General features: G+C 63.2%; 53 protein-coding genes (1 of these 53 running past the window's edge). 24 read left to right on the top strand and 29 right to left on the bottom strand.

Annotation, left to right across the window (positions count from 1 at the left end; all coding sequences use genetic code 11):
- On the bottom strand, positions 1–314 hold the 5' end (the start) of the coding sequence (locus PTE30175_RS00265; RefSeq protein ID WP_150695055.1) for a lytic transglycosylase domain-containing protein. The gene continues 763 nt to the left of window position 1, outside the view; the window shows 314 of its 1,077 coding nt (coding positions 1–314); its start codon is at positions 312–314; its stop codon lies off the left edge, out of view.
- Between the two features lie 560 nt (positions 315–874).
- Between PTE30175_RS00265 and PTE30175_RS00260 the strand changes: the two genes are divergently transcribed.
- Both PTE30175_RS00260 and PTE30175_RS00255 read left to right on the top strand, forming a co-directional pair.
- The gene (locus PTE30175_RS00260) at positions 875–2,425 is read left to right on the top strand and encodes a UbiD family decarboxylase (RefSeq protein ID WP_150695054.1); all 1,551 of its coding nucleotides are present in this window, start codon (positions 875–877) and stop codon (positions 2,423–2,425) included.
- 414 nt (positions 2,426–2,839) lie between these two features.
- Positions 2,840–4,435, top strand: a complete 1,596-nt coding sequence (locus PTE30175_RS00255; RefSeq protein ID WP_150695374.1) for an APC family permease — start codon at positions 2,840–2,842, stop codon at positions 4,433–4,435.
- Positions 4,436–4,557: 122 nt separating this feature from the next.
- Here PTE30175_RS00255 and PTE30175_RS00250 read toward each other — a convergent pair whose 3' ends face one another.
- The 6 genes from PTE30175_RS00250 to PTE30175_RS00225 all read right to left on the bottom strand — a co-directional run bounded on the left by PTE30175_RS00250 (position 4,558) and on the right by PTE30175_RS00225 (position 10,384).
- Positions 4,558–6,375 (bottom strand): GGDEF domain-containing protein, encoded by a 1,818-nt coding sequence (locus tag PTE30175_RS00250; RefSeq protein ID WP_150695053.1) that lies wholly within the window; start codon positions 6,373–6,375, stop codon positions 4,558–4,560.
- 191 nt (positions 6,376–6,566) lie between these two features.
- Positions 6,567–7,367 carry a MetQ/NlpA family ABC transporter substrate-binding protein gene (locus tag PTE30175_RS00245; protein WP_150695052.1) on the bottom strand — a complete coding sequence of 267 codons (801 nt, stop codon included), beginning with the start codon at positions 7,365–7,367 and terminating at the stop codon, positions 6,567–6,569.
- A gap of 39 nt (positions 7,368–7,406) precedes the next feature.
- Complete coding sequence (locus tag PTE30175_RS00240) at positions 7,407–8,060, bottom strand: methionine ABC transporter permease (RefSeq protein ID WP_150695051.1); 654 nt, start codon at positions 8,058–8,060, stop codon at positions 7,407–7,409.
- Positions 8,050–9,084, bottom strand: coding sequence for a methionine ABC transporter ATP-binding protein (locus PTE30175_RS00235; RefSeq protein WP_150695373.1), 1,035 nt, complete (start codon positions 9,082–9,084; stop codon positions 8,050–8,052). Before PTE30175_RS00235 ends, PTE30175_RS00240 begins: the two co-directional genes overlap by 11 nt.
- Before the next feature lie 158 nt (positions 9,085–9,242).
- Positions 9,243–9,641: a response regulator gene (locus PTE30175_RS00230; RefSeq protein WP_150695050.1), complete on the bottom strand. Its 399-nt coding sequence runs from the start codon at positions 9,639–9,641 to the stop codon at positions 9,243–9,245.
- 101 nt (positions 9,642–9,742) lie between these two features.
- Positions 9,743–10,384, bottom strand: a complete 642-nt coding sequence (locus PTE30175_RS00225; RefSeq protein ID WP_150695049.1) for a response regulator — start codon at positions 10,382–10,384, stop codon at positions 9,743–9,745.
- 268 nt (positions 10,385–10,652) lie between these two features.
- On the opposite strand from PTE30175_RS00225, the gene PTE30175_RS00220 reads away from it, so the two are divergent.
- From PTE30175_RS00220 to PTE30175_RS00200, 5 genes are all read left to right on the top strand, one after another.
- Complete coding sequence (locus tag PTE30175_RS00220) at positions 10,653–12,050, top strand: sensor histidine kinase (RefSeq protein ID WP_191628708.1); 1,398 nt, start codon at positions 10,653–10,655, stop codon at positions 12,048–12,050.
- A 229-nt stretch (positions 12,051–12,279) separates the two neighbouring features.
- The gene (locus PTE30175_RS00215) at positions 12,280–12,486 is read left to right on the top strand and encodes a CsbD family protein (protein ID WP_150695047.1); all 207 of its coding nucleotides are present in this window, start codon (positions 12,280–12,282) and stop codon (positions 12,484–12,486) included.
- Positions 12,487–12,531: 45 nt separating this feature from the next.
- Positions 12,532–12,669, top strand: coding sequence for an entericidin A/B family lipoprotein (locus PTE30175_RS00210; RefSeq protein WP_150695046.1), 138 nt, complete (start codon positions 12,532–12,534; stop codon positions 12,667–12,669).
- A 122-nt stretch (positions 12,670–12,791) separates the two neighbouring features.
- Positions 12,792–13,229, top strand: coding sequence for a hypothetical protein (locus tag PTE30175_RS00205; protein ID WP_150695045.1), 438 nt, complete (start codon positions 12,792–12,794; stop codon positions 13,227–13,229).
- Between the two features lie 544 nt (positions 13,230–13,773).
- On the top strand, positions 13,774–14,067 hold the full coding sequence (locus PTE30175_RS00200) for a hypothetical protein (RefSeq protein WP_224788534.1): 294 nt from the start codon (positions 13,774–13,776) through the stop codon (positions 14,065–14,067).
- A gap of 41 nt (positions 14,068–14,108) precedes the next feature.
- Here the strand turns inward: PTE30175_RS00200 and PTE30175_RS00195 are convergent, their stop codons facing one another.
- The gene (locus tag PTE30175_RS00195; RefSeq protein WP_150695044.1) at positions 14,109–15,521 is read right to left on the bottom strand and encodes a methyl-accepting chemotaxis protein; all 1,413 of its coding nucleotides are present in this window, start codon (positions 15,519–15,521) and stop codon (positions 14,109–14,111) included.
- A gap of 292 nt (positions 15,522–15,813) precedes the next feature.
- Between PTE30175_RS00195 and PTE30175_RS00190 the strand changes: the two genes are divergently transcribed.
- Positions 15,814–16,710, top strand: a complete 897-nt coding sequence (locus tag PTE30175_RS00190; protein WP_150695043.1) for a LysR family transcriptional regulator — start codon at positions 15,814–15,816, stop codon at positions 16,708–16,710.
- Positions 16,711–16,717: 7 nt separating this feature from the next.
- Here PTE30175_RS00190 and PTE30175_RS00185 read toward each other — a convergent pair whose 3' ends face one another.
- Positions 16,718–17,752 carry a Rossmann-fold NAD(P)-binding domain-containing protein gene (locus tag PTE30175_RS00185; RefSeq protein WP_150695042.1) on the bottom strand — a complete coding sequence of 345 codons (1,035 nt, stop codon included), beginning with the start codon at positions 17,750–17,752 and terminating at the stop codon, positions 16,718–16,720.
- Positions 17,753–17,767: 15 nt separating this feature from the next.
- Here PTE30175_RS00185 and PTE30175_RS00180 point away from each other — a divergent pair, with 15 nt between their 5' ends.
- The 3 genes from PTE30175_RS00180 to PTE30175_RS00170 all read left to right on the top strand — a co-directional run bounded on the left by PTE30175_RS00180 (position 17,768) and on the right by PTE30175_RS00170 (position 20,876).
- Positions 17,768–18,793: a CDP-6-deoxy-delta-3,4-glucoseen reductase gene (locus PTE30175_RS00180; RefSeq protein WP_150695041.1), complete on the top strand. Its 1,026-nt coding sequence runs from the start codon at positions 17,768–17,770 to the stop codon at positions 18,791–18,793.
- Between the two features lie 256 nt (positions 18,794–19,049).
- Positions 19,050–20,297, top strand: a complete 1,248-nt coding sequence (locus tag PTE30175_RS00175) for an acetylornithine transaminase (RefSeq protein ID WP_150695040.1) — start codon at positions 19,050–19,052, stop codon at positions 20,295–20,297.
- Between the two features lie 75 nt (positions 20,298–20,372).
- Positions 20,373–20,876: a GNAT family N-acetyltransferase gene (locus PTE30175_RS00170; RefSeq protein ID WP_150695039.1), complete on the top strand. Its 504-nt coding sequence runs from the start codon at positions 20,373–20,375 to the stop codon at positions 20,874–20,876.
- Between the two features lie 130 nt (positions 20,877–21,006).
- On the opposite strand, the gene PTE30175_RS00165 is transcribed toward PTE30175_RS00170, so the two are convergent.
- The 7 genes from PTE30175_RS00165 to PTE30175_RS00135 all read right to left on the bottom strand — a co-directional run bounded on the left by PTE30175_RS00165 (position 21,007) and on the right by PTE30175_RS00135 (position 28,117).
- Positions 21,007–21,723, bottom strand: coding sequence for an ABC transporter ATP-binding protein (locus PTE30175_RS00165; protein ID WP_150695038.1), 717 nt, complete (start codon positions 21,721–21,723; stop codon positions 21,007–21,009).
- Between the two features lies 1 nt (position 21,724).
- Positions 21,725–22,498: an ABC transporter ATP-binding protein gene (locus PTE30175_RS00160; RefSeq protein WP_150695037.1), complete on the bottom strand. Its 774-nt coding sequence runs from the start codon at positions 22,496–22,498 to the stop codon at positions 21,725–21,727.
- A 12-nt stretch (positions 22,499–22,510) separates the two neighbouring features.
- Complete coding sequence (locus PTE30175_RS00155) at positions 22,511–23,650, bottom strand: ABC transporter permease subunit (protein WP_150695036.1); 1,140 nt, start codon at positions 23,648–23,650, stop codon at positions 22,511–22,513.
- A 13-nt stretch (positions 23,651–23,663) separates the two neighbouring features.
- Positions 23,664–24,614 carry a branched-chain amino acid ABC transporter permease gene (locus tag PTE30175_RS00150; protein ID WP_150695035.1) on the bottom strand — a complete coding sequence of 317 codons (951 nt, stop codon included), beginning with the start codon at positions 24,612–24,614 and terminating at the stop codon, positions 23,664–23,666.
- A gap of 209 nt (positions 24,615–24,823) precedes the next feature.
- Positions 24,824–26,029 (bottom strand): branched-chain amino acid ABC transporter substrate-binding protein, encoded by a 1,206-nt coding sequence (locus tag PTE30175_RS00145; protein ID WP_150695034.1) that lies wholly within the window; start codon positions 26,027–26,029, stop codon positions 24,824–24,826.
- Between the two features lie 639 nt (positions 26,030–26,668).
- Positions 26,669–27,646 carry a 4-hydroxy-3-methylbut-2-enyl diphosphate reductase gene (gene ispH / locus PTE30175_RS00140; RefSeq protein ID WP_420819593.1) on the bottom strand — a complete coding sequence of 326 codons (978 nt, stop codon included), beginning with the start codon at positions 27,644–27,646 and terminating at the stop codon, positions 26,669–26,671.
- Between the two features lie 15 nt (positions 27,647–27,661).
- Positions 27,662–28,117, bottom strand: coding sequence for an FKBP-type peptidyl-prolyl cis-trans isomerase (locus tag PTE30175_RS00135; protein WP_150695032.1), 456 nt, complete (start codon positions 28,115–28,117; stop codon positions 27,662–27,664).
- Positions 28,118–28,258: 141 nt separating this feature from the next.
- Between PTE30175_RS00135 and radC the strand changes: the two genes are divergently transcribed.
- From radC to nadB, 4 genes are all read left to right on the top strand, one after another.
- Positions 28,259–28,933, top strand: a complete 675-nt coding sequence (gene radC / locus PTE30175_RS00130) for a RadC family protein (RefSeq protein WP_150695031.1) — start codon at positions 28,259–28,261, stop codon at positions 28,931–28,933.
- Between the two features lie 220 nt (positions 28,934–29,153).
- Positions 29,154–29,387: a 50S ribosomal protein L28 gene (rpmB, locus tag PTE30175_RS00125; protein ID WP_150695030.1), complete on the top strand. Its 234-nt coding sequence runs from the start codon at positions 29,154–29,156 to the stop codon at positions 29,385–29,387.
- A 12-nt stretch (positions 29,388–29,399) separates the two neighbouring features.
- Positions 29,400–29,567, top strand: coding sequence for a 50S ribosomal protein L33 (rpmG, locus tag PTE30175_RS00120; protein ID WP_047216022.1), 168 nt, complete (start codon positions 29,400–29,402; stop codon positions 29,565–29,567).
- A 244-nt stretch (positions 29,568–29,811) separates the two neighbouring features.
- Entirely contained in the window at positions 29,812–31,428 is a 1,617-nt protein-coding gene (gene nadB, locus PTE30175_RS00115) for an L-aspartate oxidase (RefSeq protein ID WP_150695029.1), read from the top strand.
- 47 nt (positions 31,429–31,475) lie between these two features.
- On the opposite strand, the gene nadC is transcribed toward nadB, so the two are convergent.
- From nadC to purN, 6 genes are all read right to left on the bottom strand, one after another.
- Positions 31,476–32,357 (bottom strand): carboxylating nicotinate-nucleotide diphosphorylase, encoded by an 882-nt coding sequence (gene nadC, locus PTE30175_RS00110; protein ID WP_150695028.1) that lies wholly within the window; start codon positions 32,355–32,357, stop codon positions 31,476–31,478.
- Positions 32,354–33,490, bottom strand: a complete 1,137-nt coding sequence (nadA, locus tag PTE30175_RS00105; protein WP_150695027.1) for a quinolinate synthase NadA — start codon at positions 33,488–33,490, stop codon at positions 32,354–32,356. Before nadA ends, nadC begins: the two co-directional genes overlap by 4 nt.
- Before the next feature lie 133 nt (positions 33,491–33,623).
- A complete protein-coding gene (locus tag PTE30175_RS00100) occupies positions 33,624–34,820 on the bottom strand; it encodes a DesA family fatty acid desaturase (protein ID WP_150695026.1) in 1,197 nt (398 codons plus the stop codon).
- Between the two features lie 217 nt (positions 34,821–35,037).
- On the bottom strand, positions 35,038–36,450 hold the full coding sequence (locus PTE30175_RS00095; protein ID WP_150695025.1) for a mechanosensitive ion channel family protein: 1,413 nt from the start codon (positions 36,448–36,450) through the stop codon (positions 35,038–35,040).
- 70 nt (positions 36,451–36,520) lie between these two features.
- Complete coding sequence (locus tag PTE30175_RS00090) at positions 36,521–37,804, bottom strand: RsmB/NOP family class I SAM-dependent RNA methyltransferase (protein WP_150695371.1); 1,284 nt, start codon at positions 37,802–37,804, stop codon at positions 36,521–36,523.
- A gap of 158 nt (positions 37,805–37,962) precedes the next feature.
- On the bottom strand, positions 37,963–38,613 hold the full coding sequence (gene purN, locus PTE30175_RS00085; RefSeq protein WP_150695024.1) for a phosphoribosylglycinamide formyltransferase: 651 nt from the start codon (positions 38,611–38,613) through the stop codon (positions 37,963–37,965).
- A gap of 184 nt (positions 38,614–38,797) precedes the next feature.
- Here purN and PTE30175_RS00080 point away from each other — a divergent pair, with 184 nt between their 5' ends.
- From PTE30175_RS00080 to dut, 6 genes are all read left to right on the top strand, one after another.
- The gene (locus tag PTE30175_RS00080; RefSeq protein WP_150695023.1) at positions 38,798–39,793 is read left to right on the top strand and encodes a bifunctional riboflavin kinase/FAD synthetase; all 996 of its coding nucleotides are present in this window, start codon (positions 38,798–38,800) and stop codon (positions 39,791–39,793) included.
- Between the two features lie 141 nt (positions 39,794–39,934).
- Positions 39,935–42,772, top strand: coding sequence for an isoleucine--tRNA ligase (gene ileS / locus PTE30175_RS00075; RefSeq protein WP_150695022.1), 2,838 nt, complete (start codon positions 39,935–39,937; stop codon positions 42,770–42,772).
- A complete protein-coding gene (gene lspA / locus PTE30175_RS00070) occupies positions 42,772–43,317 on the top strand; it encodes a signal peptidase II (RefSeq protein WP_150695021.1) in 546 nt (181 codons plus the stop codon). Before ileS ends, lspA begins: the two co-directional genes overlap by 1 nt.
- 19 nt (positions 43,318–43,336) lie before the next feature.
- Positions 43,337–44,539: a bifunctional phosphopantothenoylcysteine decarboxylase/phosphopantothenate--cysteine ligase CoaBC gene (gene coaBC / locus PTE30175_RS00065; RefSeq protein WP_150695020.1), complete on the top strand. Its 1,203-nt coding sequence runs from the start codon at positions 43,337–43,339 to the stop codon at positions 44,537–44,539.
- An 8-nt stretch (positions 44,540–44,547) separates the two neighbouring features.
- Positions 44,548–45,798, top strand: a complete 1,251-nt coding sequence (locus tag PTE30175_RS00060) for an MFS transporter (protein WP_150695019.1) — start codon at positions 44,548–44,550, stop codon at positions 45,796–45,798.
- A 133-nt stretch (positions 45,799–45,931) separates the two neighbouring features.
- A complete protein-coding gene (gene dut, locus PTE30175_RS00055; RefSeq protein WP_150695018.1) occupies positions 45,932–46,378 on the top strand; it encodes a dUTP diphosphatase in 447 nt (148 codons plus the stop codon).
- A 91-nt stretch (positions 46,379–46,469) separates the two neighbouring features.
- Here the strand turns inward: dut and clpA are convergent, their stop codons facing one another.
- The gene (clpA, locus tag PTE30175_RS00050) at positions 46,470–48,767 is read right to left on the bottom strand and encodes an ATP-dependent Clp protease ATP-binding subunit ClpA (RefSeq protein ID WP_150695017.1); all 2,298 of its coding nucleotides are present in this window, start codon (positions 48,765–48,767) and stop codon (positions 46,470–46,472) included.
- Positions 48,764–49,078 carry an ATP-dependent Clp protease adapter ClpS gene (clpS, locus tag PTE30175_RS00045; RefSeq protein ID WP_150695016.1) on the bottom strand — a complete coding sequence of 105 codons (315 nt, stop codon included), beginning with the start codon at positions 49,076–49,078 and terminating at the stop codon, positions 48,764–48,766. Before clpS ends, clpA begins: the two co-directional genes overlap by 4 nt.
- 478 nt (positions 49,079–49,556) lie before the next feature.
- Here clpS and cspD point away from each other — a divergent pair, with 478 nt between their 5' ends.
- The gene (gene cspD / locus PTE30175_RS00040) at positions 49,557–49,760 is read left to right on the top strand and encodes a cold shock domain-containing protein CspD (protein ID WP_150695015.1); all 204 of its coding nucleotides are present in this window, start codon (positions 49,557–49,559) and stop codon (positions 49,758–49,760) included.
- Between the two features lie 370 nt (positions 49,761–50,130).
- On the opposite strand, the gene PTE30175_RS00035 is transcribed toward cspD, so the two are convergent.
- From PTE30175_RS00035 to PTE30175_RS00020, 4 genes are all read right to left on the bottom strand, one after another.
- Positions 50,131–50,445 carry a non-heme iron oxygenase ferredoxin subunit gene (locus PTE30175_RS00035; RefSeq protein WP_150695014.1) on the bottom strand — a complete coding sequence of 105 codons (315 nt, stop codon included), beginning with the start codon at positions 50,443–50,445 and terminating at the stop codon, positions 50,131–50,133.
- 8 nt (positions 50,446–50,453) lie between these two features.
- Positions 50,454–50,945 (bottom strand): aromatic-ring-hydroxylating dioxygenase subunit beta, encoded by a 492-nt coding sequence (locus tag PTE30175_RS00030; RefSeq protein ID WP_150695013.1) that lies wholly within the window; start codon positions 50,943–50,945, stop codon positions 50,454–50,456.
- Positions 50,946–50,947: 2 nt separating this feature from the next.
- Positions 50,948–52,207, bottom strand: coding sequence for an aromatic ring-hydroxylating dioxygenase subunit alpha (locus tag PTE30175_RS00025; protein WP_150695012.1), 1,260 nt, complete (start codon positions 52,205–52,207; stop codon positions 50,948–50,950).
- Between the two features lie 113 nt (positions 52,208–52,320).
- Positions 52,321–53,316 (bottom strand): 2Fe-2S iron-sulfur cluster-binding protein, encoded by a 996-nt coding sequence (locus PTE30175_RS00020; protein WP_150695011.1) that lies wholly within the window; start codon positions 53,314–53,316, stop codon positions 52,321–52,323.
- A gap of 115 nt (positions 53,317–53,431) precedes the next feature.
- On the opposite strand from PTE30175_RS00020, the gene PTE30175_RS00015 reads away from it, so the two are divergent.
- Positions 53,432–54,334 carry a LysR family transcriptional regulator gene (locus tag PTE30175_RS00015; RefSeq protein WP_150695010.1) on the top strand — a complete coding sequence of 301 codons (903 nt, stop codon included), beginning with the start codon at positions 53,432–53,434 and terminating at the stop codon, positions 54,332–54,334.
- A gap of 416 nt (positions 54,335–54,750) precedes the next feature.
- On the opposite strand, the gene PTE30175_RS28085 is transcribed toward PTE30175_RS00015, so the two are convergent.
- On the bottom strand, positions 54,751–55,416 hold the full coding sequence (locus tag PTE30175_RS28085) for a hypothetical protein (protein ID WP_191628706.1): 666 nt from the start codon (positions 55,414–55,416) through the stop codon (positions 54,751–54,753).
- A 332-nt stretch (positions 55,417–55,748) separates the two neighbouring features.
- On the opposite strand from PTE30175_RS28085, the gene PTE30175_RS00005 reads away from it, so the two are divergent.
- Positions 55,749–56,348 carry a tetratricopeptide repeat protein gene (locus tag PTE30175_RS00005; RefSeq protein WP_191628704.1) on the top strand — a complete coding sequence of 200 codons (600 nt, stop codon included), beginning with the start codon at positions 55,749–55,751 and terminating at the stop codon, positions 56,346–56,348.
- The last annotated feature ends 39 nt before the right edge of the window (positions 56,349–56,387 follow it).

The following is a 56,387-nucleotide window of genomic DNA, read 5'->3' as shown; positions in this document are numbered from 1 at the left end:
ATCGTCGCGTTGTTGATCGCCACGTTATCGATCGCCGGGATGTTCGTCGCCGCAACGGCTTTGCCCGATGCCGCTTCCAGCAGCGGGCTCACGCGGGAAGCGAGATCCGCACGCCAGGTCGGCTTGGCCCACAGCGCCAGCGATGCCGCAACTGCCAACAGACCGACCGCGCTGAACGAATAAACGCCCACGCGGCTGCCATGCCAGACAATGCGGCGCCAGTCACGGCGAGCCGCGGCCACTGCCACGGCGCCACGCGCTTTCAGCGCGCCGGCACCGGACTTCAGCCAAGGTGATAAGGCAGACTTCTTCATACAACTTTTACTCCTATCACGCCGTCACCGAAGGTTCAGAACCTGCAGCGTAAGAAATGAGCTGACATGCCCGCCAGGCATCCCCGATTACTCATTTACGGCATATGGAACGGGGCGGCACGTCGTGTTGTCTTGATTACGACGCCTTACCGCCGCAGCACGCCGACCTGTCCAGGCCTCTGGCGCTAACGGGCAATCGCCCGCGCTGCTTCCCTATTACACCGGCTTTCCCACCTCGATCGGAAAACCGGCCACTGAAAATCCAAGTCGATCTTGTAGTTATCGCTAAGCTGAAGCGGGTTGGCCTACCCGGCTTCGAAGCCGCATTTCTGGATTCGATGGGCGGATTTTAACAAGGATATATAAATGGTCAATACTATTATTCCGGCAAATCATTACAAAAAGTAATTTAGAATACCTCCTTTGGGGTCCCGTGCAGGGGCCCTGACCGGTAAAATGCCTTGCGTTTACTGGGCGTTTCGACGGCGGTCAAGGTGGCCGGCCGGCTTTTTTTTCGGCCCGTCAGATATGCGTAAAAATTTTTCGTAACGATTTGTTTCATGAAATATCACGATCTGCGTGACTTCGCCGCCCAACTGGAGCGATCCGGCCAGCTTCGTCGCATTGACACGCCCGTTTCTCCGGTACTGGAGATGACGGCGCTGGCCGATCGCGTGCTGAAAGCCGGGGGCCCGGCGTTGTGGTTTGAACAGCCGACCGGCCACGACATGCCGGTGCTCGCCAACCTGTTTGGCACCCCTGAGCGTGTCGCCCTCGGCATGGGTGTCGAAGACGGTTCGGATGCCTTCGGGTCGTTGCGCGACATCGGCCGATTGCTGTCGGCACTCAAGGAGCCCGAACCGCCGCGCGGCCTGAAGGATGCCGGCAAGCTGCTCGGCATGGCGAAGGCGGTGTGGGACATGGCGCCGAAGGAGGTCAGCAGTCCGCCCTGCCAGGAGATCGTCTGGGAAGGCAATGACGTCGACCTCGCCAGGCTTCCGATTCAGACCTGCTGGCCCGGCGATGCCGCGCCGCTGATTACGTGGGGGCTCGTCATCACCAAGGGGCCCCACCGCAAGCGTCAGAACCTTGGCATCTATCGGCAGCAGGTCATTGGCCGCAATCAGGTGATCATGCGCTGGCTGGCCCATCGCGGCGGCGCGCTCGATTTCCGTGAATTTGCCCTGGCCAATCCGGGCAAGCCGTTCCCGATAGCCGTGGCGCTCGGCGCCGACCCCGCGACCATGCTCGGCGCGGTCACGCCGGTCCCGGACACGTTATCCGAGTACCAATTTGCCGGGTTGCTGCGTGGCGCACGGACCGAACTGGCCAAATGCCTGACCCCCGGATTGAACGAACTCCGCGTGCCGGCCCGTGCCGAGATTGTGCTCGAGGGGTTCATTTATCCGTCGCAACAGCGGCCGACGGTGCCCGAGGGCGCACCGCCGCCTCCGTCGCGCGGCGCAGCCGCCGCATACGAACACGCACTCGAGGGGCCATACGGCGACCATACCGGCTATTACAACGAGCAGGAGTGGTTTCCGGTCTTCACCATCGAACGGATCACCCTGCGCCGCAATGCCGTGTACCACTCGACGTATACCGGCAAGCCGCCTGATGAGCCGGCCGTGCTGGGCGTGGCGCTGAACGAGGTCTTTGTGCCGCTGCTGCAGAAGCAGTTTCCGGAGATCACGGACTTCTACCTGCCGCCCGAGGGGTGCAGCTACCGCATGGCGATCGTCCAGATGAAGAAGGCGTACGCGGGCCACGCCAAGCGGGTGATGTTCGGTGTCTGGAGCTTCCTGCGCCAATTCATGTATACGAAGTTCATCGTGGTGGTCGACGAGGACGTCGACATTCGCGACTGGAAGGAAGTGATCTGGGCCATTACGACGCGTGTCGATCCCACGCGCGACACGACGCTTGTCGGCGAGACACCGATCGATTATCTGGATTTCGCCTCGCCGGTGCCCGGCCTCGGGTCCAAGATGGGGATCGACGCGACGAACAAATGGCCGGGGGAAACGTCGCGCGAGTGGGGGCGTCCCATTGAAATGACGGCCGACGTCGACGCGCGCATGGCTGAGTTGTACCGCAAGCTGGCCCTCTGAAGGACGCCCGCCGGCCGCATCTGACCCTCATTAACCGCCCGCCCCCGTCTCGCCGTTACGGTGCCACGCTGCATCGCACGGCGGGCCATCATTTTCTCAGGCGTTGAGAGTCGGGTCTGCCGCAAGAATTGTTACAAACTCCCACAAGCACCCGGTGGCTCGGGTAGAATCGCGCTTTTTTCGCAAAACGGCGACTCCGACCCTAATTCGGGTGCCGTGTGCGCATTGCGCCTATCGGCCGATGCCCGTTGCGAAAACCGTTCGACCGACGCAACGCCGGCCATCACGGCCTCCCCCACCGCCTTGTCCGATGCGGTTGGCCGTGCCGGGGAAGCGTCTGGCCCCGCCGCAGGGATCCTTGGACGCCTGCGGTCCCCCCGGGAGTGGAGACTCAAATTGGATAACAAATCCGTCATGCGTAACATCGGGCCGTTCGCCCTGATGCTGACCGGGCTTGGCTCGATCATTGGTTCGGGCTGGCTCTTCGGTGCCTGGAAAGCAGCCAAAATTGCCGGACCGGCAGCTTTACTGGCTTGGCTCATTGGCGCGGTCGTGATCCTGGCGATTGCGCTCACCTATGCCGAACTTGGGGCGATGTTCCCCGAATCGGGCGGTATGGTGCGCTACTCACGCTATTCCCATGGCAGTTTGGTCGGGTTCGTGTCGGCGTGGGCGAACTGGATCGCCATTGTGTCGGTGATACCGATCGAGGCCGAGGCATCAATCCAGTATATGAGTACGTGGCCGTATGAATGGGCGGGCAATCTGTTCGTGCATGGTGAATTGACGGCGAGCGGCCTGATGCTGTCAGCGATACTCGTAGTCGTTTACTTCATGCTCAATTATTGGGGCGTGAAGTTGTTTGCAAAGGCGAACACCCTGATCACGCTGTTCAAGTTCGCGATTCCGGCCCTGACGATTGCGGGCCTGATGATCTCGGGCTTTCATACCGAGAATTTCGCGGCGCCGGCGCAGGGCGGCTTTGCGCCGTACGGCTGGTCGGCCGTGCTGACAGCGGTGGCGACCAGCGGTATCGTGTTCGCGTTCAATGGCTTTCAGAGCCCGGTCAATCTCGCGGGTGAAGCGCGCGATCCGGGCCGCAGCATCCCGTTCGCGGTGGTCGGCTCGATCCTGCTCGCGACGGTGATCTATCTGCTGCTGCAAGTGGCATTCCTGGGGGCGCTCTCGCCAGCCCAGTTGGCGGGCGGCTGGCATATGGTGAGCTTCAAGTCGCCGTTCGCGGAACTCGCTATCGCACTCGGCTTGAACTGGCTGGCGATCGTGCTGTACTTCGACGCGTTCCTGAGCCCCAGCGGCACGGGCACGACGTACATGGCCACCACGAGCCGCATGATTTATGCGATGGAACGCAACCGCACGCTGCCGGCCCTCTTCGGCAACATTCATCCGATCTACGGCGTGCCGCGCCAGGCGATGTGGTTCAACCTGGCGGTGTCGTTCGTGTTCATGTTCTTCTTCCGCGGCTGGGATTCGCTGGCGGCAGTGATTTCGGTGGCAACGGTGATTTCGTACCTGACGGGCCCGATCAGCGTGATGGCACTTCGCAGCGCCGCGCCGGAGCTGCACCGCCCGCTGCGCGTGTCGGGAATGTCGTTGATTGCGCCGTTCGCGTTTGTCTGCGCGTCGCTGATCCTCTACTGGGCACGTTGGCCGCTCACCGGTCAGATCATCGTGCTGGTGGTGGTCGCGCTGCCGGTGTATTTCTACTATCAGGCAAAAGCCGGTTGGCGGGACTTCGGACGAGACCTCAAGGCCTCTTGGTGGATGATTGCCTACCTGCCTGCCCTTGCCCTGTGCTCGTTCATCGGCAGCCACGAATTCGGCGGCCTGGGTATCCTGCCTTACGGTTGGGACATGGCGATTGTCGCCGTGCTTTCGCTCGCGTTCTATCACTGGGGCGTCAAGAGCGGCTGGCGCACGCCTTATCTTTCGGAAGAACGTGAGGAAGACGCCAACGATATGGCCGGTATGCCCGCGCTGGCGCATTGATTGCGTTGCGCTTTGCCGCAGTGAAAGCCGAACGCCGCGTTGATGACGCGGCGTTTTTTTGAGTTGGACCCGCTTTCCACGCTCGCGCCAGCAAGCGCCCGAGCGGCACAAGTTGGGATGGGTTACCGCAACCCTCTACGCCGCTCCACAAACAACGAATTCCCCTGCGCCCGCTTGGCCATTTTCTTGGCTTCGGCGGCTGCGGCGGAGACTTCGACGTGTGACAGAAAGCGCTCGGGCGTGACCTCGACAACCCCAATCGACAAGCTGGTGATGGGATGAAACACCGCCATCCCACGCCGGTCTTCCGCCTCGAACCCGCCGGCGGCCAGCTGATCAGGATGGAAATACTCCGAGATTGCATCGCCAAAACGCGACAACGCTTCCCGACACCTCGACTCCCAGTCCGAACTCTGAAACAGGATCAGGAAATCGTCTCCGCCGATATGGCCGAGAAAATCACTTTCCGGATTACGTACCGCCATCAACACGCGCGCGACCAGTTGAATCAGGTCGTCACCGCGGCGATAGCCAAATACGTCGTTGAATGGCTTGAAATTGTCGAGATCGATGTAGCACGCGTGGAACGTCAACCGCCGGTTGATCAGGCGGTCCATATGTTCATCGATCGGCACGTTTCCCGGCAGCAACGTCAGTGGATTCGCGTAACGCGCGGCGTCAAGCTGCATGTCGGTGATATGCCGCATCAGCGCATGTCCTTGCGCCACACCGAAATACCGCCCCTGGTCCGTAACGATGAATCCGCCAGCCAATTGACGGCTTGCGCCCTCCGCGATCATGCGGCTCAAATCCTCGACCCGTGCTTCCTTGTCGAATGTGAGCGGCTGGGGCTCCATCACCGCCGAGCACGGCTTGCGACCGTACAATTCCCGCGTAAAGGGCCGCGCGAAACGTCCGATCAGCGCCGCCCGGCCAATCAGGCCCACCGGCCGGTCGCGCTCCACCACCGGCAAGACTTCCAGTCCCGGATCCGCCTCGAACCGGGCGAACACATCCTCGTTGCGCATCTGCGGCGCCACCGGCACCACATACGCCGCGATGCCCTCCAGGGTGACGTTGCTCGCGCCGAGACGACTCGGCTGCTGGTGCACGTAAGCACGCCGCTCGTTGACGACTTCCTGGACACCCGCCGTGATTGCCCGCTCCGGCTCCGCAGCAGGCCTTGCAATGAAATAGCCCTGGCCGAGAAAGATGCCAAGATCGCGCACCACCTGGAGCTCGCTCGCGTGCTCGATCCCCTCGGCGATCACCCTCGCCCCGCTCGTGTCGGCAATCTGACGGATGGACCGCACAAACTGAAGCTTGACCGTATCCGCATCGATACCGTCCACGAAATGCCGGTCGATCTTCACATAGTCAGGCCGCAACTCGGACCAAAGCCGCAGACTCGCGTAGCCCTCGCCAAGATCATCAAGCGCGATCTCGAAGCCCAGTGAGCGATATTCCGCCAAGGCCGCGCGCGTTGCCGGCAAATCCAGTGTCGGCTGGTGCTCCGTCAATTCGATGACGACGCGCTCGGGCGACAGACCCAGCGATCGCACCATCGCCAGGGTCTCAGCCAACCCCAGCGCATCCGCGCCATCCCCCCCATCCGTCATCAGGCCGCCGCACACCGGACCGATATTGAGAAACAGCCGCCCCGGCAAGTCGCGCTGGGCGAACCCCTGCAACACGACCCGACGGCACGCCAGTTCAAGCCGTGCGAGCAAGCCGTGACGACGTGCCGCTGCGAACAGGGCGGCCGGCGTATGCAGGGGTGTCTGCGCAGGACCCCGAATCAGTCCCTCGTAGCCTGCCACCGACGATGTACGGAAATCGAGAATCGGCTGATAAACCGGCGAAAGGCCAGGGCCGCGCGGACCCACGCCGCGGCAGATGGCTTCGAGAGACAGGGCTTCGTCGTAGGCATTAGGCTGCATGAAGCGATACACGGGCGAGGACGGCGCATCGTGTGCGTCGGCATCACGCAATGCGGAAGGAAGAGACGGTCTAGCCTAGCACCACAATTTGAAGCATTTATGACAGGACATCTAAATGTCTTCATCACCCCCGAAAAAAAAGCAGCGCCCCCTTGTGCGCTGCCCTTTTTTCCTGCCATCCAGCCCGATATTTACCAGGCGGCGACGACCGATCCCTTGAACTGGGTTTCGATAAATGCCTTCACTTCCGGCGAATGGTAGGCCTTCACGAGCTTGGCCACCCAGGGTTTGCTCTTGTCTTGCTCACGCACGACGAGCACGTTCGCGTAAGGGCCATTGGCTTCCTCGATCGCAATGGCGTCGCGCTTGGGTTGAAGGCCCGCTTCCATCGCGAAGTTGGTGTTGATGACGGCGACGGCCACGTCGTCGAGCGAACGCGGCAGTTGCGCGGCATCCAGTTCAACGAATTTCAGCTTCTTCGGATTGTCGACGACATCCAGTGGCGTCGCCTTCAAGCCCGCATCGGCACGAAGCTTGACCAGCCCGTGCTTCTGCAGCAGCAACAGCGCACGGCCGCCATTGGTCGGATCGTTCGGCAATGAAACGCGCGAACCGGGCGCCACGTCAGCCAACGACTTGACCTTCTTCGAATACACGCCCATCGGGTAGATCACGGTCTTGGCCACGCTCACGAGTTTGTAGCCGCGGTCCTTGACCTGCGCGTCGAGGTACGGCTGGTGCTGATAGCTGTTGACGTCGAGGTCGCCCGAGGCGAGCGCGGCGTTCGGCTGCACGTAGTCGCTGAATTCGACAACCTTGATGTTCAGGCCGTCCTTGGCCGCGACTTTCTTGACGACCTCGAAAATCTGCGCGTGCGGGCCAGCGGTGACACCGACCTTCAGATGGGTTTCCTGGGCCTGAGCCGCCTGGGCCGCAAACAGCGCGGCAGCGCCGAGGCCGGCCAGCAGCTTGATCAAAATACGTCGTTGCATGAAATTCCCCTTGTGTGATGAATGCCGTGTGTCGACGGCTTATTTGTGACTGAGCCGACGCACCAGCCAGTCGCCGAACGTCTGCACCAGTTGCACGAAAACGACCAGGATCAGCACGACGGCCAGCATGACGTCCGGCAGGAAGCGCTGATAGCCGTAACGGATGCCGAGATCGCCCAAACCGCCGCCGCCGATCGCGCCCGCCATGGCCGAGTAGCCGACAAGGCTCACGAACGTGATGGTCAGGCCCGCGACGATGCCCGGCCAGGCTTCAGGCAACAACACCTTGAATACGATCTGCCGGGTGGTCGCGCCCATCGACTGCGCCATTTCGATCAGGCCCCGATCGACTTCACGCAAGGCCGTCTCGACCAGCCGCGCGATAAAGGGCGCCGCCGCGATGGTCAGCGGCACCACCGCCGCCGCCGTGCCGATCGACGAGCCAACGATCAGGCGGGTAAACGGAATCACGGCGACCAGCAGGATGATGAACGGCGTCGAACGCACGGCGTTGACGAAGATGCCAATGACGCGATTGAACGGCAGGCTCTGCAGCACGCCGTTGCGGTCCGTCAGATACAGCAGCACGCCCAGCGGCAAGCCGACTGCGGCGCCCACGATGCCGGAGATGCCCACCATGATGAGCGTCTCCCAGAACGAGGAAACAAACAGGTCCAGCATTTCAGTCAACATGAGTCAACTCCTCTACCACCACCCCCTGGCTGCTCAGATACGCCATGGCTTGCGCGACCCGCCCCGGCTCGCCGCCGGCCAGCACCGCCAGCGATCCGAACGCCTGCCCCTGGATCTCGTCGATCTGGCCATGCAGGATATTGAAATCGAGCTCGTAGCGGCGAATCGCCTCGGACAGCAACGGCTGGTCGACGCCCGCCCCCGAGAAGGCGAGGCGGTACAGGTGATCGTGTCCATTGCCGATGCGCGATGCAATCCGTTCGCGCACGCCCGCCGGCAGCTCCTGTGCGATGACGTCGCCGATCAGCGCGCGCGTGACCTCATGATGCGGGCGCAGGAAGACATCGATCACCTTGCCCTGCTCGACCACGCGGCCGGCGTCGAGCACGGCCACACGATCGCACACCTGTTTGATCACTTCCATCTGGTGCGTGATCAGGATGATGGTCAGGCCAAGCTCGCGGTTGATGCGCCTGAGCAACTCCAGAATGGAACGCGTCGTTTCCGGATCGAGCGCCGAGGTGGCCTCGTCGGAGAGCAGTACCTGGGGCTGGCTGGCCAGCGCGCGCGCAATCCCGACACGCTGCTTCTGACCGCCGCTGATCTGCGACGGATAACGGTCCTTCTGGGCCGTCAGCCCGACAAGCTCGAGCAACGGCAGTACCGCCGCCTCGATTTCGCTCGCGGACTGGCCCGCCAGTTCGAGCGGCAGCGCCACGTTGCCGTAGACGGTGCGCGACGACAACAAGTTGAAATGCTGGAAGATCATGCCGATCTTGCGGCGCGCCTGACGCAGGCCGTCGCTCGACATGGCGGTCAAGTCCTGGCCGTTGATCTTCACGCTGCCGTCGCTCGGACGGTTCAGCAGGTTGATCACGCGCACCAACGTGCTCTTGCCGGCGCCGCTTCGGCCGATAATGCCGAAGACTTCTCCCCGCTCAATCGACAGGCTGACATTGGACAGCGCGTCGATCGGGCCCGTGGGCCCGGCAAAACGCTGGGTAATACGTTCGAGTTCGATCATGCGAAACAAAAAAGCAGCGCCTGCCTCCACTGCCGCAGTGCGCTGCTATCGTTATTGTTTGTGCGAAACGCCGATTCTATCGCATCTCGCTAAATGGTTGAAAATAATAAATTTCCATTGCTTTATACGATTTTCAGCAATAGCGGCGGGCGCCGCGCTCAACGGATCTGGCGGTGGCTGGCAAATTCGTCGAGCACTTCGATCACACGATCGAATTCGAGCGATTTGTCGAAGAAATAACTGACGCCCAGTTGCAGACAGCGCTTGCGGTAGGTCGCCAAGGCATAGTTGGTGAGCACAATTGCCAGCAGTTTCGGCAACATGCCGGCGTTGTGAAGGTAGGCAAGCACGTCCATGCCCGACCCGCGACGCAACTGGATGTCGACGATCACGGCATCGAACGTCTCCCGCTTGAGCGTTGCCACGGCCTCGTCGGCCGTCTCCGCGACGCCGGCCACTCGAAGCATCCCCGTGGAGCCAAGCGCCTCCGACAAGCTCTCGCGGATCACCGCGGAATCCTCGATCAACAAAACCCTGAGTGGCTCTTGTGCATCCATGTTGTCACGCGACAGCGCCTCCCAAGTGTGGACTGCCGGGGCGGGCCATGATGCGCCGCCCCGCCAATTCAAAGATCCCCGTGAGCGGCGTCGCTTCGAGGTCAACTGATCAGGCCGTTCTTCAACGCATACAGCGTCAGGTCGGCATTGGTTTTCAATTGCATTTTTTCCAGCACGCGCGCGCGGTACGTGCTCACGGTCTTCACGCTCAAGTGCAGCTCTTCGGCAATTTCGGTCGGCGTACGCCCTTGTGCGAGTTTGCAGAACACCTGGAATTCGCGCTCGGACAACTGTTCATGCATCGGCTCGTCGATCGGCTGGTCCAGCTTTCGCGCCAGCATGTCAGCCGTCGACTCGCTGACATAACGGTGGCCGCGCGCCACCGTACGGATCGCCCGGATGATTTCTTCCGGCGCCGCATCCTTCATCAGGTAGCCGTTGGCGCCGGCGCGCAGCAGATTCACGGCGTACTGCGCTTCCGGATAGGTGGAAAGGAACAACACCGCCTGCTGCGGACGAATCTGCTTGATGACCCGCAGCGTGTCGATGCCGTTCTTGTCAGGCATGGCGATATCCAGCAGCACGACGTCGATCTCGGAGGCGCGCACCGCGGCGATCGCTTCGTCGCCACTGGCCGCTTCGCCCACCACGGCCATGTCCGGCTCGTCGGCGATGAACTGCTTGAACCCCGTGCGCACAATGGCGTGGTCGTCGGCAATGAGAATGCGTATCGTGGGTGACATCGAAACTCCAGAGAAGCCTCCGTCGGCGTGCGCTGGCCCGACGGCCGGGGATTCCTCCCGTATGGTATGCGGCGCGGTATCCCGGTCGCCCAAATAATGATTCATCTTGCGGCAAGTCTCAATGCTGGACATTGATTTCATGGTAGGGAACGGCGCGCACCGCAACTACCCGCATGGCGCTGGTTTTTGCGTAGGAATCGGCCGACATTTCCGGCGAGGCGCGGATTTTCGACTTATGATCGAAGCGCCGCCAATGCAAAGGAGTGACATGTTTACCGCCTGGCTCCGACGCTGGAGCTGGATCATCGCCATGGTCGCGGCCATCGTCATCACGGTCGGCAGCCTCATCGGACTGGAGTCCGCGCACCGGCGCCTGGCGTCCACCTACGAAACCGCGCTGCAGGCGATGTCCGCTGCAAACGCGCTCAATGAGGTCATTGCGCGCACGTCGACGATCGTGTCGAGTCAGCGCGGCTATCTGATGACCGACAATCCGGCATATCTGGATCCCTACCTTGCTGCAGTGCGGCGCATCCGGGATCTTGCCGGACAGATCAGCCAGCATTATGAAACGGTCGGCGATACGGAAGCCGCCAAGGCGTTCGCCGGCACGATGACGCTCTTCAGCCAGCGGATCGCCGCCATGGAAACCGCACGTGCGGACGTCAAACGAGGCACCATGCCGCTCGAGGAGGCGCTCGCGCCAGCCAACATTGGTATCGGCAGCATGGAAAAGGTCGAGACCGGCCTGACCGATCTCTATAACCGTGAGCTGGCGCGCGCGCGCCGCGCGCAGGACGCCGGCCGTGACGACCAGACGCTCTCGGCCATCAGCGCGGGCGCATTGTCCGTACTTACGATCCTGTTGTTCGTCCTGCTGTTCCGCTTACTTGGCAGGCAGATGCGTCAGGAACGCCTCGCGCGCGAACACATGCGCGAGCAGCAAGCGCATCTCGACCGCCTGGTGCAGGAGCGCACCGAGCAGTTGGATGAATTGGCGACCCACCTGCAGAATGTGAGCGAGGACGAGAAGACCAAACTGTCGCGCGAATTGCACGACGAACTCGGCGCAATCCTCACCGCCTGCAAGATGGACGTGACGTGGGCGCACCACAAGCTGCGCAATACCGACGCGGTGCTCGCGGAAAAGCTTGCGCGCGCGCAGCGCAATCTCGACGCGGGCATTCAAATCAAACGGCGCATCATCGAAGATCTGCGCCCGACCGTGCTGATCAACTTCGGACTTGTAACGGCCCTGCGTTCACTCGCCGAGGAATCCGCAGACCGGCATCACTGGCGCCTCGACCTCGATCTGCCCGAGGAAGACGTGGCGCTGCCGGAAGCCACCGCCATCGTGCTATTCCGGGTTGCGCAGGAGGCGCTGACGAACGCGGCCAAATACGCGCGCGCCAATGCCGTACGGGTCGGTCTCGGCTTCGACGCAAATGTCATCCGCCTCGAAGTCATCGACAACGGCATCGGCCTTACCCCCGACCAGGTCCGCAAACCGAAAACACATGGGCTGCTCGGCATGCGCCAGCGCGTCTCTGCGCGCGGCGGCCGCATCGACATCCATTCGCTGCCAAGCCGCCTCGGTACCGAGATTCGCGTGACGCTGCCGCTCGGGCCAGCCGACGGCGAGACCAAACCGTCTCGCCACGCGTGACGTTTCGGGGTGCCGTCGGAATTCACTGACAGCGCAACCCGATTCCGCCTACATCACGACGCTGGGCTGGCTGACAGCACCGCAACGCATGGCTCTCTACCATGGAATCACTCCCCCGGCGTTGGCGGCAGAACACGGCCGCCGACGGGCAGGGACGCACTCCCCGCGAACCTGGCGGGACGCCGATCCCGCCTCGATCGAGGCAACACCCTATGGAACAGGAGCCACCATGAACTCGGATACGCTCAAAGGGAAGTGGAATCAACTGAAGGGGGAAGTGAAACGACACTGGGCCAATCTCACTGACGACGACCTGCTGAAGATCGAGGGAAATCGCGACAAGTTCGTGGGTAGGGTCCAGGAGCGTTACGGCAAGGCCAAGGCGGAAGCAGAGAAGGAAGTCGACGCCTGGAACCGCCGGCACAAACTCTGGTAAGCCCGACGCCGGCCCAACCGCACAGGTTTTCAACGGAGCACCATCATGAAACGACTGATCGCCATCATCCTTCTCGCAGGCTTTGCCATGGGACTGGCTGGCTGCAACACCATGCGCGGTGCTGGCCAGGACATCCAGCAGGGCGGCCAAAAGCTTGAGGGCGCCGCCGAACGCAACAAGTAGGGGGACCACCGGGCCGGCACGCCATCTCTCCGGCCGGTGGGGCTTCGCGACAGCCCCCTCCCCGGCCGGCAAGCGCCATGCCCACTATCCATCGACGCTTCGATCGCCACAGGAGAATGATCATGCGAAATCGCCACGCCTTGCGCTGGCTGGCCGGCGCCATGTTTGCCGCCGGCGTTTGCGGCGCCAACTTCGCCGTTGCCGCCGACAGCGCCGCCAAGGACCGCTACGATCAAGCGGAGAAAGTCGCCGAAGCCGAATACGAGGCGGCCCGGGCCCGTTGCGACGACCTCAGCGACAACGCCAAGAAGGTGTGCATCGAAGAGGCCAAGGGCAATGAAAAGGTGGCCAAGAAGAACGCCGAAGCCGAATACAAGGGCACCCCGGACGCCCGCTACGATGCCGAGGTCGCGAAAGCGGATGTTGCCTACAGCGTTGCCAAGCAACGCTGCGAAGACAGGAAGGGCAACGACAAGGAGATCTGCGTGAAGGACGCGAAGGCCGCGCAAACGCGCGCCATGCGCGATGCAAAGGACGTCAAGGCGCATTCCGGCAAGTAACGGCCGCAGCGACAGGCAGGACCGGAGGATAGCGGGAGGAGGCGTGGCTGACGATCCGGAGCCCGGGTCGATGGCCCGTGACAGCGGATGCCGTGCGTGCGGCATCCGCTGTTGCGCACGCGCGACGGAATCGGCATGGATCCGGTCCGCCATGTAAGTAAATGTAACAAGTGTGGCCGCACTTCCCCCCGTACGCGCGTGTGTGAAGACTGCCACACGCTCGCCAAAGCGAGCACAAATCATTGATTCTTAATAAAATGCGGGGGCTTTAAGTGCACTGTCCGACGAAGACGTGGTACCTGTGCGCGGACTATGAGGCAATCAGATGCATACTTTGCAACAATTGCCCGCCCCGTCCCGGCGCGAAACTCAGTACAGTGCAAACAGAAATGAACACTTCGTAGAATGACGCGAAACAGGGTGCCGGCGGGCGCCTCTGCCGCGGACCGCAACCGCGGTCCAACCGCATTCGCCATTTGCGCAAGCGCTGAAATGCAGGAATGTGGAACGCCGGACGCGGGCTCGCCCAAGTAGGAGAATCATCATGAAAACCAACTTTGTTGCCATGGCCGTTGCCGGCGCCGTACTCGCCCTGGGCGCCATCGGGTCGGCACAGGCGCACGTCTCGGTCGGTATCGGCATCGGGGTGCCGCTGATCGCACCGCCGGTGTATGTCGCTCCGGCCCCGGTCTACGTGCCGCCGCCGGTCGTCTACGCGCCGCCGCCAGTGGTGTATGCCCCGGCGCCGGTGTATTACGGTGGCTACTACGGTGGCGGCTACTATGCCCCTCGCGGCTACTGGCGTCATCACGGTCACTGGCGCCGCGACCGCGATTGATGCAGTGCCGGGGTGAGGCGCAGCGAGCCGCCCTCTCCGGATCAAACCCGATAACCGATCCGCAGTCCGCCCCAATGACGTCCGTTGACATAAATCGGGGCGGACGCGTCCTTCATCATCACGTAACGCCCGCCGCCCATGTCGCGGCGGTACGTCTGCAACAATAGCGGACGCGTATTCGTTCCCGCGGCGCGCCCCGTGCGGTCGTCGAACAATCGCCGGTTGCGGCAATTCGCGGCGTTCCATACCGGATCGTTCGTAGGCGTCTGCGAAAACTTCAGGTTGTGCGTCGGCAGATAGCCATTCGTATCGACTGCCGCGCAAAATGCCACCCGTTCGTTCAATTGCAGGATCGGCTCCTGAATCTGCGGCAGTAGTTCGTCAGTCACGGCCGTAAACGGCGCCAGCAATTGCGGCGGGTTCGTGCCCGGTATTGGCTGGTAGTGCCGGTCGAACAACGCCTGCTCGGTGATGCGCCCTTTCGCGAGCGCCGCCTCGAACGTTTGCCCTACCTGCTGCGCCGCCCGGCGCACGGCGCGGATGAACGGCGTATCTTCCGTCTCCACGCCCGCTTCCGCAATCCATCCGATCAGATGTTCCGATACCGACAGCAGACGGTTGATGCGTTCGCGCGCGCTGTCCACGTTCTCGGCAGATTGCGTGACGCCGCCAGCCATTTCGTCGACGTGCTCGGCCAATGTATTGCACTCCGTCTCGATCGCCTCGCTTGCCGCGGCAATCTGACCGGCCTGGCGATCGAACGTATCGATGGCGGTGCCCGCAATTTCAATCACGCTCGCGATCGCGTTCGTGCCCTCGCGGGCTTCGTTCGCACGCGTGACGTTCGCGTTGCTCTCGCGCATCAGGCATTGGGTACGCTCGCCGAGCGCGGCCAATGTCTGCTCGATCTGCCGGGTCGCTTCGGCCGTCTTGTTCGCGAGTTGCTTGACCTCCGTGGCGACGACCGCGAAGCTGCGGCCCGCGGCGCCCGCACGCGCGGCTTCGATCGCGGCATTGAGCGCCAGCAGATTGGTCTGGCGGGCGATGACGGAAATGCCTTCGGCCACGGTGCCCACATGCGCCAAGGCTTCGCGCAGGCCTGCGATCTCGCCGGCCATGCCCGTCACGCCTTCGACCAGACCATGAATCGAGGCCAGCGAGGCTTCGGCAGTGCCGCGCGACGCCGCCACCTCGGCGCTCGCGCGATCGGCGATGGTCCGCGCCTCGCGCGCGGCCTGCGCGATGCGCTGGTTCCCTTCGCTGGTATGCGCGGCGGTGCGTCGCAAATCCTGAAAGACTTCGGCCTGACGATTGATCCGTACCGAAATCTCATCGACATTGCCGGCGATATCGCAAATCTCGATGCCGAGTTTGCTGGCGCTTTCCGCCACATGCCCCATTACCCTCATGGCCCCGTCGGCATTCCCGCGGCGCTTGAATAGCCCCATCGTCATGTCTCCTCGCAACCCGTATTGAATTGTTATAACGAGCGCCTGGCGCCGCAGTCGGGTACCGGCATTCGCTGGTTCGTCACAAAGTATAACGGGACACATGCGGCCGGGCTTGAGGCATTCCTCGCCTGCGGCGCTTGACGGTGTCAGCGCGCCGCGTCCGACAGCGAAAACGGCAAGCACGCGCGCCAGCGGCCCGGCGTCACGGCGCCGCAAGTCGATACCTGACCAATCATCGCTCGGACGACTAGAATAGGCGTCATCCATCACCCATGCCGATATTGGCCGCACCAAGATGACGCCCGACCAGTTGCTCACCTTTGCCACCGTGGCCGAACTCGGCAACATCAGCCATGCCGCCGAGGTACTGCATCTCTCTCAGCCCGCGGTATCGGGGCAATTGCGGCTGCTGCAGGAATCGTTCGGCGAACCGCTATATCGCCGCGACGGACGCGGCATTCGTCTCACGCCGGTGGGTGAGCAGGTGGCCGCCTACGCCAACAGGCTGCGGCAGGACTACCGGCAGGCAATGACGTTCCGCGACAGCCTGCGCGGACTGGAAACCGGCACATTGCGTATCGGCGCAAGCACGACGCCCGCGAGCTACCTGCTGCCGTATTTCATCGCCGACTTCCATCAGCAATACCCGGCCGTCGCGATCCATCTGATCGACGGCAATACCTCGGAGATCGTGGCACAGCTTGATCGGCTCGACGTTGCCTTCATCGAAGGCGCCGTGCCGCCGGGCCTTGCGGCGGAAATCGCCGTACGGCCCTGGCGCGATGACGAAATCGTCGCCATCTCGCGCGCCGATCACGCCCTCGCCCTGACGCCGCAAGGTGCGTCGCTGCAGACCATCGCCAAGTATCCGCTGATCATGCGCGAGCCGGGATCGGGGGTGCGGCAGCTGGTGTCGCGCGCGTTTGCGGTGGCGGGACTGGAGGCGCGCGTCGCCCTGGAACTGGCGGGGGTCGAAAGTATCAAGGAAGCCGTGCGTGCCGGGATGGGTGTCGGCTTCGTCTCGGCCATGTCGATGCGGCATGAGGATGAACTGCTCGCCACCATTCGCATCGATCCGCCGCACGGCCTGAAGCGTCTGCTCAGCGCACTCGTGCCGCACGCCGACGCGCTTTCGCGTCCCGCCGAACGATTCCTCGCGCTGTGCTTCCCGGCCCCGGACACCGCCGCGTGACACGCCCCTAACGCATGCCGGACACGCCGATCTCGTCAAGCAATGTCTGGACGCTCGGATACCGCAGGCGATATCGCAGCTCCTGCTTGAGCCGCCCGTTATCGAGCCGCCGCGATTCGCGCATGAACGATAACAGTGCCGGTTCCAGCACGCGCGCCGCCTCTTCGCGCGAAACGCGCGGCGGGCGTGATTGTCCCAGCGCATCGGCCACCCGGTCGAAGTACTCCGCCATTTTCCACTCGGTGTCGTCGCTTGCATGCACGACGCGCTGCGGACGTCCGTGCCACAACGCTGCGACCACGATCCCGGCGAGATCGTCGGCATGAATGTGATTCGTGTAGACGTCATCCTCGTCGCGCAACGCCGGCGTACCGCGCGCAAGCCTTGCCGTCGGCAGGCGGTCGGCAGCATAGATGCCGGGAATGCGCAGGATCGAGGTGCGCCAGCCGCCGTCCGTCAGGTTCGCGCCGTGCGGCATGCGCCAATGTGCGCGGCTGCGGCCCGCTGCAGGTTGCATCCGGCGCGATTGCCGTGCCGGACGCCCGAGCGAGCGCACGGCGCGTTCCGCATCGACGCGGCGCGCGCCGCGCGGCGACAACGGGTGCGGCGTACGGGTCTCGTCGATCCGCGCGCCGCCACAGTCACCGTAGACACCGCTGGTGCTCGCGTAGACGAGGGTGTGCTTGCGGGCCGCGCGAACCCGCTCGGGTACAATATAAGGTCGAGGTGGTCGCGCCAGCACGCTGCGCAGCAAGCGTGTGCGCCTGTCGGCCGGGCCCGTGCCCGGCGCGCTGGGTGGCGGTGCAAGATGCACGACATGGCGCGCGAGGCCACGCAGGCGCGCCAGGCTCGCAGGGCGGTCGAGATTGCCTGTCACAGGCACCGCGCCGGCCGCGCGCAGCGCGGCGCGGCGGTCGTCGCTGGACGTCAGCGCGAACACGCGAAAGCGCGCGCGCAATGCCGGCAGGCAACGCATGCCGATGTCGCCGCAGCCGATGATCAAGAGGCGCGGCAAACCGAATTTTTTCGACGGATTTTTCATTTCTCGGATTGTAGTATGGCTTACAACGTCACTCTCGTCCCCAGCGGACGTCAGTTCCAGGTCGAAGCGGGCGAAGCGGTCCTGTCGGCCGCCCTGCGCCAGGGTATCGGCCTGCCCTACGGCTGCAAGAACGGTGGCTGCGGATCATGCAAGGCCAAACTGGTCGACGGCAGTGTCGAACACGGCGCCCACTCGCATACCGCGCTGACAAAGGACGAAGCCACGCGCGGCCTTGCCCTGCTCTGCTGCGCGCACGCCACAAGCGACCTGACAATCGAGAGCCGCGAGGTCAAGGGTGTCGGTGATATCCCGGTCAAGCGCCTGCCGTGCCGTGTCACGACGTTGGAGCGGCGCGCCGACGACGTCATCATCATGCGCCTGCAGTTGCCCGCGAACGAACGGCTGCAATACCTGGCCGGCCAGTACGTCGAGTTCATCCTCAAGGACGGCCGCCGCCGCAGCTACTCCATGGCAACGGCCCCGCACGAGGAAGGCCACATGGAGTTGCACATCCGCCATCTGCCCGGCGGCGCGTTCACCGATCACGTCTTCAACACGATGAAGGAGCGTGAAATCCTGCGCTTCGAAGGCCCGCTCGGCACGTTTTTCGTGCGCGAGGATACGGACAAACCGATCGTGCTGCTGGCCTCCGGCACAGGCTTCGCGCCGATCAAGGCGATCGTCGAGCACGCCGTTCACAAGGGCTTCGACCGTCCGATGACGTTGTACTGGGGCGCACGTCAGCTCAAGGACATCTATCTGCGCGAGTTGGCCGAACAATGGGCACGCGAGATCCCGAACTTCCGGTTCGTGCCGGTGTTGTCCGACGCCGCGCCGGAAGACGCCTGGACCGGCCGCACGGGCTTCGTCCATTGTGCCGTCGCCGATGACCTGCCAGATATGTCGGGATACGAAGTGTATGCATGCGGCGCTCCCGTCATGGTGGAATCGGCGCGCCGCGATTTCCTCGCGGACAACGACCTGCCGGAAGACGCCTTCTTCGCCGACGCGTTCACGACGGAAGCGGACATCAACGCCTGATCATCGGGCACCGGCGGGTGCGGGGTCTGTGACTCCCGCGCCACACCGGCAAAAGAATTTTGACAAGCGGCCGATGCGCCGCTTATATTTTCGACATGAACTTTATCGCCATCGCCTCGATCCGACGCCGCTCGTCGCTGCCCCAACCGGGATGCCGCGCGGCGCGCTATCGACTGCGATAATCGCAAGTTCACCAGCACAGCGAAGCCACGGGCACCCCCCGTGGCTTTTTTGTTTTTATCCTCTGGAGTCCGTCATGCCGTTAGCCTTATCGTCCACCGCGGCCACCACGTCCGCCCCGTCGCCCGTGTTCGAGCGCTTCGCCACCCATGCGCTCCTGCCGATCACCACGCGTCCGGACATCGTGTTTACGCGCGGCTCAGGTTCGTGGCTCTACGACCATGACGGCAAGCGCTACCTCGACTTCATCCAGGGCTGGGCCGTCAACAGCCTCGGCCATTGCCACCCGGTCATGCGCGACGCGCTGGCCGCGCAATCCGGGCTGCTGCTCAACCCGAGTCCGGCCTTCTACAACGAACCGATGATCGCGCTGGCCGACTTGCTGAGCGGCCTCAGCGGCCTCGGCAAGGTGTTCTTCGCCAACAGCGGTGCGGAAGCCAACGAAAGCGCCATCAAGCTGGCGCGCAAGTGGGGGCAAATGCATCCCGATGCGGCCGGTCGGGCGCGCCATGAAATCATTACGTTCGCGAACAGCTTCCACGGGCGCACGCTCGCGACGATGTCGGCCAGCGGCAAGCCCGGTTGGGACACGATCTTCGCCCCGCAAGTCGACGGGTTTCCGAAGGCCGCGCTTAATGATCTCGCCTCCGTCGAAGCGCTGATCGGCCCGCGCACCGTTGCGGTCATGCTCGAGCCCATCCAGGGCGAAACTGGCGTGGTGCCCGCGACGGCCGACTTCATGAAGCAGCTGCGCGCGCTGACCGAGGCGCGCGGGCTGCTGTTGATTGTCGACGAAGTGCAAACCGGCTGCGGGCGCACCGGCACGCTGTTCCATCATCAGCAGGCGGGGGTCCGTGCGGACATCATGACCCTCGGCAAAGGCATCGGCGGCGGCGTGCCGCTCGCGGCCATGCTGTGCCGCGATGAACTGGCCGTCTTCCAGCCGGGGGATCAGGGCGGGACTTACAACGGCAATCCGCTCATGTGCGCTGTCGGCCTCGCCGTCATGCGCACGATCGCCGCGCCGGGGTTCCTGGCGTTCGTGCAGGCGCAAAGCGAGTATCTGAGCGCGGGATTGCTGAAGCTGTCGGCAACCTACGGGCTTGAAGGCGAACGCGGCGCGGGCCTGTTGCGCGCGCTGCTGCTCGGGCGCGACATCGGGCCGCAGTTGGTCGAAGCGGCGCGCGAACTTTCACCGGATGGCCTGCTGCTCAACGCCGCGCGCCCGAACCTGTTGCGCTTCATGCCGTCGCTCAACGTCAGCCGCGACGAAATCGACCAAATGCTGACGCTGCTCCACGGCCTGCTGGCCAAACACATCTGAATGCCTCGGCGCGTCCTGCTCTGCGGACCCGCCGGGCGCGACCGATCACGGAAGACCCACCGACCTCAGGACACCATGACCCAATCGCACCCCGACACCGCCTCGGCCGGCGCCAATGCCCCGAGCGGCATCGTCGACATCTCCGCCGACCCGCGCCGGCTCGATATCCCGCTCATCCACCATTGGCTGTCCACGCAAACGCACTGGGCGCGCGACATTCCGCGCGAGACCCTCATGCGCGCCATCGGCAATTCCTTGTGCTTTGGCGCATACGCATCGGACATCGAAACGAATGAGATGCAGCAGGTCGGCTTCGCACGCGTGATTACCGACAACGCCACGTTCGCTTATCTGGCCGACGTATTCGTCATCGAATCCATGCGTGGCCGCGGCATCGGCAAGCGCCTGGTCGAAGCCGTGCTGGCGCACCCGGCGCTGCAGAACCTGCGCCGCTTCCTGCTTGCGACCAGCGACGCGGCCGGACTTTACGCACAGTACGGCTTCGCGCCGCTCGGGCCCGTGAACAACATGATGCAGATCCATCGTCCCGACGTCTACACACGCAAGAATGCGGCATGATGCCGGCAGCGGCTCGCGCATGAAAGACGAAGGGCCCCGGCGTTGCCGCCGGAGCCCTTCTTCATGACGTGATGACGAATCGTCAACGCATCGGCAGGCGCCGATGCGTCACGCGTTCACTCGCGCTGGCCTACTCGCCGAGATACGCGGCGCGCACCTTCGGATCGTCGAGCATATCCTTTGCATCGCCGGTCATGGTCACAAGCCCGCTGTCCATGACGTAGCCGCGGTGCGCGGCCTGCAACGCGAGGCGCGCGTTCTGCTCGACCAGCAGCACGGTCACGCCCTCGCCCGAGATCGTTCGCACCACCTCGAAGATCTTCTCGACCATGATCGGCGAGAGGCCCATCGACGGTTCGTCGAGCAGCAGCAGTTTCGGCTGGCTCATCAGCGCGCGCGCCATGGCCAACATCTGCTGCTCGCCGCCCGAGAGCGTACCCGCGACCTGGTCCTTGCGCTCCTTCAAGCGCGGAAAAATTGCGAACATCTTGTCGACGTCGTTCTTGATCCCGGCTGTATCGTTACGCAAGTACGCGCCCATCTGCATGTTCTCGAGGATGGTCATCCGCGTGAAGATGCCCCGGCCCTCCGGCACCATCGCGAGTCCCTGCTTGAGCAGATCGAACGCCTTGACGCCCTTGATCGACTTGCCGAGATACGTGATGTCGCCATCCGCCCACGGCAGCAGGCCGGTGATGGCCTTCATCGTCGTGGTCTTGCCCGCGCCGTTCGCACCGATCAGCGTAACGAGCTCGCCCGGCTGGATGTTGACGTCGATACCCTTGACGGCCTTGATCCCGCCATAGGCGACCTTCAGGCCCTTGATTTCCAACATTGCTGCGCTCATCTCAATGGCCTCCCCCGCCCAAATACGCTTCAATCACCGCGGGGTTTTTCTGAACATCCTGCGGCAAACCTTCGGCAATCACCTTGCCGTAATCGAGCACCGTCATGCGGTTGCAAAGGCCCATCACCAGCTTCACGTCGTGCTCGATCAGCAGGATCGTCCTGCCGTCATTGCGGATCTTGTCGAGCAATCCGCGCAGTTCGACCTTTTCCGTCGCGTTCATGCCGGCGGCCGGTTCGTCGAGCGCCAGCAACTTCGGATCGGTCGCCAGTGCACGGGCAATTTCCAGACGGCGCTGGTGGCCATACGAAAGATTCGCCGCCGTGTAGCTGGCGTACTTCGAGACGCCGACATACTCGAGCAGTTCCATCGCACGGTCCTTGATCGCCGTCTCTTCACGACGCGCGCCAGGGTGATGCGTGATCGCACCCCATACGCCCATCTTCGTACGCACGTGGCGTCCGACCATGACATTCTCGAGCGCCGTCATCTGGCCGAACAGCCGGATGTTCTGGAACGTGCGCGCGATGCCGGCTTTCGCCACTTCATGCACGGCGGTCGGCTTGTAAGCCGCGCCGCCCAGCACGAACTCGCCCGAATCGGGCGTGTAGAGGCCGGTGATGACGTTGAAGAACGTCGTCTTGCCGGCGCCGTTCGGGCCGATCAGGCCGTAAATCTGGCCCGGCTCGATTTGCAGGCCGACGTCAGTCAGCGCCTGCAGGCCGCCAAAGCGCTTGTTGACGCCTTTGACAGACAAAAGATGTTTTTCGCTCATGAATTCGTCTCCTTACGCACCAGCCACAGTCCGTTCTTCCTGGCGCGGCGACGGCCAGAGGCCTGCCGGGCGATACAGCATGATCAGGATCATGGCCAGGCCATACAACAGCTGACGAATCACTTCCGGATCGACGACGATTTGGCCGAACAGCTTTTGCTGCAGCGGGCCCATCGTCGAGCGCAGCACTTCGGGGAATGCCGACAGCAGGATGCCGCCGAGAATCACGCCCGGAATGTGCCCCATGCCGCCCAGCACCACCATCGACAACACCACGATCGATTCCCAGAAGGTGAACGATTCAGGTGAGACGAAACCCTGGAAAGCAGCGAACATGCCGCCGGCGACACCGCCGAAGGAAGCGCCCATCGCGAAGGCGAGCAGCTTGATATTGCGAGTGTTGATGCCCATCGCCTTGGCAGCAATTTCGTCTTCACGAATGGCGACCCAGGCGCGGCCGATGCGCGAATGTTGCAGCCGCACGCAGATGAACGCGATCAATAGCGCAAGGAACACGAACAGGTAGTAGTACAGGTACACCGTGCCGACCTTGAACCCGAAGAACTCGTGCACCTTCGAGAAATCGAAGCCGGCCACCGAGGCGGGGGCAATCCCATTGATCCCCTTCGGTCCGTTCGTGATATTGAGCGGACGATCCAGGTTGTTCAAGAAGATCCGGATGATTTCCCCGAAGCCCAGTGTCACGATGGCGAGGTAATCCCCACGCAATCGCAACGTCGGCGTCCCGAGCAATATCCCGAACGTCGCGGCGACCGTGGCCCCAATCGGAATCGTGAGCCAGATCGGCACGTGCAGCCCCTCGGGGAACATCGCGGCAATCCAGGCGAACTGCGTGGTCAGGTGCGGTGAAGACAGGAATGCCGTGACATAGGCGCCGACCGCGTAGAACGCGATGTAACCCAAGTCGAGCAGGCCGGCAAAGCCGACGACAGTGTTCAGACCGAGCGCCAGCATGATATAGAGCAGCGCGAAGTCCAGCACGCGCACCCAGTAGTTGCCGCCGGCGTAGCCGACGAGGATCGGGACGATGAGCGCGCCGAGCAGGAACAGTGCGAGACCGCGGTATGCCTTGCGCGCGGCAGCGGCTTCCGAAATCGGCGTGACAGCTGAGGTTTGGACAGGTTGATTCATGTGTCGATCCTCCTCAAGCACGATCGGCGACACGTTCGCCCAGCAAACCGGACGGACGGAACACGAGAACGATGATCAACACGAAAAACGCGAAGACATCCTGATAGTTACTGCCGAACACACCGCCGGTCAGATCGCCGATGTACCCGGCGCCGAGCGCTTCGATGAGGCCGAGCAGCACACCGCCGACCATGGCGCCGGTGAGGTTGCCGATCCCGCCGAGCACTGCGGCGGTGAACGCCTTCATGCCGGGGATGAAGCCCATGTAGAAGTGCGCGTTGCCGTAGGTCGACGCCATCATCACGCCGGCCAACGCGGCGAGCGCGCCGCCGAGCATGAAGGTGGCGGAGATGACGAAGTTCGGATTGACGCCCATGAGACCGGCGACGTTGCGGTTTTCCGCGGTGGCGCGCATCGCACGTCCGAGGCGGGTCCGGTTGACGAGCTGCGAGAGGCCGAACATCACGATGAATGCGACCACGACGATGACCACGCCGGTGCCGTTGGTGACGGCGCCCGGATGTTCGCCGCGTGCCGGGATGATCGTCATCGCGTCGGTGGGCAACAGTTGCGGAAACGACAGCGGATTACGCGACCAGATCAGCATGGCGATGGTCTGCAGCAGCAGCGAAACGCCGATGGCGGTGATCAGCGGCGCGAGGCGCGGTGCGTTGCGCAGCGGACGGTAAGCCACCCGTTCGATCACGAAATTGACGGTCGCGCAAACCGGCATGGTCACCAGCGTGGCGATGGCCAATATCAATGCCGGACTCATGTCCGGCGCGACCTTGAGCATCAGGTTGATGGTGGACAGCGCGACCATCGCGCCGATCATCATCACATCGGCGTGGGCAAAATTGATGATGCCCAGAATGCCGTAAACCATCGTGTATCCAAGTGCGATGATGGCATAGACACTGCCGAGCACGAGGCCGTTGAGGATCTGTTGGATAAAGGTATCCATGAAGCTAACTCCTTGTCCCGAGAACGGGCTCTCAGCTTGCTTCACCGAATAGGCTGGCAGGGGGGCCGAGAGAAATGCGGGTAATGGGCGAAATCCTGTTAAGGAGGCGGGCCGCGCCCCTCATGCGGGCGCGGCATCGTTCCGCAGATGAAAGAACGGCACCGCTTGGGTCTCGAACGGTGCCGTCCGTCAGGCGCGAACGCCCGGGTTTACATCTTCACGACGTCGAGCACGCTCTTCTTCTTGTCCTTGTAGTTGTACAGCGTGATGACCGGCTCTTTCATGTCGCCCTTGCTGTCGAAGGCGATGTGACCAATGATGCCCTTGTAATCGGTGGCGGGCATCGCGGCCAGGATCTTGGCCGGATCGGTCGAATTGGCGCGCTTCATCGCGTCGATGATCACGTTGACGGCGTCATACGTGAACGGAGCGTAGATCTGGATCGGCTGATGGAAACGCTCTTCGTAGCGCTTACCGAAGTCGGCGCCCTGTTCCATCTTCGACAACGCCATGCCCGCTTCCGAGCAGACAATGTTGTCGACCGCATCGCCGGCCAGTTCGGCCACCTTGTCGGTACAGACGCCGTCGCCGGCCAGCAGCTTGGCGTTGATGCCGAGTTCCTTCGATTGCTTGGCGAACGGGCCGCCGGTCGCATCCATGCCGCCGTACATGATGATGTCCGGACGCTCACCCTTGATCTTCGTCAGAATGGCGCGGAAGTCAGTGGCCTTGTCGTTGGTAGCGTCGTGCGACAGGACCTTCATGCCGTTAGCCTTGGCGGTCTTCTCGAACTCGTCCGCCAGCCCCTTGCCGTAGGCCGTGGCGTCATCGACGATAGCGACCGACTTGGCCGACAGCGACTTGGAAGCGTAGTTGGCCAGGGCAGGACCTTGCTGGGCGTCCGTGGCAACCACGCGGTAGGCCGTCTTGAAGCCTTGCAGCGTGTAGGCCGGGTTGGTGGCCGACGGGGAGATCTGAACGATGCCGGCATCGCTGTAGATCTTCGAAGCCGGGATGGTGGTGCCCGAATTCAAGTGGCCGACAACCGCGACGACCTTCTCGTCGACGAGCTTCTGGGCAACCTGGGTCCCGGTCTTCGGATCGGCGGCGTCGTCTTCGGCGACGAGCTCGAATTTCACCGATTTACCGTCGATTTTGATACCGGCCTTATTGGCTTCTTCGACAGCCAGGCGTGCACCATTTTCGTTATCTTTGCCCAAGTGGGCAATTTGACCCGTCAGCGGCGCAACGTGACCGATTTTGACGACAACAGCGTCACCGCCCCCGCTGGCGGCAGTCGCGGCAGGCGCAGAAGCGGCACCCGATTCGGCCTGCTTTTCTTCCTTCTGGCCGCAAGCCGCCAACAGCGTCACTGCGGCAACAATGGGCAGTACCTTCGCGAACGTGAGTTGCATGTGTTTATCTCCTGATTGTCGGCGGTTAAACATCGCCAAATCGATGTTTCGTATGCGAAACGCGCGCATTGTAACTCTGTTTTCACCGCCTGCGAGGCCCGTCGCCACAGGGTTTTCCATAATGGAGGCCTCAGGTTTACACCGAATTGTGCAACCCCCGAATTCAGCGAGTGCAACCTAGACGTTCATTAAGGTTTTACATATCGGGGGTGCGCCCGTTTGTTACCGATCGGCGCACGGGAATGCACCAACCACGTGAATCATCACTACAATTACCTGCAAAGCAATTAGCGTGCCCGGATGAAACCGAAGGAATATTCTAATTAAGTAAAAACATAAAGGACTACCTGCGTAGTATTACCGAATAGCGAATTTTATTTTGTGTTGGATCGCAAAACATTCGGTGAAAACGCCATTGAATGAATCTGCGCCGTGAATCTTATTTTTTATACGGGTCAATGTGTCGCGTCAATGCTACACACGGTCGGCGGCGATCCTGCGCAGGGCGCATACGGGAGATCGGGAGTCGGGGGCAGATACGGACGCCGCGCGTTCGAACGCAAACGCGCGGCGTGAAGGGGGATGTGGCGTAACGGGGTAGACGCGGCGCGTGTCACGCCGCGCCGGGGCGCGACGGGGTCAGCCCGCCGGTTGCGTCAGCCCCTTGGGCAGCGGAAAGGCGACGTTCTCCTCGACACCGTCGAGAACGCGTACATGCCCGGCGCCCAGTTCACGCAGACGCGCGAGAATCGACTGGGCCAGCGCTTCCGGGGCGGAGGCCCCCGCCGTTACGCCGATGCGGCGTTTGCCGGCCAGCCATGCTGGCTGGATTTGCTCGGGCGCATCCACCATATAGGAAGGGATCCCCTTCTTCTCGGCCACTTCGCGCAAACGGTTCGAATTCGAGCTGTTCGGGCTGCCGACCACGATCACCACATCGCATTGCGGCGCCATGAACTTGACAGCGTCCTGACGGTTCTGCGTGGCATAGCAGATGTCCTGCTTCTTCGGCTCGAGAACAGCCGGGAAGCGGGCCTTCAACGCGGCAATCACCTCGGCTGCATCGTCCACGGACAGCGTGGTCTGCGTCACGTACGCGAGCTTCGCGGCGTCGGTGACGTGCAAGTCGGCGACATCCCCGACGGTCTCCACCAGAAACATGCCCGAGCCGGTCTGCCCCATCGTCCCTTCGACTTCCGGGTGTCCCTTGTGGCCGATCATCACGATCTCGAGCCCTTGGGCGCGCATCTTCGCGACTTCCACGTGTACCTTCGTGACAAGCGGACATGTCGCGTCGAACACGCGCAGGCCACGCGATTCGGCCTCCGTGCGCACCGCTTGAGACACGCCGTGCGCGGAGAAGATAACGGTGTTGCCGGCCGGCACGTCGGCGAGTTCGTCGATGAAGATCGCGCCCTTGCGCCGCAGATCGCTCACGACGTAGGCGTTATGCACGATTTCGTGACGCACGTAGATCGGCGCACCGAACAGGCTCAGCGCCCGCTCGACGATCTCGATTGCGCGATCGACACCGGCGCAGAACCCGCGCGGCTGGGCCAGCAGCACCTCGGCGTCCGGCCCGGTCACCGGCGTCGGCGGGGAAAGACTATCGCTCATGCTTTCACTCATGACTTACAGGATGCCGATGATCTGCACTTCAAACACGATCGGCTGGCCGGCCAGCGGATGGTTGAAGTCGAACAGCGCCGACACGTCGCCCAATTCGCGCAGGATCCCCGCGTAACGGCCGCCACCCGGCGCATTGAACTCGACCAGGTCCCCGACGCTGTAGTCCTCGTCGAAATTGCTGTTTTCCTTCAGCGTCTTCAACGACACATGCTGCAGCAATTCGGGATTGCGCGGGCCGAAGGCCGCTTCGGGCGCCAGTTCGAAACGGGCGCGCTCCGCCGTTGTCAGACCGAGCAGGGCCTGCTCCAGGGTCGGCGCAAGCTGGCCGGCGCCCAATTGCAGGGTCGCAGGCTTGCCTTCGAAGGTATTGACGATATCCGCACCGTCCGGCGTGGCGATCCGGTAGTGAAGGGTCAGATAAGAATCGTCTTGAACTACCGGGGTTACGACAGAATTCATGGGGTTCTCGCAGCAGGTCCAAGTTATTATTGTAATGGACGGCGCGTCAGCCCGTCCGGCCCCCCGCTTTTTTCTCCGTTCACTGCCCGCGCTGCCGGGTGCACGCGAGCGGTCGTGTCTTCAAGCGTGGTGGGAGTCAGAATGTCGATTATGGAATGGCCGGCGGCCGAAAGGCCGCGCGAAAAAATGGTCTTGCGAGGCGCGGGCGGGTTGTCGGACGCGGAGTTGCTGGCCATCTTCCTGCGCAGCGGACCGCGCGGCAGCAACGCCGTCGATCTCGGCCGCGCACTGCTCACGCGCTTCGGGTCCCTGGCCGAACTGCTGAATGCACCGATGGAAAGGTTTCGCGACGTGCGTGGCATGGGCACCGCGAAATGCCTCCAGTTCCAGGCTGCGCTTGAAGTCTCGCGCCGCGCACTCGCCGAGGCGATGGCATCGCGCGATGCGCTGTCGAGCCCGGACGCCGTCCACGCATACCTTCGCCTGAGCCTGGCCCACCGCACGCGGGAATGCTTCGCCTGCCTGTTCCTCAATGTCCGCAATGAAGTGATCGACACGCAGATCCTGTTTGAAGGCACATTGACGGAAACCAGCGTCTATCCGCGCGAAGTGGTCGCCGAGGCGCTGCGCCAGCATGCTGCCGCGGTGATCGTGGCCCACAACCATCCGTCCGGCAATCCCCAGCCCAGTGTGGCGGACCTGCAACTCACGCGCCGCCTGGGCGAGGCGCTGGCCATGCTGGACATCCGGCTGCTCGACCACGTGATCGTTGGCCGCAGCGGGGTTTACTCGCTCGCGGCGCATGGCCAGATGTGACGCTTGCACAAAGATTTGGCAGCGGGGTGGCGGACCGGGGCGAGAATGGGCTATAATCCCGCCTCTATTCCTGAATCTCCCACAGCCGCGGCCTCATGGCCTCGCGCCGAATATCGCGTTGTAACAAAGCGATTGATTTGTCTGGGATTTTTTTGGTATAATCGCGGTTTGTCTTTTCGACTCACCTTTTTCAGACAGAATTCTGCGTTAGGAGTGCTTCATGGCACGCGTATGTCAAGTGACCGGGAAAGCGCCGATGGTCGGCAATAACGTTTCCCACGCCAATAACAAAACCAAGCGCCGTTTTCTCCCGAACTTGCAAAATCGCCGGTTCTGGGTGGAAAGCGAAAACCGTTGGGTGCGTCTGCGCATCTCCAACGCTGGCCTGCGCCTGATCGACAAGAACGGTATCGATTCCGTCCTGTCCGATCTGCGTTCGCGCGGCGAGATCTAAGGAGCACACATCATGGCTAAAGGCGCACGCGATAAGATCAAGTTGGAATCGACCGCTGGTACCGGTCATTTCTATACGACCACGAAGAACAAGCGTACCAAACCGGAAAAGATGGAAATCATGAAGTTCGATCCGGTCGTTCGCAAGCACGTGGCGTACAAGGAAACCAAGATTAAATAAAGGTTTCTCGCCGCAGGCAACTGCAGCGTTCCAACCCCGCTTCGGCGGGGTTTTTCGTTTTTGCGCACAATACGGCGCCCCGCCGCCATACGCATCGCGTGGCCGTCGAGACATCAATTTGTCCATTCTGCGCATACGGGCATGCCACCGCCGCGTTTTGAGTCGCTATACTCCGATATTTCCTACATCGAGAACCGTTCGACGGACGCGGCGGTTCCGGAGACAAGCGGGAGACAAGCGCATCATGAACTTCGACGTCGTCATCGTCGGCAGCGGTCTGGCCGGCCAGTCGGTTGCCCTGCACCTGGCCGACACGTGCCGCGTGGCTCTCGTAGCCAAACGCCCCATGATTGAAGGCGCGAGCGACTGGGCCCAGGGCGGGATTGCCGCCGTGCTCGATTCGACCGACAGCCATGACGAACACGTTTCCGACACCCTGATCGCCGGCGCCGGACTCTGCGACGAAGCCAGTACCCGCTTCATCGTGGAGCACGGCCGCGAGGCCATCGAATGGCTGATCGAGCAAGGCGTGCCCTTCACGCGCGATGCGGGCGCCGAACTCGGCTTCCACCTCACGCGCGAAGGCGGCCATAGCCGTCGGCGCATCATCCACGCCGCCGACGCCACCGGCCACGCCGTCATCTCGACGCTCGCAGAACGCGTGCGTTGCCATCCCAATATCACGCTGCTTGAAAATCACTTCGCCATCGATCTGATTACGTCGGATCGTGTCGAAGGGGCGCCCACGGCGGGACGCCATTGCCAAGGGCTCTACGCCCAGGAGATGAGCAGCGGCCGCGTCACGGCGATCACGGCGCGGCACACGGTGCTCGCCACCGGCGGCGCCGGCAAGGTGTACCTGTACACCACGAACCCCGACACGGCGACCGGCGACGGTATCGCCATGGCCTGGCGCGCCGGCTGCCGAATCGCGAACATGGAGTTCATCCAGTTCCACCCGACCTGCCTGTACCACCCGTACGCCAAGTCGTTCCTGATTTCAGAGGCGGTGCGCGGCGAAGGCGGCCGGCTGCTGCTCCCCGACGGCACGCGCTTCATGCCGCAGCACGATGAACGCGCCGAACTCGCACCGCGCGACATCGTCGCCCGCGCCATCGACTTCGAGATGAAGAAACACGGCCTCGATTGCGTGTACCTGGACATCAGCCACCAGCCCGCCGCCTTCATCGAGGAACATTTTCCGACGATCCTCGCCCGCTGCCGCGAGCTTGGCATCGACATCACGAAGCAACCCATTCCGGTGGTGCCTGCCGCGCACTATACCTGCGGCGGCGTGGTGACGGACATGAACGGCCGCACCGACCTGCCCGGGCTGTACGCCGTCGGCGAAGCGACCTACACGGGGCTGCACGGCGCCAACCGGCTCGCCAGCAATTCGCTGCTGGAGTGCCTCGTGCTTGGCCGCGCCGCCGCGCAAGACATGCGCCAGCGGGGCACGCAGTCGGCACCCGCGCTGGACGTGCCGGAATGGGATGAAAGCCGGGTGTCCGATCCGGACGAGGAAGTCGTTGTCGCCCATAACTGGGACGAACTGCGCCGCATGATGTGGAACTACGTCGGCATCGTGCGCACGACCAAGCGGCTTGAGCGCGCACAGCACCGGATCCGCCTGCTACGAGAGGAAATTTCCGAGTATTACGCCAATTTCCGCGTGAGCCGCGATCTGCTGGAGCTTCGCAATCTCGTCGACGTTGCGTCACTGATCGTCGACAGCGCGCTTTCTCGCCGCGAAAGCCGCGGGCTGCACTTCTCGCGCGACTTCCCCGATACGCTGCCGAAGGCGCTGCCTACGGTCCTGTCGCCCGCCCTGCAACGCAGTCCGCGCAAGCCGAGCCTGTAAGCCCGCAGACCGGGCCACGCAGGCCCGCCGCAGTCACCGCGCGAAGATCAGCCGGTCTTCTCCAGGATGCGCATGGAGAAGTCGGTTGCGCGCACGTCCTTGGTCAGGCTGCCCACGGAAATCCGGTCGACGCCGGTCTCCGCGATCGCGCGCAGCGTCTCGAGATTCACGCCGCCGGATGCCTCCAGCAACGCGCGGCCTGCCGTCACGCGTGACGCCTCACGCATCATTTCGAGCGTGAAGTTGTCGAGCAGCACCGATCGGGCGCCCGCCGCCAACGCCTCGTCGAGTTCTGCAAGCGTTTCCACCTCGATTTGCACCGGCACGCCGCTGCTGACCGCATTCGCCGCAGCCATGACCGGCGCGATGCCACCCGCCGCAGCGATATGGTTTTCCTTGATCAGAATGCCGTCGTACAGCGCCAGGCGCTGATTGGCACCGCCGCCGACACGCACGGCATACTTCTGAGCGAGCCGCAGTCCGGGCAGCGTCTTGCGCGTATCCAGCACCTGTGCACGCGTGCCTTCGACGATGTCGGCGTAACGGCGCACGGCCGTCGCGACCCCCGAGAGCAACTGCAGGAAGTTCATCGACGTGCGCTCGCCCGTCAATAGCGCGCGCGCCGGGCCCCACAAATCGACCACCGGGGTATCCGGCGCCATGCGGTCGCCTTCCCGGTAGTGCCATTCGATACGGATGGCAGAATCGATGCTGTGCATGGTCGTCTCGAACCAAGCCACGCCGCACAGTACGGCGCTCTCGCGCACGATGATGCGCGCGTGCGCCTGTTCTGCGGCCGGTACCAGCATGCCGGTCAGATCGCCGCTGCCGATATCTTCGGCCAGCGCCGCGCGCACGTTGGCGACAACGGCTTCGCGCAGCGGCTCGCCGAAGGCTGCGAAATACGGGGAAACGTGCGGATGCGTCATGCTGGCCCTACGCCCGCGAACAACGCGCCGTCGCGCGCCAGATCACCGCTTGCGCGCACCGGCTGCTTGCGCGCCTGCGCAAACGTCAGCATGCGGTCGATGCACGTATGCGCGGCCCGGCCGATGGCGGGATCCACATGAATCTCGTTGCGGCCCGTTTCGAGCACTTCCGCCAGATTCTGCAGGCTGTTCATCGCCATCCACGGGCAATGCGCGCAACTCTTGCACGTTGCACTGTTGCCCGCCGTCGGCGCTTCAATGAAGACCTTGCCCGGCGCCGCCGCACGCATCTTGTGCAGGATGCCGTTGTCCGTCGCCACAATGAATTCGGTGGCGGACATCGACTGCGCCGCCGCGATCATCTGCGACGTGGAGCCGACGACATCGGCCAACGCCACGACAGCCTCCGGCGACTCGGGGTGCACCAGGACCAACGCATTCGGGTGCGCCTTCTTCAGGAGCTCCAGCTCGACGCCCTTGAACTCGTCGTGCACCAGGCACGCGCCTTGCCACAGCAGCATGTCGGCGCCCGTCTGCTTCTGGACGTAACTGCCCAGATGCCGGTCAGGCGCCCAGAGAATCTTTTTGCCTTGCGCGTGCAGATGCGCCACGATCTCCAGCCCGATCGCGGATGTCACCATCCAATCCGCGCGCGCCTTCACGGCAGCGCTGGTATTGGCGTAGACGACCACTGTGCGGTCCGGATGCGCGTCGCAGAACGCGGCGAATTCGTCGGCCGGACAGCCGAGATCGAGCGAACAGGTCGCATCGAGGTCGGGCATCAGCACGCGCTTTTCGGGACTGAGGATTTTCGAGGTCTCGCCCATGAAGCGCACGCCAGCGACGACCAGCGTCTTGGCCGGATGGGCACGACCGAAGCGGGCCATCTCGAGTGAGTCGGCCACGCAGCCGCCCGTTTCCTCGGCGAGGTCCTGCAAATCGGCATCGACATAATAATGCGCCACGAGGACGGCATTCTGCTCGACGAGCAAGCGCTTGATGCGCGTTTTGAGTTCGGCGCGCTCGGCCTGGGAGACGGCATTCGGGACGCGCGCCCACGCCTGCGAGACACACATGGCGCCCGACGGCGCCGGACGCTCGAATTCTACGGATTTCAGTGAGGCATCAACCATGATCGCGGCAATTGCTCTGGCCGGTGGGGACCGGAAAGTGGCAGGGGCTCAACCGGCAAGCCCGACTTCGTAACCAAAAACGAAACCCCGCCTTGGCGGGGTTTCGATTATGCGACAAAAATCTTTCTTGTGCTCAAGCGTAACGGCGCAGACGCAGGGCGAAGTCGCTCAACGCCTTGATACCGCTTTGCTCGGCACGGTGGCACCAGTTCTGCAATTGCACCAGCAATTGCTCGCGCGAGGCATTGGAACGCTCCCAGATGCCCGCCAATTCCTGACGCATGTCGTAATAGGTCTTCAGGGCATTGCTGTGCGCGAAGATCTGCCCCAGTTGCACTTTTTGAGGCTCCTGCAGTGACGCTTCGTCGTGATGCAGCCACTTTCGCGCACCGCGGAACAGCTGATACTCGCCATGCAGACGCTTTTCCTTGAACGCAGCCAGTTCGTCACGATAGGCGCGCTTGAACGTCTTCGCGTAACGCGCCATGACCTCGTAGCGGTTCGACAGCACTGCCTGCAACGTATCGTCGTCGCACGCTGCCTTGCTCTTCGACAGCTTCGGCGTCGGCGCGACCTTCTTGACCTTGGCCAGGCCGACCATCGACAACAGGCGGATATACATCCAGCCGATGTCGAATTCGTACCACTTGTTCGACAGCTTGGCCGACGTGGCGAACGTATGGTGGTTGTTGTGCAGTTCTTCGCCGCCGATGATGATGCCCCATGGCAACAGGTTCGTCGACGCATCGGCGCAGTTGAAGTTGCGGTAGCCCCAATAGTGGCCCAGGCCGTTGACGACGCCTGCCGCCCAGAACGGAATCCACACCATCTGTACGGCCCACACGGTCAGCCCGATCGCGCCGAACAGCGCGATGTCGATGATCATCATCAGGCTGATGCCGAGAATCGGGAAGCGCTTGTAGAGGTGATTCTCGATCCAGTCGTTCGGCGTGCCATGGCTGAACTTGCGCAGGGTCTCTTCGTTTTTCGCTTCGGCACGGTACAGCTCGGCGCCTTCGGCCAACACTTTCCAAAGGCCGCGCGTTTGCGGGCTGTGCGGATCTTCCGGCGTTTCGCACTTGGCGTGATGCTTGCGGTGGATGGAGGCCCACTCGCTCGTGATCATGCCCGTGGTCATCCACAACCAAAGCCGGAAGAAATGCGCGACGATCGGATGCACGTCGAGCGCGCGGTGCGCCTGGCACCGGTGCAGGTAAATCGTAACAGCGGCAATCGTGACGTGCGTCACGACCAGGGTGAACAGGGTGATTCGCCACCCGCTCCAGTCCAGCAGACCGTTTGACAAGAATCCCAGCAGGCTATCCAGCAAAATATCGCTCCAAATCGAGGTACGGTGGATCGGCGGCCAATTTGCCGCATCGTTTTATCGGGGCCAAAGCGGCACCAGCCACCGCAACCAAGCCACGTTGTCATGATTTTTGTGCCAGCATTTTACCTGACGGACCGTCGCCGGTGTGTAGCAGTCCCGCCACGGTTTTTGCGTCAGGTCAAGTCCCGAGCTTGGGAAAATGCATCCGGCCGGCCGCTCAGGCGCTTGTACCGGGCGTCTGCGCGCCACCAGCCGGTTGGCCGCGCGCTTCATCAGCGCCGGATTTTTCTGCGGCGGATTGCCGCGGCGCCCCAAATGATTCCACCGGAATTCCGTCCGGCCAGTCGTTCAGAATGCGTATTTCGCGCTGGGCATACGGAATTTCAATACCATTCGCACGAAAACTGCGCAAAATCCGCAAGTTGATCTCGGACCGGATGGCACCACTGCCTTGCGCCGGATCCTGGACCCAAAACCCCATTTCCAGGTCGATGCCGTCGGCGGCAAAGTTGATCAGCAAGGTCGCCGGCGGCGGATCGGACAACACCCGGTCGATGCCTTGGGCGGCCTCCAGCATCAGCGCCATCGCCTTCTCTACATCGGCGCTGTAGGCGACCTGCACGTTGACCTTGGCGCGGCCCCGCGTCTCGGTAAATGAGTAATTCTGGACAACGTCGGAAATCAGTTTTTCGTTCGGTACCAAGGCTTCCACGCCGTCCAGTCCACGCACCACGGTATAGCGCGTATTAATTTGGGAAACCGTGCCGTGGTAAGGGTTCACCGTCACCAGATCCCCGATGCGCACCGACCGGTCGAGCAGGATGATGAACCCCGAGACATAATTGCTCGCCACTTTCTGCAAGCCGAATCCCAGCCCCACGCCCAGCGCCCCGCCGAACACGCCCAGCACGGTGATGTCGATGCCGACGAACGACAGCGCCGCCAGCACCGCAATCAGCGTGAGCAGCGTCTTCACTACGCGCGACAGCACGACTTTGAGGTTGCCATCGAGCGACGTCGCCCGCATGATCCGGTCCTCGAGCAGCGCGCCGAACCACAGCGCCAGCACCACGGTGACGCAGACCCAAAGCGCGCCGGTCAGCATCGTATAGAGCGACAGCTGGCTCTTGCCGACAGTGAAGTGGACGCTGCTCATCCACCGGAAGATGTCATCCTGCACGCCGAGCACGTAGGCGATCATGCCCAGCCACGCGACCACCATGAAGACGCGCTCGATCAACTGGAGCAGCCCATTCGCCTGCGGCGAGTTCGCGAACAGCCGGCGGGCGAGATAGAACACGAGGTAGATCAGCGCGATACCGAACAACGGCACTTCCGCGAGCCGCAGCAGCGACGTGTGCAACGTGCCGTCGAGCGACACGCGCGTGATGGCGACGACGACCCAGCCGAGGAACGGGAAAATCGCGCGGCGCAGGCTCGAAGCCCCGGCACGACGGGCTGGCGAAATGTCGGCGAAGCGGGTTTTCAGCCGGCCGAGCACCCAGCGCGAAGCGCCAAACGCCACGAGCAGCGCCGCGGCGAGCGCCACGAATTGCCAGATGATCTGCGGTGCGCCGAAATCGCGCACGAGATCGCGCACCATGTGGGCAAACGCCTGATTGTTCTCCATCCGACCTCTCCCGGCCCGGCCGTTCTATTCGCTTCGGGCCGCCGGCGTCCGGCGGCCACCCCGTGAGTACTTACTGCGCAGGCTGCGCCGCGCGCCGTTCGAAGATGGCGGCAAAGAAGCCGTCGGTGCCGTGACGATGCGGCTGCAGTTCCAGATAGTCGCCGGTATCGAGTCCGATCTTCTGGCCGGCAAGCACTTCGCTTGCCGGAATCCGCACGAAATCCGGGTGTGCGGCCGCAAACGCCTCGGCAACGGCGCGGTTCTCGGCGTCGAGCAGGCTGCATGTCGCATACACCAGACGGCCACCGGCCTTTACCAGGCGCGCTGCGCTGGCCAGGATCGACGCCTGCTTCTCCGTCAATTCCGCCACCGCCTGCGGCGATTGGCGCCACTTCAAATCGGGATTGCGGCGCAGCGTGCCGAGCCCGCTGCACGGCGCGTCGACCAGCACGCGGTCGATCTTGCCGGCCAGGCGCTTGATCTTGGTGTCGTGCTCGCTGTCGATCAGCACCGGATGAACGTTCGACAACCCGCTGCGCGCCAGACGCGGCTTGAGCTTCGCGAGACGCTTCTCCGCCACGTCGAACGCGTACAGACGGCCGGTCGAGCGCATTTGCGCCCCGATCGCGAGCGTTTTGCCGCCCGCGCCCGCGCAGAAATCGACAATCATCTCGCCGCGGCGCGGTGCGACCAGCTGACACAGTAACTGACTGCCTTCATCCTGCACTTCGATCGCGCCGGACATGAACAGCGGATGCTTCTGCAACGCCGGCTTGCCTGCCAGGCGAATGCCGTTCGGCGCATAGGGCGTCGGCGCGGCAGAGAAACCGTCGGCCTGCAACGTGGCCAGGACCTCGTCGCGGTTGGCCTTGAGCACGTTCACCCGACAATCGAGCGGGGCCGGCTGGTTCAATGCGGCGGCCAGCGTTTCCGTCTCTTCGGGGCCGAAACGGGCCGCGAGCCGCTGGTAGATCCAGTCTGGAAGGTTAGTGCGTACTCGCGGCGAAAGCGCCGCCGGATCGATCTGGCCGACGTGTTCGAGCCACGCCAATTCATCCGGCGTGGCGACGAACTCGACGGAGATCATACCGCGCGTAAAGGCGAGGCCCAACAGTGCCAGCCGGCGCTCCAGCGGACCGTTACCGCTTTCCGCATGCTGGCCGAATTCAAGCTTGCGGCGCAGGATCGAGAAGACGGTTTCCGCCAGCACGCCACGTTCCTTGTGGCCGAGCTTGGCGTTCGCGCGGAAGTAGGTGCTGACCAGCATGTCGGCCGGCCCGGAAAACGTCAGCACGCTGCCAAGCAGTTTCTGCGTATGTTCGAACAGCGCGGGCGACAAGCGGTCGCCGCGCATCTTCGCGGCGGGCGGCTCCGGGATTTCCGGGCGTTGGCCGTAGCGGCCGCCACGCGTATCGGGCTTGGGGTTGCGGCTACCCGGACGGCTGGTTTGGGGTTTGCTGCTCGTGCGGTTGTGACGTGCGACGCTTTCGCGGCGCGGGGTCTGACGTGTGCTCATGCGTCCTCACCAAAAAGCCATTGCGGTTCAATATTGCCATCGGCGTTCGGGCGCAACCTCGCGCGCGTGCCTTCGACCGCCAGGCGGCCTTCCGCAAACCAGCGGATGGCACGCGGGTAAATCACATGTTCGACCGGCAAGAGGCGCGCTGCCAGGGATTCCGGCGTATCGTCGGCCTTGACTGCAATCGCGGCCTGGATCACGATCGGGCCATGATCGAGATCCGGCGTGACGAAGTGCACGGTCGCACCGGCAAGCTTGCAACCGGCTTCAAGCGCGCGCGCATGCGTGTGCAGCCCCGGGAACGCCGGCAGCAGCGACGGATGGATGTTGACGAGCCGCCCCGCGTAGCGCAGCGTGAACTCAGCGGTCAGAATGCGCATGAACCCGGCCAGCACGACCAGATCCGGCGCATGGCTGTCGATGACGGCGGCGAGTTCGGCGTCGAAGGCCTCGCGGGTCTTGCCGCGGCTCTCGACCATGTTCGTGGCGATCCGGTTCGCCTGCGCGAACGCCAGGCCTTCGGCGTCGGGACGGTTGGCGATGACGGCAGCGATGCGGGCGGGCCACCCCTCGGCGGCACAGGCGCGCACAATGGCTTCCATGTTGCTGCCGCGCCCGGAAATCAAGATGACGATATTCTTCATCGGCGGATTTTATCATTGGCGCGGGGTGCCAGGCACGCCGTTGTGCGCCGCAGCGCGCATTAAGCGTTTATAATTCAATGTTTTGCGGTGTCGTGCACCGTTTCGGGCCGTTCCGGCGAGGGTCGGGACGCCCGCAGGCGGGTCCGGGCATCGGCAGGATCATCCCTCACCGTATTTCTATATCGTGCGAGTCTTTCGGGGTCTACCCAACGCGGAAAGCAAAGCGCCCTGTGTGCTGACCATCGGTAATTTCGACGGCGTGCACCTGGGCCATCAGGCCTTGTTGGCGCGCGTGCGCGCCGCCGCGGCCGCGCGCGGCCTGCCGGTCTGCGTGATGACGTTCGAGCCGCATCCGCGCGAGTATTTTTCGCCGCAGCAAGCGCCCGCGCGGATCTCGAACCTGCGCGACAAACTCGAGGCACTGCGCGCCCACGGCGTCGACCGGCTGGTCGTCGAGCATTTCAATGCCCATTTCGCCGCGCAGTCCCCCGAGGATTTCGTGCACAACATCATCGTCGAGGGTCTGCACACGCGCTGGCTGCTCGTGGGCGACGACTTCCGCTTCGGCGCGAAGCGCGCCGGCGACTTTACCTATCTGAAGGAAGCCGGCCGCCGCTTCGACTTCGTCGTCGAGCAAATGCCGACGATCGCCCATGACGGCGTGCGCATCTCGAGTTCCGAAGTCCGCAATGCGCTGTCCGACGGCAACTTTGAACGCGCCCACGCGTTGTTGGGGCGTCCGTACACGATCTCCGGCCACGTCGTGCATGGCATGAAGCTCGGCCGCAAACTGGGCTTCCCCACGCTGAACCTGCGCATTGCGCACCGTCATCCGGCACTGACCGGTATTTTCGTCGTGCAGGTGCATGGGCTGGCCGATCGTCCGCTGCCGGCCGTTGCGAGCCTGGGCCTGCGCCCGACCGTCGACGATTCGGGCCGTGTGCTGCTCGAAGTCCATCTGCTCGACTTCATCGGCGATGCCTACGGCAAGCTCGTGCGCGTGGAGTTTCTCCAGAAGCTGCGGGACGAGGCGAAATTCGACGGTCTGGCCGAGTTGCAGACCGCCATCGCGCAGGACACGCACGAGGCGCGCGCCTACTTCGGGCACGCGGCGGAAGCCGCAGACGGTGCGCAAGCCCGGCGCGACTTCGCCACCTCGGCGACCGACCGAATTAGGTGATTCCGCCGCGCGCCGGACATCGCGCGCGGCCCAAGCATTCACGGCAGGCAAACATGCCCCGTCAGCGCACCTGCAACGGCGCGCCGCCCGCCTGCCCTGCCCCGCACAACGCCATATCACGAATCAGTAGCGACGCACACCATGAGCGAAAAGAAAGCCCCGAGCAAGTACCCCGTCAATCTGCTGGACACACCGTTCCCGATGCGCGGCGATCTGCCCAAGCGCGAACCGCTGTGGGTCAAGCAATGGCAGGAGAAGAAGCTCTATCAGAAGATCCGCAAAGCGAGCGCCGGCCGTCCCAAATTCATCCTGCACGACGGCCCGCCGTACGCCAACGGCGACATCCATATCGGCCACGCGGTCAACAAGATCCTGAAGGACATGATCGTCAAGGCGCGCAATCTCGCGGGCTTCGACGCGGTCTATGTGCCCGGTTGGGACTGCCACGGCATGCCGATCGAAATCCAGATCGAAAAGCAATTCGGCAAGCACCTGCCGGTGCGCGAAGTGCAGGAAAAGGCGCGCGCCTACGCCAGCGTGCAGATCGAGCGCCAGAAAGCCGACTTCGAACGCCTGGGCGTGCTCGGCGACTGGGCCAACCCTTATAAGACGATGAACTTCGCGAACGAAGCGGGCGAGTTGCGCGCGCTGGCGAAGATCCTCGAATACGGTTATGTGTTCCGCGGCCTGAAGCCGGTGAACTGGTGCTTCGATTGCGGCTCGGCGCTGGCCGAAGCGGAAGTCGAGTACAAGGACAAAACCGACCTGGCCGTCGATGTCGGATTCCCGTTCGCCGAGCCGGAGCGCGTCGCGAAGGCGTTCGGCCTCGCCAGCTTGCCGCGCGAGCAGGGTTTCATCGTGATCTGGACCACGACCCCGTGGACCATCCCGTCGAACCAGGCGCTGAACCTGCACCCGGAGATTGAATACGCACTCGTCGAGACCGACCGCGGCCTGCTGATCCTCGCCAAGGAACGTGTCGAGGACTGCCTGAAGACCTACGGCCTGCACGGTACCATCGTCGCCACGGCCCCCGGCAGCGCGCTCGAAGGCGTCCGCTTCCATCACCCCCTCGCCAAGCTCGACGGCGGCTACGCCCGCACGTCGCCTGTCTATCTGGGCGACTACGTGACCACCGAAACCGGCACGGGTATCGTCCACTCCGCGCCCGCCTACGGCGTGGAAGACTTCGTGTCGTGCAAGGCGCACGGCATGAGCGACGACGACATCCGCATGCCGGTGCTCGGCGACGGCCGTTATCAGGAAAGCCTGCCGCTGTTCGGCGGCCAGTCGATCTGGGATGCGAACCCGCGCATCGTCGACGCGCTGACGGAAGCCGGCGCGCTGTTTCACTCATTCAAGTACACGCACAGCTATATGCATTGCTGGCGCCACAAGTCGCCGATCATCTATCGCGCGACGAACCAGTGGTTTGCCGGCATGGACGTGCCGCCGAATGCCCAGGCGCCGAGCCAGGGCAAGACGCTGCGCGAAACGGCGCTCGCCGGCATCGACGCGACGGAATTCTTTCCGGCGTGGGGCAAGCAGCGCCTGCACAACATGATCGCCAACCGTCCGGACTGGACGTTGTCGCGCCAGCGCCAATGGGGCGTGCCGATGGCCTTCTTCATCCACAAGGAAACCGGCGCCCTGCATCCGCGCACGCCCGAGCTGCTCGAGGAAGTCGCCAAGCGCGTCGAGCAGCAAGGCATCGAGGCATGGCAATCGCTCGATCCGGCCGAGCTCCTTGGCGACGAGGCATCGCAATACGTGAAGAACCGCGACACGCTCGACGTGTGGTTCGATTCGGGCACCACGCACTGGCACGTGCTGCGCGGCTCGCATGCGGCCGACCTGCAGTTCCCGGCCGATCTGTATCTGGAAGGCTCCGATCAGCACCGCGGCTGGTTCCACTCGTCGCTGCTGACCGCCTCGATGCTCGACGGCCGCCCGCCCTACAAGGCGCTGCTCACGCACGGGTTCACCGTCGACGGTCAGGGCCGCAAAATGTCCAAGTCGATCGGCAACACGATCGCGCCGCAGGAAGTCGCGGGCAAGCTCGGCGCGGAAATCATCCGCCTGTGGGTCGCATCGACCGATTACTCGGGCGAACTGTCCATCTCGGACGAAATCCTGAAGCGGGTCGTCGAGAGCTATCGCCGCATCCGCAACACGCTGCGCTTCCTGCTGGCCAACCTGGCCGACTACGACCACGCCAAGCACGCGCTGCCGGCGGAACAATGGCTTGAGATCGACCGCTATGCAGTGGCGCTCACGCAATCGCTGCAAACGGAAGTGCTCGGCCATTACGACCGCTACGAGTTCCATCCGGTCGTGGCGAAGCTGCAGACGTTCTGCTCGGAAGACCTCGGCGGCTTCTATCTGGACATCCTCAAGGACCGTCTGTACACGAGCGCGCCAGACGCGCCGGCGCGCCGCGCCGCCCAGAACGCGCTGTATCACATTACGCAGGGTCTGCTGAAGCTGATGTCGCCGTTCCTGTCGTTCACGGCGGAAGAGGCGTGGCAAATCTTCATGCCGGGCACGGATACGATTTTCACCGAAACGTACTATACCTATCCGGAAGTCGCGCAAAGCTCGGGCCTGCTCGAGAAGTGGCATTTGCTGCGCTCGGTGCGCGGCGACGTCACCAAGGCGCTTGAAGAGGCGCGCGTGGCGGAAGCGATCGGCTCGTCGCTGCAGGCCGAAGTGGAGGTGCGCGTGTCGGGCCGCAAGCATGAAGTGCTGGCGAGCCTCGGCGACGACCTGCGCTTCGTGCTGATCACGTCCGCCGCGAGCGTGACGCAAGTGGCAACGGAGAGCGAAGAAGGCGTGGTGGTCACCGCCTCGAAGTACCTCAAGTGCGAGCGATGCTGGCACTACCGCGCCGAGGTGGGTCAGGATGCCGCGCACCCGACGTTGTGCGGCCGCTGCGTGTCGAACCTGTTCGGCGCCGGCGAAAAACGGAGCGCAGCATAATGGCGGCAGGCAAGGCAGGCGCGCGCAGCGGCGCAAAACGTAACGGCAACGGCGTGTCGCGCGGCGGCAGCGCCGTCGGCCTCGGTCCGTGGCTCGGCATCGCGATCGTCGCGATCCTGCTCGACCAGGTCACGAAACTCACGGTCCTGAAGACATTCCAGTACGGCGAGTTTCGTCCGTTGACGTCGTTCTTCAATCTCGTGCTCATTTTCAACAAGGGCGCAGCGTTCAGCTTCCTTGCCGCCGCCGGCGGCTGGCAACGCTGGTTCTTCACGGTGCTCGGCGTCGTCGCGGCCGCCGTCATCGTCTGGCTCCTCAAGCGGCACAATGGCCAGAAGATGTTCTGCCTGTCTCTCGCCCTGATTCTCGGCGGCGCGCTCGGCAATGTCATCGATCGCGTGATCTATGGCCACGTCGTCGACTTCCTCGACTTCCATGTCGGCGGCTGGCACTGGCCGGCGTTCAACATCGCCGATTCGTGCATCGTCGTCGGCGCCATGCTGCTCGTCATCGACGAACTGCGGCGCGTACGGCGCGGCAAATGAGCTTTTTGGGGACCTCCACATGGAACTCGCGGGCAAGACCGTCGTACTGGGGCTGACGGGCGGCATCGCCTGCTACAAGTCGGCCGAACTCACCCGTCTGCTGATCAAGGCCGGCGCCACGGTGCAAGTGGTGATGACCGACGCCGCCACGCAGTTCATCACGCCACTGACGATGCAAGCCCTGTCCGGACGGCCCGTCTTCACGAGCCAGTGGGACAGCCGCATTGACAACAACATGGCGCATATCGACCTTTCGCGTGAGGCCGATGCCATCCTGATCGCGCCCGCCTCGACCGATTTCCTCGCCAAGCTCGCGAATGGCCTGTGCGACGACCTGCTGTCCACGCTGTGCATCGCGCGCGACTGTCCGTTGCTCGTGGCACCCGCCATGAACCGCCAGATGTGGGGCAATCCCGCGACGCAGCGCAACGCAGCGCAGTTGCGCGCCGACGGCATCGTCGTGCTCGGCCCCGACAGTGGCGACCAGGCGTGCGGCGAAGTCGGCGATGGCCGCATGCTCGAACCGGAAGACCTGTTCGAAGCCCTGGCCGGCTTCCTCCAACCGAAGCTGCTGGCCGGACGCCGTGTGCTGCTGACCGCGGGCCCGACCTTCGAGCCGATCGACCCGGTGCGCGGGCTGACCAATCTGTCGTCGGGCAAGATGGGCTTTGCGCTGGCCCGCGCGGCCGCGCAAGCCGGCGCGCAGGTGCATCTGGTCGCCGGTCCGACCGCATTGCCGACACCCTACGGCGTGGTGCGCTCGGATGTGCAGACCGCGCAGCAGATGTACGACCGCGTCATGGCCGACGTCGCCAACCACGATCTGTTCATCGCCGTGGCCGCGGTCGCCGACTGGCGTGTGGCGCAAGTGGCGCAGGACAAGATCAAGAAATCGGGCGACGACGATGTCCCGCAACTGACATTTGTACAGAATCCGGACATCCTGGCGGCCGTCGCGGCCCTGCCGTCGCCGCCCTTCTGCGTCGGCTTTGCTGCGGAAAGCGGCGATCTGGAAGCGCACGGCGCCGCCAAGCGGCGCCGCAAGAATATCCCGTTGCTGATCGGCAATCTCGGCCCGGCCACGTTCGGACGAGACGACAACGAAGTCATCCTGTTCGACGACGCCGGTCAGCAACGCCTGCCGCGCGCCGACAAACAGGCGCTTGCCCGCTTGCTGATCGCAGAGATTGCCGCACGCATGAAAACGCACCGCCCCAGTTGAGCCCGGCAATGCCCCAGACCGCCCCCCAAGGGCGGCCGCCCGTCAGTGTGTACGGCACATTGAGCGCGCTGGCCGCCATCATGTTTTTCGGTTTCATGACGATCGGCATGCCCCTGCCGGTGATCCCCGTGTACGTGCACAAAACGCTCGGCTACGGCGCCGTCACCGTCGGCGTGGCTGTCGGCATCCAGTCGTTCGTCACCCTCCTGCTGCGCTCGTTTGCCGGCCGCACGGTCGACACGCGCGGCCCGAAAGCCGCCGTGCTGACCGGCCTGTGCGGCTGCGCGACGGCCGGCGCGTTCTACGGCGTCGCTGCCCTCATGAATGTGCCCTCGGCATCGCTGGCGGTGCTGCTGGCCGGCCGCGTCGTGCTCGGCTTTGGAGAAAGCCTGATCCTCACGGGCGGGATGTCGTGGGGCATCGGGCTGCTGGGTCCTTCACACGCGAGCAAGGCCATTTCGTGGCAGGGCATAGCGATGTACTCCGCGCTCGCGACAGGCGCGCCGGTGGGCGCGTATCTCCTGCAGGAAGCCGGATTCGGCATCGTGGCGCTCGTCACTATCGCGCTGCCCGTAATCGCATTCGGGCTGGCGCTGCGTGTGCCTGCCGCCCCGGCCGCCGGCGGCAAACGGCTGCCGTTCCATCGCGTGGTCGGTCTGGTCTGGCGACCGGGACTGGCCATGACGCTCGGCAGCATCGGCTATGCGGTGATCGCGGCGTTCATTACCCTGTTCTATGCGAGTCGCGGCTGGTCGGGCGCAGCCTTCGCGCTGACCCTCTACAGCGGCTGCTTCATCGGCATGCGTGTCGTCTTCGCCCATGCCATTGACCACTTCGGCGGCAAGCGCGTGGCGATGCTGTCGCTCATCTTCAACGTAGTCGGACAAGGGCTGCTCTGGAGCGCGGGGCATCCCCACATGGCGCTGGCTGGCGCGGCGCTCACCGGCATCGGCTTCTCGCTGGTGTTTCCGGCGCTCGGCGTGGAGGCGCTCAAATCCGTGCCGGCGCAAAGCCGGGGCTCGGCGCTAGCGGCCTACTCTGCATTCTTCGATCTGGCGCTCGGGCTGATCGGGCCGATGGCGGGCTTCGTCGCCAGCGCGTTCGGCTATTCGTCGATCTTCCTGTGCGGTGCAATGGGCGGACTCGCGGCCATCGCCATGATTGCGCGATTGCCCAAACCGCCCTTGAGCGATGCGGAACCCGCCAAGGGCGACGCACTGGCAAGCACGGCACCGGCCACACGCGAGCCGGGGGCCTGACGCACGGTCCGCCGATGATATGATCGCCTGGTCTCTTACCTCTCCCGGTCGCGGCGCCGCGCGGCCGGTGCCAGTACATCACACACCCCCTCACTTTTGATGCGGCGGCCTCGTCGCCGCTGACTGCCCACCCATGAAACTCGACATCAAGATTCTCGATTCCCGCCTGCGCGATCAACTGCCGCAGTACGCCACGCCCGGCAGCGCCGGCCTCGACCTGCGCGCCTGTCTCGACGGCCCGCTGACGATCGAAGCCGGCCAGACGGTGCTCGTGCCGACTGGCCTGGCGATCCATCTGGCCGATCCCGGTTATGCGGCCGTCATCCTCCCACGCTCGGGCATGGGACATAAGCATGGCATCGTGCTCGGCAATCTCGTCGGACTGATCGACTCGGATTACCAGGGCCAGTTGATGATTTCGACCTGGAACCGGGGCCACGAGACGTTCGTGCTCAATCCATTCGAGCGTCTCGCGCAACTGGTGATCGTGCCGGTGGTGCAGGCCGAATTCAATATCGTCGACGAATTCCCCGACAGCGAACGCGGCGCCGGCGGCTTCGGCAGCACGGGCAAGCATTGACGCCGGCGCCGGCCGCCTGCGCCGACACGGAAGCAAAGGCATAAAAAAACGCCGCAGAGCGCGGCGTTTTTCGTGGCGCAGACACGCCGGGTCACTCGACTTCGGCAGCCTCCGGTTCGGCACGCGCATTGCCGCCCGCGGGGAAACTCAGCTGGACGTGATCGTCGGCATCGAGGTCGACGGTTACGCGCCCGCCGCCGGTCAGGCGGCCGAACAGCAACTCGTCGGCCAGTGCACGGCGAATCGTGTCCTGGATAAGACGCTGCATCGGCCGCGCGCCCATGAGCGGATCGAAGCCCTTCTTCGCGAGGAAGGCGCGCAACTTGTCGCTGAACACCACGTCGACCTTCTTCTCGTGCAGTTGGTCTTCCAACTGGATGAGGAACTTGTCGACGACGCGCAGGATGATCTGCTCGTCGAGCGGCTTGAAGCTGATGATCGCGTCGAGGCGGTTCCGGAACTCCGGCGTGAACATCCGCTTGATGTCGGCCATCTCGTCGCCGGCCTGGCGCTCGTTGGTGAAACCGATGCTCGCGCGGTTGATCGTTTCGGCGCCCGCATTCGTCGTCATGATGATGATGACGTTACGGAAATCCGCCTTGCGGCCATTGTTGTCGGTCAGCGTGCCATGGTCCATGACCTGCAGCAACACGTTGAAGATATCCGGATGCGCCTTCTCGATTTCGTCGAGCAGCAGCACGCAATGCGGCTTCTTGGTGATCGCCTCGGTCAGCAGTCCGCCCTGGTCAAAGCCGACGTAGCCCGGAGGCGCGCCGATCAGGCGGCTGACCGCGTGACGCTCCATGTACTCGGACATGTCGAAGCGGATCAACTCGATGCCCATCGTGAACGCCAACTGCTTCGCGACTTCGGTCTTGCCGACCCCGGTCGGGCCCGAGAACAGGAATGCGCCGATCGGCTTGTCAGTCTTGCCCAGGCCCGCGCGCGCCATCTTGATCGCGGCCGACAAGGCATCAATCGCCGGATCCTGGCCGAACACCGTGCTCTTCAGGTCGCGATCGAGTGTCTGCAACTTGCCGCGGTCATCTGCCGACACGCTTTGCGCCGGAATACGGGCAATCTTCGAGACGATTTCCTCGATTTCGCCCTTGCCGATCGTCTTCTTCTGCTTCGACTTCGGCAGGATGCGCTGCGCAGCCCCCGCTTCATCGATCACATCGATGGCCTTGTCCGGCAAATGGCGGTCAGTGATGAACTTGGCCGAGAGCTCGGCAGCAGCCGACAGGGCACCCGCGGAGTATTTCACGCCATGGTGTTCCTCGAAGCGCGACTTGAGGCCACGCAGGATCTGCACCGTTTGCTCGATGGTCGGCTCGTTCACGTCGATCTTCTGGAACCGGCGCGACAGGGCCGCATCCTTTTCGAAGATGCCGCGATATTCGGTAAACGTGGTCGCGCCGATACACTTGAGCTGCCCCGACGACAAGGCCGGCTTCAGCAGGTTTGAAGCGTCCAGCGTGCCGCCCGATGCAGCGCCCGCGCCGATCAGGGTATGAATCTCGTCGATGAAGAGGATCGCGTTGCTGCGCTCCTTCAGTTCCTTCAGCACGGCCTTCAGGCGTTGCTCGAAGTCACCGCGATACTTGGTACCTGCGAGCAGCGCACCCATGTCGAGCGAGTAGACGGTCGCGTCCTGCAGGATTTCCGGCACTTCGCCGCGCGTGACGCGCCATGCCAGACCTTCGGCGATGGCGGTCTTGCCGACGCCGGCTTCGCCGACGAGCAGCGGATTGTTCTTCCGGCGGCGGCACAGCACCTGAACGACGCGTTCGACCTCAAGCTCGCGGCCGATCAGCGGATCGATCTTGCCGTCGCGCGCCAACTGGTTGAGATTCTGCGTGTACTGGGCCAGCGGGCTTTCCTTGCTGCCCGCACCTTCCTCGCCTTCCGCACTGCCTTCACCCGCCTTCGCCGATTCACTGTTGGCGCCGGTCTTGGTAATGCCGTGCGAAATGAAATTGACGACGTCGAGCCGCGTCACGCCCTGCTGCTGCAGGTAGTACACGGCATGCGAGTCCTTTTCGCCGAAGATCGCGACCAGCACGTTTGCGCCGGTGACTTCCTTCTTGCCGTTGGACGTCGACTGCACATGCATGATGGCACGCTGGATCACGCGCTGGAAACCGAGGGTCGGCTGGGTGTCGACTTCGTCGCTTCCCGGCACCGTCGGCGTGTTGTCTGCGATGAAGTTGCGCAGATTCTGGCGCAAATCGTCGAGATTTGCGGCGCAGGCGCGCAGCACCTCGGCCGCGGTCGGGTTATCCAAGAGGGCGAGCAGCAGGTGCTCGACCGTAATGAATTCATGCCGGGCCTGACGCGCTTCCATAAACGCCATGTGCAGGCTGACTTCCAATTCCTGGGCAATCATGCTTCCTCCATCACACATTGCAGCGGGTGCCCGGACTGCCTTGCGTGGCTAACAACTTGCTCTACCTTGGTCGCCGCGACATCGCGCGTAAAGACCCCACAGACTCCCCTGCCCTCGCGATGGACCTTCAACATGATCTGCGTGGCAGTCTCACGGTCCTTATTGAAATACTCCTGGATGACCATCACCACGAATTCCATCGGGGTGAAGTCGTCGTTCAACAATACTACCCTGTACATGGCCGGCGGCTTGAGCTGCTGCTCCTGCCGCTCCTGTACGGTGTCGTCATGCGTTGTCGGTAAGGTTGCCATACGTCGATTCTAAACAACTCCGGGGGCAGCGGCCCATTCGGGCCCGCGTCCACATTTGCGGCGCCCGCGCCAAGCCACCTGCGCGCCGCCTGCCTGCCAGCCACGCCTCCCGGAATGCCAACGTCCAGCCCCATGCCACGTGCCTTTGCGGGGTTGCACCCTTCCCTCGGAAAGGTCTCGCCACCCATATGTGGTCAGCTTAACCCAAATTTCAAGAGCGTGCGGACGCATTCCTTATGCCTCCACGGACATCAGGGTAAAACCTGATCGAAGGTTGCTTCGGATTGAAAAAAAGCGCTTGACACTTCCGGCAGTTAGCGAAAACAATCATTGCGGCGCTTTTCCTCAATAAAGGTTTTAAAAGAAAAGTTGCCTGGGTGAGCATAAGAAGGGGGGTGGCACGCGCTGCCAAGCTTTTCGGATGTGCTCGTTGGTGCGGTGATGTGTAGTAGTGGTAATTGATTTAGGGGAAGTTTGTATGGCAACCGGTACGGTCAAATGGTTTAACGATGCCAAGGGTTTCGGTTTCATCACGCCGGACGAAGGCGGCGAAGACCTCTTCGCGCATTTCTCGGCGATTCAGATGAACGGCTTCAAGACGTTGAAGGAAGGCCAAAAGGTCCAGTTCGAGGTCGTGCAAGGCCCGAAGGGCAAACAAGCATCGAATATTCAGGCTGCCTGAGTATTTCAGCTGCGCCCTGCATCGGAAACCCGGCTTTGGCCGGGTTTTTTATTGCGCCGCCGCATTGGACCTCGAATTACCCGCAATATCATTGCCGACGCAACCTTTTTCATCTGCGGCGGTGCAATAGTTCATTTAAAGTACGTCGCACCATTAAAACTGCCAAGCAGCCGGTAATTCTGCGTCATTCTTTAAATTAATCCACTCGATATCCGGCGGATCCGACGGAATTGCGTATGCGAATTTCCGTCCGGGATGCCAGCTGCTTTTTGCGGCCGACCGGTAGACCACCTGCCAGTCAATAGCGAGCGCCATGGCCCGCGCCTCACGGGCGCCGCCGCCGGCGGTGGCGAACGGCCCGGGGCCAGCGTCAACCGAGATCGACGAACACCTTGCCGCCCTCGATTCGCACCGGATAGGTGCGCACGTTGTCCGTCAACGGCGCGCATTTCGCTTCTCCCGAACGCACGTCGAAGCGGCCTTGATGCAGCGGGCACTCGATTTCGTGGCCTTCGAGGAAACCGTCGCACAGGCGGGCATTGCCGTGCGTACAGACATTGTCGGTGGCGAACACCTCGCCTTCGACACCGTAGAGCGCAATGTCGCGCCCGTCGAGCAGCAAGCCGATCACGTCGTCTTCCGGCACGGCGTCTCGCGCGGCCGCTTCAATCCAGCGTTGTGTCATGGGAAACCTCAAATCGGGTAGATCAGCGAGTTGGGGATCATCTCGCTGTCAAATACGCAGATGCGCGACGCGAACTTCAAACCGTCCGGCGTGCGATGCAGGATGTCGAGATACCGTCCGACGTTGAACACCTCGCTCAACTGGTCGGGCTTGGTGCGGAACACGGCGTAGTTCGTCTCGACATGCAGGACTTCGTCGGCCTTGCCGGGCGCGCCCGATACGCGGGTCACCGCCGGCAGACCGATTACATGCCGCTGATAATACGGATCGTGGAATAGCGTGTCGCGAATGCCGTAGATGCGGTCCATCAACATGCCGCGGCTCTCGAACGATAGGGTTGCAAGCGGCAGTCCTTGGTCATGGTTTTCACGCGGCTGCACTCGATAGGTGCACGTTTCAAGAAAAAATCCCGGCCAGCGGTCCCAGTCGTGGCTGTCGACGACGGCCGCGTAGTCGGCGTGCAGGCGCACGACCTCGTGGAAAGTCTCGAAGTCGGTCATCGTCATACCTCCATGATGCGGCGCCAGTAGGCGTACATGCCGCGAATCAATGTCTCCGTCACCATGTGCTCGGTGTTCTCGGCCGTCGTGCCGCCCAGTTCAGCCACCGTGCGGTGCCACGGCTTTTGCGCGAAGCCTTCCTGCGAGCATTCGATCGCCTCGCCGTCATCGGCCGACACGAAACCGGCCGGGCCGAACAGGTTTGCCTGGCGCAGGCGGCGTTGCGTCATTTCATCGGTGTCACCTTCGAAGCCGAAATGCGTCCAGACGAAATCGAATGCGTCGTGGCCGATCGGCTGAATATGGCGAGTCGACACCGAGTTCACCTGCTGCTGCAGGATCACGCTGGGGAACAACGTCATCAGCACGCCGGTCGGCCCGTCCCACCAATCCTCCTTGACGATGTCGAGAAAGCGGTCGTCGTGAAGCGCCATGGTTTCCTTGAAGCTCGATACGCCCGATGTCACTTCGCCGTTGCCGCCCTGGCCGCGAGTCGACACCATCGCGGCATGACGGAAGTGCTCGTCCATGACCAGGCGCGACTTGTTGTCGGCGCGCCAGAGGCCGAACGTGACAAACCACGTATGCAGCAGTCCCGGGTGGTACGGGTCCTTGATGTTCTCCTGCATCAGCTTCCAGTTGCCCGGAATGCGCTGGCGGTTGTAGCCGAGCAGCTTGAGTTTCCGGCCACTGAACAACCGGTCGAAATACGCGAGAATCTCCGGGCCGAGGAAGTCCTCGAGCGACTCGATCCCGTGATCGAACGAGGCGAAGATCACGCCGCCGCGCGTGGCAACCTTCAACTGCGTGAGGCCATGCTCGGCGGGTTTGAAATCGGCCGGCATGCCGCCTTGCACCTTGCCGTCCTGCTTGACACCGCGGCGAAACGGCACGCCCTGCAAATTGCCTTTCAGGTCGTAGTTCCACTGGTGATACGGGCAGTGGAAGTCCTTGCGGTTGCCGCGTTTTTCGCGGCAGAACTTCATGCCGCGATGCGCGCAGACATTCTCGATCACATTGATCTGGCCTTCCTGATCGCGCGTCACGATCACCGAGCGCTCGCCGATCACCGTGCGCTTGAAATCGCCCGGTTCCGGCACCTCGGCTTCAAGACCGACATAGTTCCAGTGGTTCCGGTAGAAGCACCGCTCCAGTTCGCGCTGATAAAGCTGCGCGTCGGTGTAGACACGAAACGGGATGCGGCTGGTGCCTGGCTCACGCCAGATCGGGGCCGATTCGGGCGGCGATGCAGGGAATGTCATGGTCGTCTCCTGAGGAATTGGCAATGTGCGGATCACACTTGGCATCGGCCGATCTGCCGCGCGCCCGGCGCGAATCCGCAATGACGGCGATACCGGCGGGTGGCCGTAACGCCTTACGCCGCAACGGCATAGAAAGCGTCTGCATACACGTGCGCTGGATCAATGCCCTTGCCAAGCAGCAGTTGCGTGGCAGCGTCGACCATGGGCGGCGCGCCGCAGAGGTAAGCCCGCCAGCCGTCCAACGCCTCGAAGTCACCGGCTAGCGCGTCCGTGACATGGCCGCTCCGGAAGCCCGCCGCCGCGTCGTCACCCACCGTCGTCACGACGTGCAAATGCAACGCCGGATGGCGCGAGGCCATGGCACGAAGCCAGTCGAGTCCATACACGTCACGCGGCGTGCGTGCGCCGCAGTAAAGGTGGATCGGATTCTTCATCCCGTGTGCGATCGCGCCGCGCACGATCGACAATACGGGCGCCAGACCGGTGCCGCCGGCCACGCACAGCATCGGGCTGTCGTGACGCGTGCGCAAATAGGAGGTGCCGAGCGGGCCGGAGACGCGCACGGCGTCGCCGACTTTCAGCTCGCTTTCCACGTAACGGCTGACAAGCCCCGCCGGTACACGCCGGATATGGAACTCAAGGTGCTCGTCATCCGGCAGTCCCGCCATCGAATAGGGCCGAATATGCGCGGGCGTGAACTGCAGCATCGCATATTGCCCCGGCGAGAACGCGAGCGGCTTGGCGGGGCGCAGCACCAGCTGCGTGATGTCGTGGGTCAACGCCTCGATCGCCGCCACGGTGGCCTTTACGATGCGCGCCGGATGTACGACGACGTCGTCGACGTCCGGCACTTCGATGACGCAGTCACCCATTACGGTCGATTGGCAAGCGAGCACGTGGCGTTCGTGGGAGGCGCTGCCCTGGGGCGATGCATGGCCGCTCCCCTGCGTTTGAACCTCGCCGGCCACCACCTTGCATCGGCAGGTGCCGCATCGGCCGGCCAGGCAGCTGTATGAAATCGGAATGTTCCGGTCGCAAAGCGCCTTGAGCAGGTTTTCGCCAGGCGTGATCTCGAACCGCTGGCCGAGGGGCTGGACGCGTACTTCCATTGGGCTGCCTCCGTTCTGACTATGACGTGCTGTTTTGTGACAGCATCGCGCACGAACGGATATAAACCAATAGAATCAGACTTATAAGCAATATTAATTCGAGTGATAATCCATCATGGACCTACATCGCGTCGACCTGAATCTGCTCGTTGTCTTCCAGCATTTGTTCAACGCAGGCCGTGTCTCGACGGCGGCGGCCGAACTCGGCGTGACCCAACCGGCAGTCAGCAATGCCCTGACTCGTCTGCGAAAGCTGTTCAATGACGAGCTGTTCATCCGGACCTCGCGCGGGATGCTGCCGACCCCGCTGGCGCAAGCGCTGGCCGAGCCGGTAGCGCAAGCGCTCGACGCACTGCATGGCGTGCTCAACCGCCAGGTCGCGTTCTCGCCGAGCACCAGCACGAAGGCGTTCCAGATCGCAATGACCGATATCGGCGAAATCCACTTCCTGCCGAAGCTGATGCAAGCGCTGGGCACGCGCGCGCCGGGCATCACGGTGAGCACCGTGCGCAATACGGCAATCAATTTGGGAGAGGAGATGACGAGCGGTCAAGTCGACCTGGCCGTCGGCCATTTGCCCGACCTGAGCTCGGCGTTTTTCCAGCGGCGGCTGTTCCGTCAGAAATACGTCTGCATGTTTCGGCCCGGCCATCCGCTCGACAAGCCGCGCATGAGCCTGTCGGACTTTGAACGTGCGGAGCATGTCGTCGTCGTGGCGGCCGGCACGGGGCATGGCCAGGTCGATGAGTTCATGGCGCGCACGGGCGTCCACCGGAATATTCGCCTGCGCGTGCCGCATTTCGTCGCGCTGGCCGATATTCTGCACACGACGAATCTGATCGCCACCGTGACTGAAAAATTCGCGCAACGCAGCGTGCAACACTTCGGCTTGCGCTATGTCGAGCATCCGGTCAGCCTGCCCGACATCCAGATCAATCTTTTCTGGCACGCGCGCTATCACCGCGAGCCGGCCAGTCAATGGATGCGCGCGCTGCTGTTCGAGTTGTTCTCCGAATGAGGCACATGCAGCGCAAAGGCCGCTTGCGCGGCGCCATCGGCCCCAGCGCCGGCAAGCAAAAAGCCCGCATTGCGCGGGCCGATGGGTTGGGTGTCGGAACGAACTGGATAGGGGGTTAGGGCCGCATATGCTGGCCCGCTAGGGGTAAGGTCGTCCCGACTTGAGGACAGTCTATGCGCACACGCCTTCGGGCAACTATTGGTGGAAATCGCGATAGCGAAACCGGCGCCTGTGTCGCGAAGCAGGCAACATGCCACACGCTAACGGCCGTGATACCAAACTGTCGACTTCCAGGTGCCAACGACAAGCACCCCTGACGACGCGATCCGCACCGCCAGAGGCGATTGCTTTGCGCCTGACTCAGCGATTTTGCGTTACCGCTGCATAGTCCTTGGCCCCAATCATTGCACCGCCGATTAATGACACGGGCCGCCCTGGGCGTAACTCCCGGAATCGCACTCCAACGCGCCCGGACTTCCACTACCGCCGCCGCTGCCGGTGCCGCTGGCGCCGCCGCCGCTGCTGCCGCCGTCGCCACCGCCGCCACCGCCGCCACCGCCGCCGCCACCACCCCCGCCGCTACCGCCGCTACCGCTACCCCCACCAGCGCTACCGCTACCGCCACCACCGCTACCGCTACCCCCACCACCGCTACCGCTACCGCTACCTCCACCACCGCTACCGCTGCCGCTACCGCTGCCACTGCCGCTGCCACTGCCACTGCCGCTGCCGCTGCCGCTGCCGCTGCCACTGCCACTGCCGCTGCCGCTGCCACTGCCGCTGCCACTGCCGCTGCCACTACCGCTGCCACTGCCACTGCCGCTGCCACTGCCACCACCGGCGCCACCACCAGCACCTCCGGCACCACCGGCGCCGCCGCCTCCGCCCCCGCCGGGGCCACCACCCGCGCTACCGCCTGCGGCGCCGCCTCCGCCGCCACCGGGACCGCCACCGGCGCCACCGCTGGCACCGGCGCCGCTTCCACCGGCGCCTGCGGCTTGTGCGTCGGTCGCGCTAATCACTATCGTCGTCAGGCACGACGCTACGCTCATCGCGAGCAGAAACAACTGGATCCTTTTCATGGCCTTTCCTCCGCGAACGCTAGGAAAACACGGCAGGCCGGCCGGGCGGCATGCCGCCGGCGCAGCCTTCATTGGTCCCCCGCGACTGGGCAACAGGCAATGATTGTGAAATGAAAGGCGCGCCCAATCGGCAACGGGGCAAAAAGACGAGGCGCAGAGGGGGATATATTGAGACTATTGCGCGGGTAGTGGGATGTATACCCATACTATTCCCTAAGCCTAATGGCGGAACGTGTTCGCTGCTGTCAGACATCCCAACGCCTTGGCGTTGGACTACACTCAAAGCGCATCGGAGCGCTCCCCATCAGCAATTTGCAACTCAATGAGCCAATATGATTGATGCGCGTACCGGTAGACCTCTTACGACTGACCGTCCAGAAGCTGCAGAACGGTATCAGCTCGCTGTTGATCGCATCCTCGGTTCTGAGGCGGGCGCCGCGGAAGCCCTGGATCAGGCTTTGGCGCTGGACAGCAATCTCGCCCTGGCCCTGGCTGCGCGCCATATGCTTGCTAAAGACGCCAACGCTGCGGACGCAGATTTCTTCAAAGAGCGTGCGCTACTGGCAGCACGCGCTGCGCTGCCCTGGGAGCGTGCGCATATCTCCGCGCTCTTTGCCCTGCTTGAAGACCCTTACACCAACCTTGCGGCGACCGAGGCCTACATCGCGGCCAATCCCGGTGACCTGCTAGTCATCTCGCAGCTTTGTGGTTATCTGATCTTCTATGGCGGTGCGCGCAAACTTGAACGCGTTCTCAATATCATGGAATCGGTCGATCCCCATTTGCGTGATGATTGGGCCTGGCTCGCACGCCTGGGGTTCGCAGCCAGTGAGGCCGGCGATCAGAACCGTGGTCGTGCACTTGTCGAGCGCGCACTGCAGCAGCGCCCACAGGGTAAGCGCGAATTTATCAGCACGTATCCTCGGGCCTGAGGGCGGGGCAAGATGTGTCCACTGATTAACAGTGGACAC

It is taken from the genome of Pandoraea terrae (genome assembly GCF_902459695.1).
Taxonomy (GTDB): Bacteria; Pseudomonadota; Gammaproteobacteria; order Burkholderiales; family Burkholderiaceae; genus Pandoraea; species Pandoraea terrae.
The sequence above is the reverse complement of the archived record's forward strand: the minus strand, read 5'-3'. Positions and strand labels throughout refer to the sequence as shown.

Excerpts from the sequence above, each read along its gene's own strand:
- nadB (WP_150695029.1), top strand. The coding sequence starts at position 29,812 with ATGAACTTCGACGTCGTCATCGTCGGCAGCGGTCTGGCCGGCCAGTCG.
- ispH (WP_420819593.1), bottom strand. The coding sequence starts at position 27,646 with ATGAGCGATAGTCTTTCCCCGCCGACGCCGGTGACCGGGCCGGACGCC.
- PTE30175_RS00090 (WP_150695371.1), bottom strand. The coding sequence starts at position 37,804 with ATGCGCGGCGACCGCTTGTCGCCCGCGCTGTTCGAACATACGCAGAAA.
- PTE30175_RS00255 (WP_150695374.1), top strand. The coding sequence starts at position 2,840 with ATGCGTAACATCGGGCCGTTCGCCCTGATGCTGACCGGGCTTGGCTCG.
- ileS (WP_150695022.1), top strand. The coding sequence starts at position 39,935 with ATGAGCGAAAAGAAAGCCCCGAGCAAGTACCCCGTCAATCTGCTGGAC.
- rpmB (WP_150695030.1), top strand. The coding sequence starts at position 29,154 with ATGGCACGCGTATGTCAAGTGACCGGGAAAGCGCCGATGGTCGGCAAT.
- nadA (WP_150695027.1), bottom strand. The coding sequence starts at position 33,490 with ATGGTTGATGCCTCACTGAAATCCGTAGAATTCGAGCGTCCGGCGCCG.
- purN (WP_150695024.1), bottom strand. The coding sequence starts at position 38,613 with ATGAAGAATATCGTCATCTTGATTTCCGGGCGCGGCAGCAACATGGAA.
- rpmG (WP_047216022.1), top strand. The coding sequence starts at position 29,400 with ATGGCTAAAGGCGCACGCGATAAGATCAAGTTGGAATCGACCGCTGGT.
- PTE30175_RS00225 (WP_150695049.1), bottom strand. The coding sequence starts at position 10,384 with ATGTCACCCACGATACGCATTCTCATTGCCGACGACCACGCCATTGTG.
- PTE30175_RS00035 (WP_150695014.1), bottom strand. The coding sequence starts at position 50,445 with ATGACACAACGCTGGATTGAAGCGGCCGCGCGAGACGCCGTGCCGGAA.
- PTE30175_RS00245 (WP_150695052.1), bottom strand. The coding sequence starts at position 7,367 with ATGCAACGACGTATTTTGATCAAGCTGCTGGCCGGCCTCGGCGCTGCC.
- PTE30175_RS00250 (WP_150695053.1), bottom strand. The coding sequence starts at position 6,375 with ATGCAGCCTAATGCCTACGACGAAGCCCTGTCTCTCGAAGCCATCTGC.
- radC (WP_150695031.1), top strand. The coding sequence starts at position 28,259 with ATGTCGATTATGGAATGGCCGGCGGCCGAAAGGCCGCGCGAAAAAATG.
- dut (WP_150695018.1), top strand. The coding sequence starts at position 45,932 with ATGAAACTCGACATCAAGATTCTCGATTCCCGCCTGCGCGATCAACTG.
- PTE30175_RS00215 (WP_150695047.1), top strand. The coding sequence starts at position 12,280 with ATGAACTCGGATACGCTCAAAGGGAAGTGGAATCAACTGAAGGGGGAA.
- PTE30175_RS00235 (WP_150695373.1), bottom strand. The coding sequence starts at position 9,084 with ATGATCGAACTCGAACGTATTACCCAGCGTTTTGCCGGGCCCACGGGC.
- coaBC (WP_150695020.1), top strand. The coding sequence starts at position 43,337 with ATGGAACTCGCGGGCAAGACCGTCGTACTGGGGCTGACGGGCGGCATC.
- PTE30175_RS00260 (WP_150695054.1), top strand. The coding sequence starts at position 875 with ATGAAATATCACGATCTGCGTGACTTCGCCGCCCAACTGGAGCGATCC.
- PTE30175_RS00145 (WP_150695034.1), bottom strand. The coding sequence starts at position 26,029 with ATGCAACTCACGTTCGCGAAGGTACTGCCCATTGTTGCCGCAGTGACG.
- PTE30175_RS00210 (WP_150695046.1), top strand. The coding sequence starts at position 12,532 with ATGAAACGACTGATCGCCATCATCCTTCTCGCAGGCTTTGCCATGGGA.
- PTE30175_RS00200 (WP_224788534.1), top strand. The coding sequence starts at position 13,774 with ATGAAAACCAACTTTGTTGCCATGGCCGTTGCCGGCGCCGTACTCGCC.
- PTE30175_RS00190 (WP_150695043.1), top strand. The coding sequence starts at position 15,814 with ATGACGCCCGACCAGTTGCTCACCTTTGCCACCGTGGCCGAACTCGGC.
- PTE30175_RS00025 (WP_150695012.1), bottom strand. The coding sequence starts at position 52,207 with ATGACATTCCCTGCATCGCCGCCCGAATCGGCCCCGATCTGGCGTGAG.
- nadC (WP_150695028.1), bottom strand. The coding sequence starts at position 32,357 with ATGACGCATCCGCACGTTTCCCCGTATTTCGCAGCCTTCGGCGAGCCG.
- PTE30175_RS00135 (WP_150695032.1), bottom strand. The coding sequence starts at position 28,117 with ATGAATTCTGTCGTAACCCCGGTAGTTCAAGACGATTCTTATCTGACC.
- PTE30175_RS00195 (WP_150695044.1), bottom strand. The coding sequence starts at position 15,521 with ATGACGATGGGGCTATTCAAGCGCCGCGGGAATGCCGACGGGGCCATG.
- PTE30175_RS00185 (WP_150695042.1), bottom strand. The coding sequence starts at position 17,752 with ATGAAAAATCCGTCGAAAAAATTCGGTTTGCCGCGCCTCTTGATCATC.
- clpS (WP_150695016.1), bottom strand. The coding sequence starts at position 49,078 with ATGGCAACCTTACCGACAACGCATGACGACACCGTACAGGAGCGGCAG.
- PTE30175_RS00205 (WP_150695045.1), top strand. The coding sequence starts at position 12,792 with ATGCGAAATCGCCACGCCTTGCGCTGGCTGGCCGGCGCCATGTTTGCC.
- PTE30175_RS00155 (WP_150695036.1), bottom strand. The coding sequence starts at position 23,650 with ATGAATCAACCTGTCCAAACCTCAGCTGTCACGCCGATTTCGGAAGCC.
- PTE30175_RS00020 (WP_150695011.1), bottom strand. The coding sequence starts at position 53,316 with ATGGAAGTACGCGTCCAGCCCCTCGGCCAGCGGTTCGAGATCACGCCT.
- clpA (WP_150695017.1), bottom strand. The coding sequence starts at position 48,767 with ATGATTGCCCAGGAATTGGAAGTCAGCCTGCACATGGCGTTTATGGAA.
- PTE30175_RS00240 (WP_150695051.1), bottom strand. The coding sequence starts at position 8,060 with ATGTTGACTGAAATGCTGGACCTGTTTGTTTCCTCGTTCTGGGAGACG.
- PTE30175_RS00095 (WP_150695025.1), bottom strand. The coding sequence starts at position 36,450 with ATGGAGAACAATCAGGCGTTTGCCCACATGGTGCGCGATCTCGTGCGC.
- PTE30175_RS00160 (WP_150695037.1), bottom strand. The coding sequence starts at position 22,498 with ATGAGCGAAAAACATCTTTTGTCTGTCAAAGGCGTCAACAAGCGCTTT.
- PTE30175_RS00175 (WP_150695040.1), top strand. The coding sequence starts at position 19,050 with ATGCCGTTAGCCTTATCGTCCACCGCGGCCACCACGTCCGCCCCGTCG.
- PTE30175_RS00170 (WP_150695039.1), top strand. The coding sequence starts at position 20,373 with ATGACCCAATCGCACCCCGACACCGCCTCGGCCGGCGCCAATGCCCCG.
- lspA (WP_150695021.1), top strand. The coding sequence starts at position 42,772 with ATGGCGGCAGGCAAGGCAGGCGCGCGCAGCGGCGCAAAACGTAACGGC.
- PTE30175_RS00220 (WP_191628708.1), top strand. The coding sequence starts at position 10,653 with ATGTTTACCGCCTGGCTCCGACGCTGGAGCTGGATCATCGCCATGGTC.
- PTE30175_RS00180 (WP_150695041.1), top strand. The coding sequence starts at position 17,768 with ATGGCTTACAACGTCACTCTCGTCCCCAGCGGACGTCAGTTCCAGGTC.
- PTE30175_RS00230 (WP_150695050.1), bottom strand. The coding sequence starts at position 9,641 with ATGGATGCACAAGAGCCACTCAGGGTTTTGTTGATCGAGGATTCCGCG.
- PTE30175_RS00165 (WP_150695038.1), bottom strand. The coding sequence starts at position 21,723 with ATGAGCGCAGCAATGTTGGAAATCAAGGGCCTGAAGGTCGCCTATGGC.
- PTE30175_RS00060 (WP_150695019.1), top strand. The coding sequence starts at position 44,548 with ATGCCCCAGACCGCCCCCCAAGGGCGGCCGCCCGTCAGTGTGTACGGC.
- PTE30175_RS00005 (WP_191628704.1), top strand. The coding sequence starts at position 55,749 with ATGATTGATGCGCGTACCGGTAGACCTCTTACGACTGACCGTCCAGAA.
- PTE30175_RS00015 (WP_150695010.1), top strand. The coding sequence starts at position 53,432 with ATGGACCTACATCGCGTCGACCTGAATCTGCTCGTTGTCTTCCAGCAT.
- PTE30175_RS00150 (WP_150695035.1), bottom strand. The coding sequence starts at position 24,614 with ATGGATACCTTTATCCAACAGATCCTCAACGGCCTCGTGCTCGGCAGT.
- PTE30175_RS28085 (WP_191628706.1), bottom strand. The coding sequence starts at position 55,416 with ATGAAAAGGATCCAGTTGTTTCTGCTCGCGATGAGCGTAGCGTCGTGC.
- cspD (WP_150695015.1), top strand. The coding sequence starts at position 49,557 with ATGGCAACCGGTACGGTCAAATGGTTTAACGATGCCAAGGGTTTCGGT.
- PTE30175_RS00030 (WP_150695013.1), bottom strand. The coding sequence starts at position 50,945 with ATGACCGACTTCGAGACTTTCCACGAGGTCGTGCGCCTGCACGCCGAC.